The organism is Halovivax ruber XH-70, from assembly GCF_000328525.1.
Lineage (GTDB): Archaea > Halobacteriota > Halobacteria > Halobacteriales > Natrialbaceae > Halovivax > Halovivax ruber.
Genome location: NC_019964.1, coordinates 1,419,922 through 1,475,072 on the forward strand (window position 1 = coordinate 1,419,922; position 55,151 = coordinate 1,475,072).

Here is a 55,151-nt window from a genome sequence, read left to right on the forward strand (position 1 = left end):
AACGACGAACGCAGCCGTCGATCCAGCGACGAACGAGACGGCGTCCAGGTCGATTCCGTCGACCCGGCAGCGGGCCATCGCGCCGGCGACCCCCGAAGCGTCGATCTCGCCGGTGGCGACGATCGCCGTTTGGTCGCCGCGTCCGGGGCCGAGTGCGATCTCACCGACCTGCAAAAGCGCCGCGTCCGGCTCTTCGACCGGTTCGATTCCACTCTCCATCGTGACGCGAACGTCTCGTGAGGCCGTCTCGTACTCCGTGAGGGCTTCCCCGTAGCGTCGCAGTGCCGTCGCGACGGCGTCGACCTCGCCGTCGACGTCCAGAAAACGCGCGGCGGCGGTGTAATTACAGATTCCCGCGCGTAGTGCGTCGACGAGGAACGGATACTCGTCGACCGCATCCCGTGTGGCTGCCGCGAGTGACATGCCGGAGTTGGGGGAGGCAGATCGCATAAAGGCCCTGATATACGTGGACGCCGGCCGAACAGGTGTCCGGCAGTCAGATTCGACTACTGGCTGGCTGTCCCCCTCACGTGTACGGGACCGGACCGCGCGGCTTTTGGCGCGTCACCTGCAGTGACCGAGTATGGAACCCGAAGCCGTTCAGCAGTTGATCGAGGATGCACTCCCCGACGCCGAGGCGGACGTCCATCGGGCACGCGGGGAACACGACGACGATCACCTGGCGGCGACCGTGGTGTCGCCGGCCTTCGAGGGCGAGTCGCTCGTCGACCAACACCAGCTCGTCTACGACGCCCTCGGTGATCACATGACGACCGACATTCACGCACTCGAACTCTCGACGTACACGCCCGCCGAGCACGCGGAGTAACTCCCTCCCGACGAGGGCGGTATCGATCGGACACACTCAGTTCGGTGTCGTGTTACACCACAGGCTACTGTGGCCACTGGCTACTGTGGCAATTTGTGACGATCGGCTCCCAACCGAAACTGGGCGAGGCTGAGACGGTTCATCCGAGCGGAAACGGTGATGACCGGTACGTTTACAATCTGCGTGTCCCGACTCCGTGTATGGAAACGCTCCACCCGCGCATCCGACTGGTCTGGATCGCACGGGCCCTTCTCGGGGCGGCTGTGCTCGGATTCGTTCTTCTCGCCGTCGATTCCTGGCTCCGTTCGCTGCCGATGGTCGGGCTATTCGCAGTCGTCTCGATCGCCGCCGTGCTCGGCGTCGTCCACGCGATCGTTCTCTACGCTCGCTGGGCGTTCGAACTCCAGACCGACGCGTTGTACTTAGAACGGGGCGTCATCACGTTCGTCGAGACGGCGGTCCCGTACGTTCGAGTCCAGCACGTCGACACCCAGTTCGGTCCGATCGAACGTGCGCTCGGCCTCTCGAGCGTGGTCGTCTACACCGCCGGCTCGCGCAACGCCGACGTTCGCATTCCGGGACTGACGCCTGATCGGGCCCGGGAGCTTCAGGACACGCTGCGCGAACTCGCCGTCGAAAGTGAGGCCGCAGACGCCGTATGAGCACGAACCGTCTCCATCCCCTGAGCGCCGTCACGACCGCCCTCCAGCGCGGGTTCGTCGGGGGTTCGATGCTGTTCTTCTTGGTCTCGATCTCCTCTGGGTTCGTCGCTGCCGTCGATATCAGCTGGGCGTTCGCTCTTTCGGCACTCGGCTTTCTCGTCGGTACTGCCTACGGCGTGGCCTACTACTACCGGTTCGAGTACGAACTGACAGACGACACGTTCGACATTGCGTCCGGCGTTCTCTCCCGCCGGGATCGCGAAATCCCGCTCGGTCGGGTCCAGAACGTCGACATCAGACAGGGGGTCGTCTCCCGGATCCTCGGCATCGCCGTCGTCACGATCGAGACTGCAGGCGGCGGGGCGAGCGAAGCGACGCTCGATTTCGTCGACGACGGCGAAGCCGACCGCCTCCAGCGCGAGATTCGTCGACTGACGATGTCGTCCGATCGAGCCGCTCGCAGGCGGCGAGAGGGGAGACCAACGGCTGGTGAGCGATTCGGTGACGAACCGGCGGGCGACCGTCTCGGTGAGGTATCGACGGACGGGGAACACTCCGGTATCGACGGAGCCGGTGCTCGACGCCCGTCGGAGGCGGCGGCCGACCCTGACGCAACTGGGATGGGCACTGCGGCCGAACCCACGGACCGCTCACTGGGCCGGCCAAAACAGCTGTTCGAACTCGAGATGCGGGAGCTCATCCTGTATTCGTTCGCGTCGTTTCGCCCAGCCGCCGTGGCGGCGCTCGGTTTCCTCACCCTATTCGGGACCGACTTCATCGTCGACTACCTGGTTGCGGTGACCGACAGCGTAACACAGCAGGCGCCTTCCGACGTGGCCGGTTCGTCGCGTGGCATCCTCCTCGGAACGATCTCCGTGCTCCACGCCGTCGTCGTGACCTACGCGTTAAGTATCGCGTACACGTTCGCCTCGTACTACGGCTTCCGCCTTGGCAGGGCCGGAAACGATCTCGTCTACGAGCGTGGCCTCCTGCAACGCTACAGCGGGAGCATTCCGCTCGGGAAGGTCCAGTCCGTGACGATCACGGACAACCCGATCCAGCGCCTGCTCGGCTACGCTGGACTGGTGGTCGAAACGGCCGGGTACGGGCCCGACAGCGACAGTGGAAGTCAGTCCGCCGTTCCGTTCGCGAAACGACCGCGGGCACACGGGTTCGCCGAACGCCTCACCAGTGTCGAACCGCCGACGTTCGATCGTCCGACGACGGTCGCCAGACGTCGGTACCTCGTCAGGTACACGCTCGTCGCGACGGTTGTCGTCGGCGCGCTCTATGGACTGGCTCTCGTGACTGCGTTCGACGCCTGGTACGTCGGGCTGGTGACCTATCTGGCCGTGCCGCCGGCGGCACACCTCAGGTGGGCGAACCTCGGCTACGCCGTCGGCGACGAGCACCTGATCATCCGCGAGGGGTTCTGGTCGCGCAAGACGACGGTGATTCCCTACTACCGGATCCAGACCATCTCGACGCGACGATCGATCTTTCAGCGTCGACTGGGCCTCGCCTCGGTCGTCGTCGACACGGCGAGTTCCCGGACGTTCGCCTGGTCGAACCCGACGATATACGACGTCGACCTGCCGATCGCGCGCGACGTCACCGAAACGGGGCGAGACAGACTGCAGGCGTCGCTAGCCCGTGACGACGCGTCGCTGTCGAGCGATTCCCTCTAACCCTTCGTACGGATCGATCGGACTGATACCCGCGGGTGACGGTGTACTGGCGTCGTTCAGCCGTCGGCCCCGGAGATGCGCTTGCGGCGGGTTTCGGTGACTTTTACCCCGCGCACGGACAACGCCGAGGTATGCCAGACGAGTTCCGAACGGAGGCAGACAGTCTCGGCGAGATGCAGGTACCGGCCGACGCCTACTGGGGCGCCCAGACCCAGCGGGCCGTGGAGAACTTCCCCATCTCGGGGATCCGGTTCGGCCGACGCTTCGTGCGCGCACTCGGTGTGGTGAAGAAGGCGGCGGCCCAGGCCAACCGGGATCTGGACCTAATCGACGAAGACGTCGCGGAAGCCATCGTCGAGGCTGCCGACGAGGTCATCGCCGGCGAACACGACGATCAGTTCCCGGTCGACATCTTCCAGACGGGCTCGGGCACTTCGTCGAACATGAACGCGAACGAGGTCATCGCAAATCGCGCGGCCGAGCTCATGGGCGCCGAGATCGGCGACCGGGTAGTCCATCCGAACGACCACGTCAACTACGGGCAGTCCTCGAACGACGTCATCCCGACCGCGATGCACGTCGCCGCCCTCGAGGCCGTCGAGAAGGACGTCATCCCGGCGCTCGACCAGCTCCGCGAGGCCTTAGAGGCGAAAGCCGAGGAGTTCGACGACGTCGTCAAGACGGGCCGCACGCACCTCCAGGACGCGACGCCGGTGACGCTCGGACAGGAGTTCGGCGGGTACCGCACCCAGATCGAGAAGGGACTCGGGCGCGTCGACGCCGTCCGCGATCACCTTTCGGAACTCGCCCTCGGCGGCACCGCGACCGGAACGGGCCTCAACACGCACCCCGACTTCCCGGGGCGCGCCGCCGAGTACATCACGAAGGAGACCGGCGTCCAGTTCCGCGAAGCTGACAACCACTTCGAGGCGCAGGCGGCCCACGACGCGATGAGCGAGGCCCACGGCGCGCTTCGCGTCGTCGCCGGTTCGCTCAACAAGATTGCCAACGACCTGCGGCTGCTCGCGTCGGGACCCCGCAACGGCCTCGGTGAGATCGAGCAACCCGAGAACCAGCCCGGCTCCTCGATCATGCCCGGCAAGATCAACCCCGTCGTCGCCGAGGCGGTCAACCAGGTCCACAAGCAGGTCGTCGGTAACGACGCCGCCGTCGCCGCCGGTGCCGCCGAGGGCCAGATCGACCTCAACCTCTACAAGCCCGTCCTCGCCCACAACTTCCTGCAGTCGGCGGAACTCATCTCGAACGCCAGCCAGGTGTTCGCCGACCGATTCGTCAGCAAGCTGGAAGCGAACGAGGAGTATTGCGCCGAACGCGTCGAGGAGTCGATGGCGATGGCCACCTCGCTCAACGTCCACATCGGCTACGACAAAGCCAGCGAGGTCGCCAAGACGGCACTCAAAGAGGACAAGACGGTCCGCGAGGTCGTCCTCGAGAAGGGCTACCTCGACGAAGACGAGGCCGACGAGGTGCTCGACCCGCGGAAGATGGCCGAGCGCGGGATTCTGGGCCAAGAATAACGCCCAGGTATTGACCAAACTCGGTTGGGCCCATCTCACCCCTCAAGCGAGAGTCGAAAGGACGATCACTCACGCACGCCGAACCAGCCTCTCACACGGGCGCGGAAACTGAACGGTTTTTTACCCCGGCGGCACCCATTCTCGCCTAATGGACGCAGACGACTACGCAGATCTCGGTCTGGTCGCTGGTCTCGAGATTCACCAGCAACTCGACACCGACTCGAAGCTGTTCTGTTCGTGCCCGACGACGCTTCGTGATCCCGAGGAGGCGACGCGAACGTTTACTCGCTATCTCCACCCGACACGCAGCGAGCTCGGCGAGATCGATCAGGCCGCACTGGAAGAGAGCCGGGTCGATCGGGAGTTCGAGTACCTCTCGTACGACTCGACCTGTCTCGTCGAGGAGGACGACGAACCGCCGCGCCGGCTCGACGACGAGGCGCTGGAGACGGTCCTCGAGATCGCCCAGCTGCTCGATATGGATCCGGTGGATCAGGCCCACGTCATGCGAAAGCTCGTCGTCGACGGGTCGAACACGGCGGGCTTTCAGCGATCGGCGCTCGTCGCGACCGGGGGAGAGATCGAGACCGAGGCGGGGCCGGTCGGTATCGAGGACCTGATGATAGAAGAGGAGAGCGCCCAGCGTGTCGCCGAGACTGAAGACGGCGTTCGCTATAGTCTCGATCGGCTGGGGATCCCGCTTGTCGAGATCGGGACGAAGCCGGACCTGTGGACGCCCGAACAGACCCGCGAGGCGGCCGAACGAATCGGAATGCTGCTGCGCTCGACCGGGAAGGTCAAACGCGGGCTGGGGACGATCCGCCAGGACGTCAACGTCTCCATCGAGGCCGGTGCTCGTGTCGAGATCAAGGGCGTCCAGAGTCTGGACGACATCGACGACATCGTACGTAACGAGGCCAAGCGACAGGTGGAACTCGTCGACATCGCGGCCGAACTCGACGAACGTGACGCGGCCGTCGGCGAGCCGATGGACGTCACTGGCGTCTTCGAGGACACCGACAGCGGCGTGATCGCCGGTGCGCTGAACGACGGCGGCGCCGTGTATGCGGTACGACTCGTCGGCTTCGACGGGCTCGTCGGCCGCGAGATCGCCCCCGATCGCCGACTCGGCACCGAACTGTCCGATCACGCGAAGCGCCACGGCGCGGGCGGCATCTTCCACACCGACGAGCTGCCGGCCTACGGTGTGACCGAAGCCGAAGTCGCGTCACTCAGAGCGGCGGTCGACGCCGACGCGGACGACGCCGTCGCACTCGTCGCCGCAGCGCAGGACGTCGCACCGGGTGCCATCGAGGCCGCCGCGGCGCGCGCCGAAACCGCCATCTCGGGCGTCCCCGAGGAGACCCGCGGGGCGAACGAGGACGGTACGACGCGCTACCTCCGTCCCCTCCCCGGTGCCGCGCGGATGTACCCCGAGACGGACGTCCCGCCGGTCGAACCCGATCCGAGCGACGTTCCGGTCCCGGAACTGCTCACGGCGAAGGTCGAACGCTACCAGGCCGAACACGAGCTCGACGCTGGTCTGGCCGAACAGGTCGCCTACGGCACGCACATGCCGCTATTCGAATCAGTCGTCGAGGACGGCGTCGAGACGGACGACGGCTCAGTGACGACGGATGGCGTCGACCCCACGCTCGCGGCGAGCACCCTCGAGTCGACGCTGACCGAACTGCGCCGTGACGACGTCGCCGTCGAAGCCCTCACCGACGACCATCTCGCTGACACGCTCGCACTGGCGGATGAGGGGGAGATCCCCAACGAGGCGGTCCCGGAACTGCTCACTGCGCTCGCCGCCGACCCGGACCGGACGGCGGTCGCGGCTGTCGACGCCGAGGAACTGGGCGGTGCCGACGAGGACGCGGTCAGAGAGGCTGTCGTCGAGGTCGTCGAGCGAAACGCCGAGCAGGTCGACGCGGAGGGGATGCAGGCGTTCTCCGGCCTCATGGGCGAGTGCATGGGTGCCCTTCGCGGGCAGGCCGACGGCGATCAGGTGAGCGAGATTCTGCGAGAAGAGATCGGCAAGCGCTCGTCGTAAGTTCGGCCGGGAGCAGTTCCCGCTGCGGGCCGAGTGTAAGTTCCCGTCGTTGGTCGCTCAGTTCGTCTCGTCCGTCCGATCCGGTCTGTCTCTGGCCCGTTTGAGGATGCCCAGAAGCGTGTTCGCTTCACCTTCGGTCGGATCCGCACGACCGACGAGCCGGCGGAACATTCGGTCGGCTTTCGCCCGCTTCGGTTCCGGATGGTTGATCTCACGCAGGAGGCCTGTCCACGCGTCGAAACACCGTTCGAGTAATGGTTCGGGGGCACGAGTTCGCTCGACGTCGGGAAGCTGCGTCTCCTCCAGCGTCAGGTTCTGGAGTTCGTAGAGGGTGATGGTGGCGGCCTGGCCGAGATTGAGGACCGGATACTCGGGGTTCGCAGGGATGGCGCAGATCTCGTCCATCCGGGCGAGTTCGTCGTTCGTGAGCCCGACGCCTTCGCGGCCGAAGACGACGACGGTCGGCGCGGCCACCGACGAGAGGCGGTCGGCCAGCGCTGCCGGCGTCGTGAACGGGTACCGGACGTGTCCGCGATCGTCCTCGTTGGTGACCGCCGTACAGCCGACGGTGTGGTAGGTCTCGACGAGTTCGTCGAACGTGATCTCAGTCGCGTTCGGGAGGACGTCTTCGCGGGCGTGTCCGGCGAAGCCGTACGCCTCTCCGTCCGGGTCGAGTTCGGGCGGGTCGACGAGGAGGAGGTCGCTGAAGCCGAAGTTCTTCATGCCGCGGGCGATCGTCCCGACGTTTCCGGGCGTCTGTGCGTCGACGACGGCGACGGCTGGTGGGCCAGCGGGGTCGACGTGAGTGGGCGTTTCCGTGGTCATCGTCCCGCAGGAGAGGCCGTTCGTTCGAATCCACAATTCGGGTGCATACCGGATGAAAACGGCCACGGTGGCAAAAGTGACGCGTCTGCGCCCCGTTTCCGAGTAAATCGCCGAAACCGCGACCCCTAACTGGCTCGCTTGCACAGAACAGGTATGCACAGCGTGGATGCGGCGGGCCTCGGGATCGGCGACGGGTACCCGCCTCGGATCATGGGCGTGTTGAACGTCAGCGAAGAGTCGCCGTACGATCCGAGCGTCTACGACGACCCTGCCGAGGCTGCCAGGTACGTCGACGAGGAGCTGATCGGCGAGGGGGCAGATATCGTCGACATCGGCCTCGAATCGGCGAACAAGCGCTTCGATGTCCTCACCGCCGAGGAGGAACTCGAACGCTTAGACGTCGCGATCGAGACGATCGACCGCGTCTCCGGCGACGCCGTCTTCTCGATCGAGACCCGGTACGGGGCAGTCGCGGCGGAGGCACTCGATCGTGGATTCGACATGGTCAACGGCATCTGTGGATTCGCCGACGAAGCCATGCCCTCGGTCTGTGCGGCCCGGGACGCGGCGGTCGTCAAGATGGCGAGCCCACCAGATCTGGAACGACCGGGGGCCGTATCGGCGATCGACTGGGCCGACAGGAAGTCACCCGAGTGGGCCGCCGAGGCGACCTACGTCGACAAACTCCTGGCCGCCCTCGAAGCGACGCCGCTCACCGACAAGACGATCGTCGATCCCGCGTTCGGTGGCTGGAGCGAGCAAAAGACGATCGCCGACGATCAGGCGACGTTCGACCGCCTCGGTGAGTTCCGGGCGCTCGATCGTCCCGTTCTCGTCTCGATCAATCGCAAGAACTTCCTCGGTGACGTCGTCGACCGGGAGACCGACGAGCGATTACCGGTGAGCCTCGGTGCGACGGCGCTCGCTGTCGATCGTGGTGCGGACGTCATCCGTACGCACGACGTCGCCGCCACCCGGGACGCGGCGTTGATCGGCGACCGATTCGGTCGGGTTCGCCGATGAACTCGGGTTGCTGGACCTGCTCGAGGCGACGCGACGTCCCCTGTCTACCATGTGTGTTTTTCACACACACGAGTGCCGTAGCTAAGAGAAAGCTTATACCGGAGGCATTTGAAAGACCGGATGGAAGCCGGGAACCCTCTCGGGTAGGGGTACTTGGAGGCGTACCCGGCTCAACGCGTTCATTTATTGCGCAGCTACCTGGTGAGCGCCAGCCATGACCGTCGAGTTCGACGAGTGGGAGCCAGTCTACGAGGCCATTCGAAGCGACTTCGGGTACGATCGTCGCGCCGACGAACGGGCGCGTGACCGACTCCTCGATCGATCGAGCCCGTTCCAGGATCGCCGCAACGGCATCGATCCTGGCACGACGGTCGCGGTCGCCGGCGCCGCCCCCTCGCTGGCAACGGAGGTGGCCATCGAGCGCGCGAGTTCGGCTGATTCCGTCGTCGCGGCGTCGACAGCCGTCGACGTCCTCGAGGAAAACGGTGTCACCGTCGACTGGATGGTGACGGATCTCGACAAGAATCCGGACACTGTGATCGAACTCGCCACCCGCTCGACGCCGGTCGCCGTCCACGCACACGGCGACAACGTCGACGCGATCGACGACGTCGTGCCAGCGTGCCCGCAAGGATCGATCCTCCCGACGACGCAGGTCCGTCCACGTGGTCACGTCGTCAACGTGGGCGGCTTCACGGACGGGGACCGAGCGGCGTTTCTGGCGGATTCGTTCGGTGCCGACGAACTCGTCTTCGTCGGCTGGGCGTTCGACGATCCGAGCGTCGATTCGGTGAAAGCCAGGAAGCTCGCGTGGGCCGAGCGGCTCCTGTACTGGCTCGAGCGGCGGCGGGGCGACCATTTCGACGTCCTCGACGGCCGCCGCGAGACGATCGACACCGACGCCCTTCCGATCGAGTAAGCGAAAGGCTCTCCCCGCAGAACTCTTCGCCACCCACACGTTCGCTGGCAAGATCCGCTCGACCGGCGCAGGCCGAAGTGACCAGTTTCGTCGCGTCACGAACCCCCGTGCCCGGCCACGCTCCCGTGAATCTGGCAGCAACAGTTAAGATGGAAAAGCAGAGACGACCACCGTGGACAATCGACTCGTCGTCACGGCCTCGTTCGTCGCGTACCTGGTCGCCGGCAGCCTCGTTGCGATCGGCGCGTACGCCGGGGGTGTCTCCGTTTCGACCGATCAGACCGCCTTTCTCGCCGGAGTCGGTGTCGGTGGGCCACTCCTCGGACTGGTGTTGCTCTGGGTACGCAACGACGGGTTCGGGGCGGCACTGTACGTCGTCTCCGTGATCGCGACGCTCTGGTATGCAGGGGCTGTCTTCGTACTCGGCGACGATCCCGCGTCGATCGCCGCCGCGAGCGGTGATGGCGCGACCGCGTACACGATCGGGCTCGTCGTCTTTCTCGGGATCGGGCTCGTCTCAGTTCTCGTCGGCTCGTGGCGCTGGTATCGAACGAGCCCAGGATTCAGGACGGTCGTCGACGCCGTCGCCGGCCGGCGGTCGTCCTGATCGCACTGGCGGTACTCGCTGTTCGGACTCGCGGGACTGGCAGAATCGAATCGCTAGAAAATCAGGCCTCTGGACCGAGTGCGTCGATCGTCGTGAGTACTTCCTCGTGGGTCGCCCCACGCGGGAAACTGATCGCGAGTTCGTCGAGGCCATCGATCGCCTCCCACGTTGCCAGTTGTTCGTGCGCCTCTTCGGGGGTTCCTGCAATCGCGAGGTCGGCGAGCATCTCGTCGTCGACGATCTCGTGGACCCGTTCGTGTTCGTCGTTCGCGACTGCGGCGGCGATCTCCATCGCCTCGTCTTCGTATCCCTGTCGCGCGAGAGACTCGCGGTAGTACGTTCCCATCGCCCCGACGTAGAACGCCAGGTGATTCCGACAGCGCTGCCGGGCGAGATCGCCGTCGTCGTGGACGGCCGCCGTGAGTGAGAGCGTCGCCGTCACGTCGTCGCGTGACCGGTCGCCGAGGTCGATCCCACGTTCGAGATCCTCGAGCCGGTCACGAAATCCGTGCGGCGTGAACACGGTTGCGTGCCAGCCATCGGCGAATCGACCAGCGAGTTCGACCGATTTTGGTCCCATTCCGGCTGCTTCGATCGGGACGGTCGCCTCGGGTGGGTCACAGCGGAGTCGAAAGCCGCCGAGTGAGAAGATATCGCCGGCGTAGTTGACGACCTCGCCCGAGAGAACCGCCCTGACCACGTCCATGAACTCACGGGTTCGCCGGAGCGGTCGATCGAACGACTCGCCGTGCCAGCCCTCGATCACCGCCTGCCCGCTCGGGCCAACCGCGACGCGCAGTCGACCGTCCGAGAGTTCCTGGAGACTCGCTGCCGTCTGGCCAACCAGTGCGGGTGAACGCGAGTAGACGTTCAGGACGCTCGGCCCGAACCCGATGTCGCTGGTCTCGGTCGCGATCCGTGTGAGGACGGAGACGGCGTCGCGACCCCAGGTTTCGGGGAGCCACACGTGTTCGTAGCCGACCGACTCTCCGAGCGTCGCGTACTCGACGAACGATTCGACGCGGTCCGGTGCCGAGACCGGGAGGTGTAACGTTCTCGTCGTCATGTGTTGTGGTGGCCGCCTGTGTCGGTGAGAGTACCTGCGCCGTCCACAGCCGGTCGCTGTCGGGAAGACACTTTCAACTCTCTTAAAATTGTGTGATAGACGGACCAACGGATAGGCGTGGGTTTCTCGCGTTAGCTGTCAGATTCCGTGATTATTCGGGCCACCAAACTTATGCAATCGTCTGGAATGGATTCTGGTATGGGACTTTCCCAGCGTCGTTCGGACGCATCCGACGGTTCGGTGAGCCACGCCGTCGTCGAAGCCGTCGCCGACCGCGAAGGAGTCGACGTAACGGATCTCGAACCGCCAGCGTTCGAACCGCTGTACACCGTCGTCGATCCCGACGCCCTCGATGCAGTCTTCGCCCCTACGCACGACGGGAAGCGACGAACGTCAGGCTCGGTGACGTTCGAGTACGAAGGCTACACTGTTACCGTCAATAGTGACGGAACCGTCGACCTGGAGTAATCGTATTTTCCGCCGAGTGCCGTTTCTCAGCACGTTCGTCGGTGCCACGTGACCGATCGAGAACCGAGTTGCCGTGTCAGTCGTCCGCTGGTGATGCCTGCTCGACCACAGCGTCGAGCTCGCCGTCGTCGAGTTTCTCCTCGACGTTTCGGGCTGCGGTCACCATGTTCTCGAGCTTCCCGTATGCGACATCTCGAGGGAGTAGCTTCACGCCGCAGTCGGGCGAGACGACGAGTTGTTCGGGGGGGACGACCTCGAGTCCGTTCTCGATGTTACGTTCGATCTGAGCGACGGATTCGACGTCGGCGACGTGTGCGTCGGTCACGCCGAGGGCGAGGTCTGCGGTAAATGCCGGATCTTTGAACACGTCGAGCTGTTCGTAGTCGCCGTTGGCGAGTTCGAGGTCGAACTCGTCGACGGGGAACTCGAGTATCTCGGGGTAGATGCGCGAGTAGTCGCCGTAGCAGACGTGGAGACCGATACGGACATCGTCAGGGACGTTGGCGACGATCCGTTCGAGCGCTTGGCCGACGATCGCGTGATCGTCGGGCGTGGTCGCCAGTGCGGGTTCGTCGATCTGGATGTACCGTGCGCCGGCGTCGACGAGCTTCTCGATCTCCTCGTTGACGAGGTCCGCGAGGTCGTAGGTCAACGCTTCGTCGTCTTCGTAGGCCTCGTTGAACGACCAGTTCGCCAGCGTGTACGGACCGGTGATCGGCACTTTGACCGGTCGCTCGGCGATCGACGCGGTGAACTCGTACTCCTCGACGAGCCACTGCTCGTCGTACTCGACTTCGTCGACGACCGAGGGCTTGTCGAAGTAGTTGTGGCCCCAGACTTTGACGGGCCCGTTGAACTCGTAGCCCTCGATCCGGTGGGCGAAGTACTCGACCATCTCGTTGCGCCGCATCTCCCCGTCGACGACGACGTCGAGGCCGGCCCGTTCGTGTTCTCGGGTGATCAGGCGGGCGGCGTCGTCCTCCGCTTCCTGCAGGTACGCCTCGTCGAAGGCGGCCTCGTCGTCCGCGGCGAGTTCCCTGGCCCGGTTGAGCCACTTCGGCTTGGGATAGCTCCCGACGACGGTCGTCATGATGAAGTGCTCGGCGTCGTGGTCCTCGGGTCGGAACTGCGCTTTGGTGTCGCTCATGCGGCACGCACCTCCGCGAGGGTCGCCGCCTCGGCAAGTGTCTCGAGTTTCGCCTCGTACGTACTGTAGGGCAGGTAGAACGTCTCCGTGTTCGGTGCGAGGTACGCAGTTTCGAAGTCGGCGACGGGGAGCCGATCGAACACCCAGTCGACTCGCTCGCGAATGGCGTCCGGTTCCTCGACGAGCGTATTCTGGCCGTCGATCAGTCCCAGGAAGATGTCGTCGGTACAGCCGTACTCCTGCAAGTTGTAGAGGTTCTGGTCCTGTTCGGTGACGAAGTCGAAGCCCACTGCGTCGATGTCGGCGTCGAGCAGGTGCGCGTAGGTCTTCTCCTCCAGTGGGCTCCAGTAACTGTGGACGATGACGTCGGCGTCGGTCGCGCCGGCGAGTCGATCGATCGCCTGACTCACGCGTTCGTCGTGGCCGTCACCCGGTGGGTCCGTGGCCAGCGAGGGGTCGAGCAGGAGGAGCGTTTCGAACGCGTCGAGCGAGTCGAGTTCGTCGACGAGCAGATCAGTTACGCCGGCGAGCAATGAAGCGTCGTCCCCGTAGTATTCGTCCGTCGCGAGTTCGGCGAGCGTGTGGGGACCCGGAAGGACGACCTGTCGCCGTTCGGCGTCGACCGCGTCGGCGAACGGTTCGAACTCGGTCGCGAGGTCACCGGACGCCTCCAGTCCGTCCGTGATGACCGGTTCCCGGTAGAAATTGTTGTTGTCGAAGTACCGAACGATGCCCCTCGTCTCGACCGCGTCGGCCAGGGGGAGGGGGTGGGCGAGCATGTCGTCCCACCGGAGCTGGCCCTCGACGATCCGATCGAGTCCGACCGACTGCTGGTGGTCGATCACCTCGGTACGGGCCTCGTCGTACCGGCTTCGTATCTCCGATCCCTCCGTCCCGTCGATCAGGTCGTGTTTCTGGTGGCCCTTGAGTTCAGAGAGTTCGTCTTTCGCCCAGTCGGGCAACGGGGCGAGACCGGTCACGGTCGAGACGTAGTCTGTCATGTGTACCGGGCACTACGCTATGCCGCTGTTTAATATTTACCATATGTTTGCATGCTCTGCAGTAATTCTCCTGTCCTGCTGGGCCGAGCGACTGGGTGTTCAGACCGCTCCGAGGACCGACTGATATTGTATTCGTTGGAACTGGCTATTGGGCCGCTGACGGGTGAGTCACACCAGCTCCGCTGGTCTCACGAGATCGTGAACGACGGCACACCTCACTGAATGAGTTCGAGAACGGTCAGCGATTCGTAGGGGAACGACTCGGTGGTGACGGCGATCGCACTGAATCCCGCGTCACCTGCCAGTTCCGTGACGTCCGACATTCCCGTGAGACTGCTGACGAGGAGTAACACGACACCGTCCGGCCTCAGCACGCGGCGGACCGTTTCGAGGAACGGCTCGACGACTGCCCGTCCGGAGGGGCCACCGGAGAGCGCGACCTCCATCCAGTCGTCACGTTCGACCGACGGATCCGTCGGTAGGTACGGCGGATTGAACACGACGGCGTCGAACCGCTCGGCGCCGAACGGCTCGACGAGGTCTCCACGCACGACGTCGAGGCCACGGTCGCGTGCCTCCAGGCAGGCGTTTGGATTCAGATCGGAGGCGACCACGTCCCACTCCAGTGCCGATCGTACCTGTCCTGCGACGTACCCGGAGCCCGTCCCAACCTCGAGCACGCGACCGGTTGGTCGATCCGAGAGCCGATCGATGGCGGCCTCGGCCAGAAGACGTGAGTCCGTCGCTGGCTGGTAGACGTCGGTCTCCATTCCTCGTCGTTCGGCCAGGTCCATCAGCGATCACCGGCGTCGTCGCTCGTGGCTGGATCTGCTTCCTCCGTCGCTGTGGATTGCTGATCGGCGTCACCCGCTGGCTCGTCGTACCCGACCATCGCTTCGTCGTCGACCGCACCGCCACCGGCCGGTGGTTCGACCGCGCCGGAGAGTTCGCGTTGCGGGAAGGGAATCTTGATGCCGGCGTCGTCGAACCCGGCCTTGATCGCGTTCGTCACGCCGGTCTGGGCCTCCATCGCTCGCCGGGCGCGCGGCCGGTCGATCCAGAACCGGACGCCGAGGACGACCGAGGAATCGCCCAGTTCCTTGGTCGCGACGCGCGGTCTGGGGGCGTCGAGAACGATGTCGACCGATTCGGTGATCTCCCGTGCCAGTTCGGCCGCTCGTTCGACGTCCGAGCCGTAATCGACGCCGACTTCGACTTCGAGCCGAAGGCGCCCGGCGTGAGATCGATTCGTGACCGCGGCCGAGCCGACGACGTCGTTGGGGAGGACGATGTACTCGCCGTCGACGGTTCTGAGACGGGTATCGAAGATCGAGATGTCGGTGACGACGCCATCGTGTCGCTCGTCGACTACCACCCAGTCGCCGATTTCGAAGGGGCGAGAGAACATCAGCACGAAGCCTGCGAGGAGCGCTCCCAGAGTTTGCTGGGCGGCCATACCGAGCACGATACCCAGGAAGCCCGCTCCGACCAGAATCGCGCCGAGATCTTCGACCCAGATTCCGAGGACGGTAATGCCAGCCAGCGAGTAGATGATCACCTGGGTCAGTCGGTAGGTGACTTCCTTCTGGTGTTCCGAGACCGAGGAGGCCGACCCGAGGATGTTGCGAATAAGCCGCCTGAGAAATCGGGTCCCGATCACGGCCGTCATGATCAGGACCACCGACACGATCAGCTGTGCGATCGTGTCGGTACCCAGGTCGAAGCTCTTTACGAGCGTCACGAACTGCTGGGTCGATTGCCAGGTGCCGATCAGGATGCCCCCTGCGAGGCCAGCACCGAGCAAGAAGACCACCGTGCCGACGAGGTCGCGGTACACCGGCCGGACGTAGTCGTCGAGCCGGGTGAGTGCCCGCTTTCCGACACGCAACCCGTACGCAAAGACCAGCGAGACGACGACGGTAACCACCAGCCGCTGTGGCGTCGTCTCGAAGATCGTCCCCAGCTGATCGAACGTGGTGATCGAAGCCTCCATCGTGTTCGAGTGATGTATGCAGGTACCCCCTGATAAGTCGTCGGTAGTCGACCGAGTGGTGGGTAGAGACTGCCACCCAGCGACGTCAGTCGTCGTTTACTGACTCGGCGATCGTTGCCAGCTCGGCGAACTCCGTCGGCGTCACGGCGTCTGGGCGTTTCGCCAGCAACTCCTCCGGTGTCGCGTCGACGACGGCCGCTGGGTCGTCCAGTCCGGAGATGTGGGCGGTGTTTCGAATGCCGTTTCGGACGGTCTTGCGTCGCTGCGTGAACAGCGCCTTCACGAACCTGAGGAAGAACGTCTCGTCGGCTACCTCGTACGGCGGTGCCCGCGGCTCCGTTCGAACGATCGCACTCTCGACGGCCGGTGGTGGCGAGAACGCCTCGGGAGGGACCGTCTCGACGATCTCGACGGCTGCGTAGTGCTGGGTAGAGACGGAGAGTCGCCCATAGTCGGACGTTCCTGGCTCGGCGATCATGCGCTCTGCAAACTCTCGCTGGAACATCAATACCAGTTCGATCCCTCGTGGGAGGAGCCGAAAGGTGAGGTCGCTCGACGCGCTATAGGGAAGGTTCGAGACGGACGCGGTCACGTCGGGGAGCGCCACGTCGAGCGCGTCGCCTTCGATCACCGTCAGCCGTCCCGCTTCGATCGCCTCGTCGAACTCCCGGCGCAGAAAGCCGGCGAGTTTCCGATCGCGCTCGATCGCGGTGACGGTCGCGCCGGTCGCCAACAATCGGTCCGTCAGCGCGCCCGTTCCCGGTCCGATTTCGAGGAGGTGAGCATCGGCGAGCGGGCCCCCTTCGGTCGGACCGTCGTCACCATCGATCGAATCGACCGCGTCGAGATACGTCGGTAGTCGGTCGAGGACGCGGTCGTCGACGAGGAAGTGCTGGTCACGATCGGGATTACCACGGACCCCGGCTCTGGCCAGCAAGTCGTCCGGATCTCTCATCGGTCGACGATACTCGGGGGACGTGGGTAAACGCACCGTTCCAGTTGGCGACTGACACCGGGTAGATCGAGTTACCCGCGAAAAACCTCAGTTTTTGGATTCGGCTTCGCGCCCGACGAACGTCCGGTACTTCAGATCGTCGTCTCGAAGCTCCTCCAGGATTCGCTCGACGAGGATCTCGTCGGGATCGTGCAATCCGGAGACACGCTCCGATAGCTCGTCGAAGCTCTCGAAGGGCTTGCGTTTTCGTTCTTCGAGGATGGCGTTTCTGAGTTTCTTCCCGATCCCCGGCAGCAGATTGAGCTGGTGCAGCCTGAGGGTGATCGGCTGTGCCTCGTTGTAGAAGTCGACGAATCGCTCCTCGTTCTCGTCGATCAGGTCCTGGATCACGTACTCGAGTTCGGAGTGTGCTCCGGAGGAGAGCGCGTCGTACTCGACTGGCCAGGCGTCTTCGACCACCGTCCGTGCTTCCGGCGGCTCGATGACCACCCGCGTTCCGATAGTCAGGCGCTCGTCTTCGTCGAAAGCGACCTCGTAGAGCCCAAAATCGTCCACGTCGAGGGCGTATCCGGTTGGTGAGCGGTCGTACTGTCGCCGCCCGCCAGTGGAGTGCCCGTGGGCCAGATAGTCCAGCACCACCGCGTGCCGCTCCGTCGACTCATCACGATCGGATTCACTCATCACCATGGGGATACGTCTAGCGGACACTTAAACAATCGGCCACCTCTCGTCCACTGGGTCGGTCCCGAAGAACGTGCCCGTGGCCGGATGCGGATCGATCGAGTGAGTGGCGCTCGCCTCGACCGAGTCCGTGGATCGACGGAATCGACTGCGCGATCGATCAGGCGTACTTCGCGATGATATCGAGGATCTCGTCGAGTTCGTCGCCAGAGAGCGAGTATCGCTCCTGCGCGAAGACGGCTCTGAGTTCGCTGCGATCTCTGGGCAGCAAGTTCGTGATCTTGTACGCCGTCGGTTCGTCGATCTTCTCGAGCTCGTTGAGTTCGTCGACGAGTTCGAGCGACTCCTCGGGTTCGAGTACGGCGAACCGGTTGGCGTGCTCGATCGCACGGGCGAGTTCGTAGCGAAGCTCGCGGTCCTCGTCGAGCGCCCGTTCGGTCTCGATGTCGGCGAGGAGTTCTTTGGTCTCAGAGATCGTGAGATACTCCTCGTCGACGATCTCTTTGAAGATCGTCATTCGTTCTGTGCGCGAAGGTGAGCGGCCGTGACGATGAGCGTCTTCGACGAGCCACCGTCGGAGACGCGTACTTTGAACGCGTCGCCCTGCGTCCCGACGACCTCACCGGTTCGGCCGTCGAATCGTGGGTGAAAGCGTCCGTTCGTGACGCTCGGATCGATCTTCAGGTGGACCTTCTGGCCCTCGTCGTAGTCCTGAATCGCTCGCTGCGGCGGCGACGTGCCTCGCTCCCGGGGCTTGTTACGGAGTTTGTTCCGCGTTCCCTGCCGAGGTCCGTTCGATTTGGGCATAGTCGTACGGACCTGTTGCCCCGTCATAGTTATAAAAGGCACGTTCCGCAGGCGTCGATCGGCCACCGGTCGCCACAGATGCAGTGGTGAATCGGGGGTATTCGTGTCTGTCTGGTGGCTGATACTGGTTGGCCATGCCTGTGGGTCGTTCCGGAGACGATAACAGTAAGGGGTATCGAACACGTCGTTCCGGACATGGACGACCAGTACCGATTCGAGACCCGATCGATCCACGCCGGCCAGGAGCCAGATGCAGAGACCGGGGCGTTGATGACGCCGATTCACGCCAACTCGACGTACGAACAGGACGCGCCGGGCGACCATCGCGGCTACGAGTACTCGCGGACCGGGAACCCGACGCGCAGCGATCTCGAAGCCAATCTCGCCAGCCTCGAGAACGCCGACAACGGGCGGTGTTTTGCGAGCGGGATGGGGGCGATCAACACCGTCCTGAACACCCTCTCGGCGGGAGATCACGTCGTCACCGGCAACGACGTCTACGGCGGAACCCACCGGATCTTCACGCAGGTCTACGAGGAGTACGATATCGAGTTCACCTTCGTCGACATGACCGATCTCGAGGCCATCGAGGCTGGCTTCCGGGAGAACACGGAACTGCTCTGGCTCGAGACGCCGACGAATCCACTCATGTCCATCGTCGACATCGAGGGTGCGTCCGCGATCGCACACGACCACGACGCGATCTGCGCGATCGACAACACGTTCGCGACCCCGTACCTCCAGCGCCCGCTCGATCTGGGCGCCGACGTCGTCTCGCACTCGCTCACCAAGTACCTCAGCGGCCACTCGGACGTCGTCGGCGGTGCGCTGTTGACGAACGATTCAGACCTGGACGAGCGCTTCGGCTTCTACCAGAATGCCGTCGGGGCCACGCCCGGTCCGTTCGAGAGCTTCCTCGTGCTCCGTGGAACGAAGACGCTCCCGGTCAGGATGGACCGCCACTGCGAGAACGCCCGTCGGATCGCGTCCTGGCTCGACGATCACGCCGACGTCGAACGCGTCCACTATCCCGGACTCGAGTCCCACCCGGGTCACGATCTCGCTGCCCAACAGATGGACGACTTCGGTGGCATGCTGAGTTTCGAACTCGATGCCACGATGGACGAGGCGGGTGCCGTCGTCTCGAACACCGAGGTGTTCACGCTCGCGGAGAGTCTCGGCGGCGTCGAGAGCCTCATCGAACAGCCGGCACCGATGACCCACGCCGCAGTCCCCCGCGACGAGCGCATCGCAGCCGGGCTGACCGATGGGTTGATTCGCGTCAGCGTCGGTATCGAACACGTCGACGATCAGCTCGCCGATCTCGAGCAGGCGATCGACGTGGCTCTGTCCTGATCCGTCGCCATCGAGGCCCACCGTTCCGGTTTTCAGTTACCGTCGTACGTCGAGGGCATTCGCGACGAGACGTGACTCGGCTCGTCGAATGAGATCGGAGGCGGTCGAAATCGCACAGTCGAGTTCGGCTGCGACGCGTTCGATCCCCGTCTCGCGGGGGACCTCGTAGTAGCCACAGTCCCAGGCGACGGAGACTGCTTCGCGCTGGCGTGCCGAGAGTTCGCTCGCCGGCCCACCGACGGAATCACCGACGCGAACGATCTCTACGGTAACCTCGTCGGGAAACTCCTCGATGACGGCCTGTACTTTCGCCCCGTCACCGACGACGGTCATGCGGATCGACCCGTCCGCCCGGAGTTCGTACGGCGTGAGGACGACGATCGACTCTCTGAAGAACGCCTCGAACAGGTCCAGCGCCGATTCGGTGAGTCCTTGCTGTTGGTAGAGATAACAGCCGCCGGTAGACCGGGTAATTTCGTAGGTTTCGACCCCCGTCGACTCCCGGAGAATCTCCGCAACGGCGTCGGGATCTCCGTCCACGTAGGAGATGGTCGATTCCACACTGTCGTGGACGAATCCGCCGAGTATCAGCTGGCGATCGATCGCCGGTGCCGCGACCGCGAGGTTCGACTCGGGTGCAACCGTTTCCGGGTCGGGTTCGATCGCGATTCTGAGCGACTTCACGACGGTCGTTCGAAGGCAGGGCACTTAACGGTGCGACGATCTACCCATCGAAATCCAGTTGATCGCACTCCGTGATAACTCTGTTTATAAATGGGCGAAACAAATCGCCAGAGGGACGAGGTGACCGGAGGCGCACGGTCCGTGTATGAACGCTGCGAACGCGGGCAACGATGGCGGTGCAGGCAACGTATCGACGTCAGATGAGGTGTCGGACCCAGGACGAGAGACAGGCGAGAGTGGAGTCGAGGCGTCGGCGACAGATGCCCCTCCGGACGGTAAGTCTTCGACTACGGATGCGACCGACGATCGGACCGTCGACGCGGACGTGCTCGATCCGTTTCGGGCCGCCGGTGGTACGATCGTCACGCCCGACGCACAGCCGCGGGAACCACCGAGAGGCGACCGGGGCCGCGGTCAGGTACTGTACGATTGGTGGAGTGACCGCGAGTGGTTGTACGACGGATTCATGCGTCTTTCGGCCTCTATGCGAGACGAGACGATGGACGTTCTCGATTGCCAACGGGGCGAGACCGTCCTCGATCTCGCCTGCGGACCGGGAACGAACTTCGAGGTTCTTCGCGAGGCGGTCGGTTCGTCGGGGACCGTCGTTGGACTGGATTACAGTCCGGGGATGACCCGGTGGGCGATCGACCTCGTCGAGGAGCGTGGCTGGGAGAACGTCCACGTCGTCGAGGCCGACGCCACGAACACGTGCGGGCCCGACGGTACGTTCGACGCGATCGTCACGACGTTCGCGCTCCACACAGTTCCCGACCCCGCGGCCGCGCTCGAGAACGTTCGTGACGCACTCGCGCCGGGCGGTCGGTTCGTCGTCTTGGATTCACGTCCGCTCACGGACGGCGCCGGGCGTGTGATAAACCCTCTCTACGAGCGGCTCATCGCGTGGATGGTCAATCACCAACGCAGCGTCGATACACTGGCGTTACTGCGGGACGAATTCGACCGGGTTCGACTCGTCGAAACCTATGACGGCGGCGCGGGATACCTCGCAGTCGCGGAGGCGGCCGATACGACCCAGTCCGGCTGACAGAACCACCATGGAGCGGTGGCGTCGGAACGTTTTCGGCGACGCACGCGAAGTATCGACCGATGACCGACGACACGTACGTGCACGCACTCACGATTCCGATCGAGTTCGGCGGTCGGACGGTCTCGATCACCCCCACCGCGGTGGAGACTGACGACGGCCTCCTCCTCGTCGACGCGGGTCCCGAACCGGCGACGGACCGGCTGGCGACCGCGCTCGCCGACGTCGGATTCGGCCTCGCCGACGTCGAACGGGTCATCCTCACCCACCACGACGCCGATCACGCCGGCGGGCTTGCGCCACTCCGTGAACACACGGACGTCACGATCGGCGCCCACCCCGCGGAGATTCCGCACGTGACTGGCGACGAGATGCCCGTGAAAGGGCCAGACGACGATCGCTACCCGCCAGTCGCGGTCGACGAGGAACTGACGGACGGCGAGGAATTCTCGACCCGTGCCGGCCCGCTTCGAGTCGTGGAGACCCCGGGCCACACGGCTGGTCACATCTCGCTGTATCTCCCCGACGAACGACTCCTCCTGGCTGGCGATGCCCTCGTCGCCGACGAGGACGAACCGCTCTCCGGACCGAAACCGGCCTACACGGTCGACGAGGATCGCGCGGCCGACTCCGTGGCGTCGCTTGCCGAACTCGACGTCGAACACGTGATCTGCCATCACGGCGGATACGCTCCGTGTGGGAGTGATCGCATTCACGCCATCGCAGCGTCGCTCCAGGACGGCGACTGAACGGAATTCTCATCCGTCCAGACCGGCTACGGCCCAGTATGCGACTCGAGTTGCGCGTCTGTGAACACTGTTACACCGGTGAACACGGCGAAGCGGAACGCCAGGCGATCGTCCAGGATATGGTTCGCTGTGCAGAGCGGATCCAGGAGCACAAGGACGTCCTCGACCTCGATGCCGTCCACATTCGAAAAGTCAGGGAGGACGAAACGGGCAAACCCGAGGCACTCCCTGTCGTCACGGCCTCCATCGTCGACGATCAGGTGATGATCAACGACACCCAGCTCGCGACCGAGGGCGACGACGGAACCATGCTCGTCTATCCGAACCCGCCGGACATTTTGACCGTCCTCGCGAAGAACATCGACGAGATCAGCACGGGGCTCGATCGCGACGTCTCCGTCGAACTCTCCGAGGCAGGCTCCGAACTCCTCGCGTCCAAGCCGGCGACATGGGGCGCTTCGGACGGCGCCTGATTCGCCACGATCGAAACGGCCGCTCGTTCGTTTGTCGTTCCTTGCCGTCTCCGACTGTCCCTCTGTGTGTTGCGCGGTTCGATTACTGTTCCACGAACTCCGCCAGTGATCAGGAGTCAGTCGAGTATCAGTGTCGAAGAGCGCTGCAGCTCACGTACCTGGTACACGCGGAAAAATCGGCGGACGCTGTCGGCGTTAGATCCGGCCGACGTTCTCGACGTCGACGCTCTCGACGCCGTCGACGTCCGCGAACGAGTCTTCGACGGCTTCGGTCCCGCCCGAGCCGTCGGGAACGATCACGGTCGGGATGAGTGCGATGAGCCCGAACGCGACGTCTTCGCGTTCGACGCCGTTGATCTTCGCCCCCTCTGGGAGGCTGGCTTCGAGTCGCTCCTGAAGATCGTCCAGGTCGATTTCGGGGCTGTTCGGCATGACCTTGATCGCAGCGGCTACTTTACCCATTGTTGTCAGGGACCGGTGAATCCGCAGTCGGGACACTCGTAGAGGTTGCTTTGCTTCCGGCAGGTGGCACAGCGATTGATCGTGGTACCACAGTCCGGGCACTTGAACCGCGCTGCGTTCGTCCCGGAAACGTTGATTCCGCAGGACACGCACGCGCGCTGTCCGCGGTCGTCCGTCGTACTCATACCCCTGAGTTCCCGTCCGGTGCTTTTAACGATTGTCTTTCCGCCTGCCTCGAGCGACGCGCTCACACGGTGAGTCCGTCGGCGTGATTTCCGTTCGGCGTAGCCGAGAAATGCGTGGGTCGACGATTGCGAGACTGTCGCGCTTCAGGGGCTGTCGGATGGGGGGTCCCGTCCCCAGTTCTCCCGCAGGAGGGCCAGTCCCGAGACCAGGACCGTCACGATCGCCCAGCCAAGCCACATCGAATCCGTCCCCACCACGACAGCAGCCACCAGGAGCGCAACCGATCCGCTCACGGTACCGACGAGTGCTGTCGTCGACGGAGTCGCCATCGTGTGGGCTTGGATCGTGACCAGCATGACGATTTGGGTCGGCCGTCACACTGAGCCGACGACGAGCGGACCGAGCAGTACGCCCATCAGATGGACGCGACGCACGCAGAGTCGAACGGGGACGAGGCCGATCAGGCTGGCGACGGCGAATATCCCCACACCCATCGGTCCGGCAAAGAGGGCGGCAAGGCCCACGAGCAACGTGAGGATGGCGATAGAGAGAACGGAGTAGTTCGCTCGACTGATGACGTCTACGTAGTACCGTCCCCCGAAGAGCACGATCACGAATCCTGCGATCCCTGCGAGTACCACGGTGGCGAGGAGAATGGGAAAGGCGAGCGGTGCGTCCGTCCCGTCGAACGCGACCATCACGCCGGTTCGGGGGCTTCCAATGACGAGTAACGCGACGAGTGCGAACACCGTGTTCGCCGTGTCGACACCGCTCGTGGCCACGATGTAGCTTCGATCGCCGGCCGACCCGAGGCCCTCGTCTCCCGGCACGACGACGAGTACGGCGACTGCGGCGATCGCCGCCGAAATTCCCGGGAGGAAGCCAACGATCGCCCCAGCGATGGTCCCGGCCAGCGCGGTCGAGGCGACGGTCCGCCGAGAGACACGGAGCCTCGCGTCGTCCTGTGGAGGAAGGCCGCCAGCGTGGACGGCATCTAACAGCACTGGCGCCCCGAACAACCCGGCGAATATCGGCGCGAGCACCCCACCGGCGTCGAGGGGTGCGGCCGGATCGATATCGAGGGTGACTAGCCCGAGTCCGGCGGCCAGGCAGAACGTGACCGCCCCACCTAGCATGTGCACTGGCGTCCGTTCGCTCACGACGAGGGCCAGGACAACAGCTCCGAGGACGAGTGCGAGGTGGTCGATCACGACTGGGTATAGCCTGACGACGAGCCAGGTGATCGGCACGGCGAGCGGGACGGCGACGACGACCGCCAGGAGGCTGCCGATCGCTGACAGCACCATTGCCTCGTGACCGCGCCCAGCGAGGACGAGTCGGTGTCCGGGTAACGTCGTCATCGCCATCTCCCCGTCGGGGACGCCGATCGCCATCGCCGGCACGGCGTTCACGAAGGTATGGACGACGCCCGCCGCGAGCATCGCGACACCGACGAGCACCGGCGGACCGGGAACGGCCGGAGCGATCCCTGCGAGGACGAACGCGAAATTGTTCGCGTGGAGGCCGGGAACGGCTCCGCTAACGGTGCCGAGCACGATACCGGCGCTCGCCCAGCTACAGACCCGAATCGTCGTCGCTGGATCGACGGCAAGATCGAACATCCCTCCCGGGGCACGCTGGCCGCGTCATCGCTTATAATGGTGCGGACGGTGGGCAGATGCAGGTAGGTCAGAAACGTACGTCCTGAACACGAGGCCGTCAGGGATACTGCTGGCGCTTTCCGGCTAAAAGAATGGAGAATTCGTGTGGTGACCGATTAGCCGAAGAGTTCGCCGAGACCCTCGCCGCTGGCCTCGTCGTCCTCGTCATCGTCGTCCGTCGTGTCCGGGACGTCGCTGGTCTCTTCGACCTCGTCGTCCTCGTCGTCACCGGCTTCTTCGGCAGCGCCAGCGCCTGCTGCGCCACCGGCGGCCGGAACGGCCGCGGCGTCGGCGACGGCTTCGTCGATGTCGACGTCCTCGAGTGCGGCGACGAGCGCCTTCACGCGGGACTCTTCGACGTCGACGCCGGCGGCGTCGAGCACGTCGGTCAGGTTGTCTTCGTTGATCTCTTCGCCCGATTCGTTCAGGATGAGTGCAGCGTATACGTATTCCATTGTCTGTAGTCTCCGTTGGGATTAGCCGAACATTGCGCCGAGACCTTCCGCACCGGACCCGTCATCGTCGTCATCGTCGTCGGGTTCCGCCTCGGTGTCGTCGGCGTCGTCTTGGTCGTCGCTCGATTCGTCGTCGCTCTCCGCGGTGTCCTCGGTCGACGGAGCCGGCGCCTCGACGTCCTGGAGCGCTTCAGGAAGCGCTTCGGTGTCGTCGATCTGGGCTGCGAGGGCACGCAGCTGGCCGTCGGCCTTGCTCACGAGGTCGGGCATGAGCGCTTCGTCCTCGATGGCTGCCTGCAGTCCGAGGCTCTTGGCTTCGCCCGTGGCTTTGGCGACGAGCGTCGGTGCGGTCTGGCTCGTCGGGTAGACGGCGTTGACCGACAGGTTCCGGGCCTGGGCCGCGGCGGTCGCAACGTCCTGCTCGTAGGCGTCGATGTCGATGTCGAGGTCTTCGGGATCGAAGACGACGCCATCGGCGTACGCCGCTCGCAGGTCGAGACCGACCTCCTTGGCCTCGATACCGAGCTCGTTGAGGACGTTCTCGATATCTGCCGTAACCTCCTCGCCGGCTTCGAGAACTGTCGAGTCCTCCATCACCTGGATCGAGCCGTCCTCGATCCGGGCGTTCGCGCCGATCTGCTGGAGTTCTCCGACGAACGGTCCGGGATCGACGCCGGTGTCGCCTTCCGGGATCACGATGTCGTTCGGGGCGACCTCGCCGGCGCCGATCGGTGCCGGCGTCTTCGAGGCCTCGAGTTCGCGATAGAGGCTGAACGGGTTCTCGTCGCTGAGGACGAGTCCGACCTGCCCCTCGACGAACTCGGTGAGGTCGTCGCTCCCGGTGGCTTCGAGCGCACGACGCTGCAGCGTGTTACGGCTAACACGAAGCACGGCCGTCCCGTGCAGTTCGCGGCGCATGTCCTGCAGCTGTTTCGAGGGGATGCCGGCGATGCCAACAACACCGACGTTCTCGTGGCCCTCGATGAGGGCCTCGATCTCGTCGGTCTCTTCGCGCTTCCACTCCGGCAAGTTCTCGGTCTGGCGAGTGGCCTCAGCGCTCATCTCAGGCCACCTCCACGGACGGGCCCATCGTCGTCTTCACGAAGACGGAGCCGATGTTCTGTGGACCCTTCTCCAGATCCGCGTGCAGTCGACGGAGGATCACGTCGATGTTGTCCGAAATGTCCTCCGCGCCCATGTCCTCGGCGCCCACGCGTGTGTGGAACGTCCGACGGTCACCGGAGCGCAGTTGCACGGTGTTTTTCATTCTGTTTACTGTCTCCACCACGTCGTCGTCCGGCGAGAGCGGCGTCGGCATCTTCCCGCGCGGACCGAGGACAGTACCGAGGTACCGCCCGATGTTCTGCATCATCGCCTCTTCGGCGATGAAGAAGTCGGTGTCGTCGGCCAACTCTTTGGCCGCATCGTCGTCGTCACCGAGGTCGGCGAGCTCGTCGCCGTCGAGAACGTCGTCTGCGACGTCCTCGGCTCTGAGTGCCGTCTCTCCTTCGGCGAAGACAACGATCGTCGTCTCCTGGCCGGTACCGGCCGGGAGGACGACGGACTCGTCGACGCGATTCGACGGTTCGTCAAGATCTAGGTCACGCAGGTTGATCGCGAGGTCGACCGTCTCGGTAAAGTTCCGATCGGGTGACTCGTCGAGTGCGCGCGTGACTGCTGTTTCGATATCCGAATCTGCCATCGTTCACCTCCGTAGTACGCAGGGTGTGCTCCTACGGGTCAGTGAAACAGGCAAAGCCTGTCTCACCCGTGACTCAGACGGATTACGGACTTAAACCCGTCGAAGCCCGCTGCAAGTGACCCCGTGACGCGTCGCTGGAGTCGGCAAACGGGGTTTTCCGGCAGTCCATTCCTGGACCCGTCAGATTGGAACGTTTGCCGCCAGTCCTTGATTCGGTTACACAGGCGATTCACGACGTTTCCTCGACGAGTCTGTACCCGTTTCCTCGACGAATCTGTACCGCTTTCCTCGACGGGCCGGTACCGCTCCCTCGACGAGCCAGTGCGGTAGAGGCGAAGAAGCCGTCTTCCCGCTGGTGTCAATTGGCCCACCGATTCGATGTGTGCCCACGCCCATCGAAATCTTCTTTGTGCCCCATCGTCCTGTGATGAACCATGCTCCTCAGCGGCCGTCAGGTGGGTGGGCTCGCTGAGCTACCGGCGACACCACTGTCCGACCAGCAGACAGTCGTCGACTTCTATATGGGCGTCTCTCCCGTCGTTCGTATCGCGCTCGTGGTGGGTGCGATCCTCGTCGTGGGGATCACCGTCCTCGGATTGCTCCCTGAGTACAGCAGACGGACTATCGTGACGGCACGACGTAGCCCCGTCATCTCGATCTTGATCGGCATTCCAACGACCCTCGTGTTCGGTGCGCTCGCCTACATCGGTCTCTTGCTCAGTCACTCAGACATCGGCGTGTTCTTCGCGATTCCCCTCGTGACCCTCTGTCTGGCGCTGTTACCCACGTGGGCGCTCATCGCGATCGTCTCCACTGGAAACGGCCTTTCGGGTCGCTTCCTGCGCGATAGCGTCGGGGTAGGGCTCGTTGTCGGCGCGCTCGTAGTCGGCATGTCGGCCGTCCACATCATTCCACTCCTCGCTGTCACTGGGTTCGTTATCTGTTATGGAGCCGGTGCCGGCGTTCGCGTGCTCATCTCCGGCGGCGCGGCGTCGGATCCTGCCGATCGGTCGGTCCCACCCGCGAACAAGATTTAACCGACGGGCGATTCGGAGCGGTCGGCTCCATGCTGTCCGACGATACGGATACCTTCGACTGCAGGTGCTACTATGCAAACTGAGCGCCACAATCGACGGTGAAAACGAGACCGAACGGTCTCAGCGGGTTACGCCGCCGCTTCGTCGGCGAAGACGTCGTCGTACTCGCCGTCGTCGATCTTCGCTTTGAACTCTCGCGGATTCTCGCCTTCGATCGTCACGCCGAGTGAGGTACACGTGCCGACGACCTCTTTGGTCGCGTTCTTCAGATCGTACGCGAGGAGGTCGGGCAGTTTCTGTTCGGCGATCGTTCTGACTTGGTCGACCGAGAGGTCGGCGACGAACTCTTCTTGCGGCTCGCCGCTCCCGGTTTCGAACCCGGCTTCGTCCTTGACGAGTGCAGCCGTCGGCGGGACACCGACGTCGATGGTGAACGAGCCATCGTCTTCGTACTCGACGGTGACGGGGACTTCCGTTCCGTCGAACGCAGCTGTCTGATCGTTGATCTCCTGGACGACCGCCTGCACGTCGACGGGCGTCGGTCCGAGCTCCGGTCCGAGCGGCGGCCCTGGATTGGCCGCTCCGCCCGGAACGAGGACTTCGATGGTTCCAGCCATACGCGATCAAATCACTGCGCGAGTTTTAAGGGTTGCTTTTCGACGCGAGTGTCTGCAGGCCAAAAACCAGCTCGGCCGGTGCGTGTGGGTTCGACACGTGGGTCCACTTTACGACCGATCGGTCCGTCGGTGAGCCGATCCCCCATCGGCAATTTAGCATAGGCCGTGCTTCGTCCGGACACGTCGGTCCTCGGCCACCGACGTGGTTGCGATCGATCTGTTCGTGCTCGCTCAACTCTGTCGATCGGCCGATTCGACGGGACAGAAGGAGCCAGTAATGTCCCACTCGTGGATGCACCATCGGCGTGTCCGATCCCTGCGGGTCGCGTCGGCGATTGCCCACTGTTCTCGAAGTGGGTCCCAGGTTTCGACACGGCCACACTGTTCACATCGACGCCGGTCTGGCGCGCGAATTGGTCGGTCCTGACCGTTGGTCGCCATACAGTCACTCCGCCACTGGAAACGGATACATGCACGGGGAACCGGCGGCATTTGCCCGTGATGAAAAATTTGCCCCGAAAGCAGTCAACTCGGCGCCGCAACCGAATCCGGCGATCAGTAGACGGCGTCAGCAATCTCGTCGTCGAGTTGTGGGAACGAATCGAGATACGCCGCTCGTTCCTCCCGGAGTGCGGTTCGTGCGTCGTCGTAATCCTCGACGTGGTCCGGGACGTAGAACTGCTCGATATCGAGACCGGGGACGGATTCAGGGATCGTCAGCCCCATCCGGTCGTCCGTTCGCCACTCGACAGTTCCTCGTGCGATCTCCGTCAGGAGCGTTACTGACTCCGTGACGCCGATATCGACCGTCTGCTGGCCGATGTAACCCGTGTTCATGACGTAGCAGTCGACGTCGAGCGAGCGGACGAGTTCTCTGAAGATGTTCCCCTCCGTGCCCTCCGGTCCGATGATGAACGGATTCGTCCCGACGACGCGAATCGATTCGCCCGCCCGCGACGGATCGCCGGCGCTCGTCTCGATGGACTCGCCGAGCATGAAGGCGACTGCCGCCTGTTGGTCGTCCAGCCTGGTGACGGGCGGCATGAGGGGGTTCCGGGTGATGAAGAATATCTGGTCGACCCCGTCGAGGTCGATTTCCTCGGCTGCACTCTCGAGTTCCTCGCGCTGGACGACCGCCCGCCCGTTCGCCGTGTACTGGTCGTCCTCGAAGTCGACGGCCCCGTCTTCGTCGACGGCGACGTTTTCGAAGACGGCTGACTCTGCCGTCGCCGCGTCGTAGAGGGCCGGTTGTTCGCTCTGGGTCAACCCGTGGGTCTTGATGTACAGGCCCTGGCCCTCGCTACCAGCGACGGATCCATCCGGCAACAGTGCACAGACGTCGTCCTGGAGCATCGCGGCGTGTTCGGGCTCGTCGAGCCAGCACCCGTGGGACGTAAGCGTCGATTTACCCGTCGCGGAGAGTCCGAGGAACAGTTGGCCGACCGTCCGTTCCGTCGATTCGTCGTCGGTCACCGTTACCCGCTTGCTTCCGGCGTGGAGGCCGAGCCCACCGTTCTCTTTGGCCCGATACATGAACAGCCGGAGGAACGATTTCTTGGCTTCGCCGGTGTAGTCGGAGCCGAGGACGGCGGTCGTTCCCTCGTCGGGAAAGATGCGGATCGCCGTCTCCTCGGCGTCAGGAAGTTGAACGGTCTGGAAGTCCGGTTCGCGGCCGTCGGTCGGTTCGAAGAGTTTCGCCCAGGTGAGGGCAATTCGAGCGTACGCCGTCGGAACGAACAGCCGACAGCAGTACGTCGCGTCGGGGTGGCGCCCGACGAGCCGATCGACGCAGAGGAGATCACGATCCGAGAGAGAGGTGACGGCGTCGAGAACGAGTGAGTGATCCGCCTCGGTTAGTTCGTCGTCGATCGCGTTCTTCGTTCGATCTGCGCTGCGGGAGCGATACTTGCTGACGTACGCAGGGGAGCCGTACTCCGTCGTTCGCTCGTCGTCGCGCGCGAGCGAGCGGAGTTCGGTGAGTGTCGGATTGTACCGAATATTCGACGCACGTTCCGGGTCGGGGAGCCGGGTCGCGTACGTCGGCGGTTCTGTCCCGGTTTCGGACATGTACGCTAGTACTCTCGTTCCCCTATTATAACGCTAGAGGTTCCCGTCTCGATGTGTGGGTCACTACCGTGATTTTCGACACCGCTCGGTTTCGACGTTCGATCGCATCGCTACTGGCACAATCGGCGATCTGATTTTCACATCTGGTATTCGGAGCCGAAATACCATTATCGATCGGATACTGTCGCCGACATGGCAACTGGTATCGCCCTTTCTACTGAGGAACTCCGGATCGCGCGTGACGGGTCGGACAGCCCAGTCGTCGACACGATTCCGGCAATCGCCTACCCACTCGACGAGGACGACGATGCGTCGGAGACGGAGGAACTGACGGTCGAGGCTTCGGGAACGACCTACGTCGTCGGCGCCCCTGCACGGGATCGATCGACGGCAGCCGGTGAAGAGCCGCTCGCAATTTTCGAACGTGGACTGCTCTCGACGGAACCGTACGCGAACCCGGCTATCGAGGCACTCATCACGGACGCACTTCCGGACGAATCGGAGACACGCCTCTCGTATACCGTCCCCGGGACCATCGTCGACGCCGACACACCGACAGCGCAGCATCGAGACGCGATCGGTGAGGTATTCCGTACATTCGACGTCGATGCGACCCCTATCAGTACGGGGTACGCGGTCGTCGCCGATCAACTCGCCGACGAGACGTTCACGGGTGTGGGTATCGATATCGGGGCGGAACTCACCAGCGTCGCGCTGGTGTATTACGGGGTTCCAGTGCTCGCGTTTGCCCTTCCGAGGGGCCGCGACTGGCTCGTCGAAAACGCTGCGGGCGCAACTGGCCACAACCGATCACAGATCGCTTCCCGACTCGAAGCATTCTCACTCGATCCGGACGCGAGTGGTGACATCGACCGCGCACTCGCACAGGCGTACGACGACCTCTGTGGATCTGTCGTCTCAGCGATCCGATCCGAGGCGGCAGCCGCCGACGTCGAACCGGGTGTCTCCGTTCCAGTCGCCCTCGCGGGAACTGGCGCCGTCGACGGCGTCGAATACCTCTTCGGTGGCCGATTCGACGCGGCCGAGTTGCCGTTTTCGATTCGCGGGGTGCGACTGGCCGACGACCCAGCGGCGAGCGCTGCTCGCGGCGCGCTGATCTCCGCCCAGGACGACGTCGACGACTACACCGCGGTTACGTGGTCGACGCACGACTCGGCTGAAGGCGACTCCGATCGGGACGACAAACAACTCACCGACTTCGTCGACGCGGAAGAGACCCAGGAATCGTTCGATACGGACGTCTCACAGGATGACGTTGCGAACGACGCGATCGAACGGCTCTTCGACCGTCTCGGGACGAGAGACGACGAACTCGCGGCGCTGCAGGAAACGACGACATCGCTCAGGGACGAACTGGAAACCGTCCGAGACGACCTTCACTCGCTCGACGCCGAAACGGCGCGGACCGGGGCTGTCGATGCCGTCGATGACCGACTCGACGAGGTGGAGACGGCCCTCACGGCTGTCGACGACGCGATCGAAACGTGTGCGGACGCCGATCGACTCGAAACCATCGCGGAGACGGTGACCGAACTGTCGATGGAGACCGATACGCTGTCCGACCAACTGGACTCGCTCCGTGACGAGTACCAACGCGACCTCGACGAACTCCAGTCGGAACTGACGACAGACGTGGCGGACCTCGACGCGGAACTACGGGCGCGCGTCGACGAACTCGACTCGGAAGTGTCCACACGCGTCGACGAACTCGACTCGACGCTCGCGGACGAACGCGCCGCTATGGCAGAGTGGGTCGACGAAATCGAACAAGAACGTGAGGACGCCGTCGAGCAACTCGAAGCACGGATTTCCGGCGTCGACGAGACACTCTCGGATCTCGACGACGAGCTGTCTGCCAGTATCGACGACTCGTTCGACGAGCTCGAATCGGCCCAGACCGCGTCCGAGGAACGGGTGACCAACCGGATCGACGCGCTCGATTCGACGTGCGTGACGACCCAGGAGCACGTCGATTCTCTCGACGATGCCGTAGATGCGCTGGAGTCTGAATTCGAGGCAGTAGAATCGGTACTCGACGACACCGACTCGACCGTGGATTCGATCGGTTCCGATGTCGAGTCACTGCAATCGTTCGTCGAGTCGCTGAACGAGGAGGTCGAGTCCCTGGGATCTGCTGTCGAAGGACTGGAATCGGACGTCGGCTCCGTCGACGATCGAGTGTCGTCGCTGGAATCGAGATTCGACGGCGAACTCGAAGCGATCGAATCGTCGGTCTCCGCTGCAGAGACGACCGTGGACTCGCTGGCATCCGACGTCGAATCGCTCGAATCCACTGTGGCGGCGAACGAGACCGCGATTGCAGAACACACCGGAACGATCGCCACGATCGAATCGACACTCGACGAAGTGACGTCCGCCATCGAAGCCAATGGCGAACGACTCGAGACACTCGAGGCCGACAGCGATGCTACTGACGAGTCGATCGAGACGCTCCGGCAGGACGTCGACGGGGTCGAAGACAGGCTCGATTCGATCGACCAGTCCGTGTCCGAACTCGATACGATGGCGCCTGAGTCGGCTGATCGAGCGGCCATCGACGACGTCGAAGGGCTAGCGGAGCGAGTGAGTACGATCGCGGCGCGTCTCGATGCGGTCGAATCGTCCGATTCGGAGTCGCTCGACGAACGCGTCGACGGACTCGAATCGAGGGTCGAGACGCTCGCCGACAACCAACCCGACGACGATCCACGAGACCGAATCGCCGAACTCGACCAGGCGGTTGCAGACCTCGCGCGGGCGGTCGAATCGCAGTCGTCGCAGGCGACGGAGGGGGACTCCGCTCCCGACCGTCGAGTCGCAGCCAGTGGGGTCGGTGTGGGGGCGTTCGTCGCCGGTGGTGCGAGCGCAGGCGTCGTTTCGGGAGCGACCCTCACCGCGACCGGCGCCATCGAAATCGGTCTCGGGGCGATCGCCCTCGGCCTCGTCGGCCTGGTGGGGCTGTTCGTTACTCGCTAGGCCGAACTGACCGGTCCGGCGTCTGACCAACTATTAAGAGTCCACCCCACTTTTGCCCGGACATGGACGAACGACCCCAGGAAATTACGTCACTCGTCGGCCGCGAAGTGTACACGAAAAACGGCGTTTTCGTCGGCGAGGTCGAAGATCTCAAACTCAACCTCGACGTTCGATCGGTCACCGGTCTCGCCGTCGGCAGTCTCAATACGGAACTGTTCGAACACGAAGCGCGCCAGGGCCAGGGCGTCGTCGTTCCCTATCGCTGGGTTCGCGCCGTTGGCGACGTCATCCTCGTCGCGGACGTCGTCGAACGCGTCCGCGATCCGGACGACGAAGAAGAGATCGTCGCCTGAGGCCGGGCTCTAGTTTCCGTTCGATCCTTCGGATCCCTCGACGCCCATCGCGTCGAAGAGCGTCTGTTTGACGGCCTCTTCTGTCAGTTCGAGGAGTGTCTCTCTGGTCCCGTCGGTGATTTCGATCCCGGTGAAGATGCCGAGTGGAATCTCGGCACTCGACTGCGTGGAGTGGCCGGCGACCTCGCCGATTTCACCGTAGGCGTCGGTGAGGACTTTGCCGATGTTGATCCGGATGTCTTTCGATCGAGCCGAGAGGAAGATCGTCTCTTCGGCGACACCGAACACGGCCGTCGTGGTCACGCCCTCGAGATTGAGGAGGTGGTTCGCCGCCTGCGACAGCGCCTCTCTGTCGCGGACGAATCCGGCGTTCGAGACCAGATGACTCCCCTGGACATCACGATTTGCGATCGCCTCCGCGAGCACGTCCAACGTCTCGGGCGACATGGACGGTGATTCGACTTGCTCCAGGGTGTCGTGATTTGCGAACGGATAGAGGTATGCGGCGGCGGTGAGGTCGGCTGGCGTCGTGTCCCGCTTGAAGTCGAGCGTCTCGGCCCGGATACCGTACAGGAGTGCGGTGGCGACTTCCTCGGAGACGTTCAGGTCGAACTCCTGGATGTACTTCGTCATGATCGTCGACGTCGAGGTCATGCTCGGTCTGACGTCGGCGAACGTCGGGTCGGCTTCCGTGTCGGCGTCGTGGTGGTCGATCACGATGTCGATTGGGCGGTCGATGCCGGGCTGGCCGGTGTGATCGACGAGGGCGACGGTATCGTACGGCGTCTCGTCGGCGACGTCTTCCCAGAGGTGTAATTCGATTCCGAGCAGATTCACGAACGCTCGATTCTCCTGGTGGCCCAGGTCTCCGAAGTAGATGATGTCGGAGTCGACGTTCCGGTTCTCGGCGATAGCCTGCAACGCCGCTGCGCTCGCGATCGAATCCGGATCCGGATTGTTCTTCGTGACGATGGCGAGCCGATCCGTCGTCTCGTCGATGATCGAGGCGAGCGTCTGGGCGTTGTGTTCGAGTTCGCCCGATTCGAGGGCACGAAGGGCCGAATCCGCGATCACTGCGGAGGGGTTGATCACGACGTCGGCGCCGAGTTCGGCGAGTTCGTCACCGGAGACGGGGTCGCTCGCACGGGCGATGACGAACTGTTCGGTGTTAGCGCTTCGGACGTGCTCGACGGCAGCCTCGTTCGCCTCCACGTCGGAGGCGAGGATCAGGACGACGTCGCGATCCTCGATCAGTTCCACGATCTTCGGTTCGCTGATGTCGGCGGCTCGTGCGTCCAGATCCTGATCTCTCAGCGATTCGACCCGGCTCTCGTCCTGGTCGATGATCCGGACGTCTTTCCCCTGTTCGACGAGTTCCTCCGCGACCGCGTACCCCACGCTCCCACAGCCGAGTATGGCGTAACTCGACGTCGAGGAGATGGATGCCCCCGAGTTCATTGGGCGTGTGGTCGAGGTCGCTACACTTAACCCTCCCGGAGCGTCCGACACCGCCCGTCAGCACCGCATTCGGCCGATTGTGGTCGTAGAATCTATATTTCGAAACCAGCGAGTGTCGAGATCTTGTGTCAGTTCGACTGGCTGTCGAGATTTCTCGATTCCTCACTCCGCACGTCGTCGCGTCGTTGGCTCGACCTGAGACCGGTCTGGTGGCAATTCACACGCGACCGCCCAAGGGAAATGTATTTCAATACCCGGCGGAAAGTCGTTGGCGTAGGGCCGGTAGCTCAGTTAGGCAGAGCGTCTGACTCTTAATCAGACGGTCGCGTGTTCAAATCGCGCCCGGCCCGTACAGTGAGACGGTGAGCGATGCGTGGCACGAACGAAGTGAGAGCCACGATAGTGAGCGGTGAAACCGCGAGCGACGCGAACCGTCGAACGAACCGGCAGGCACGATTTGAATGCAGGGAGGTCGGGCGCAACGCAGTGAGCACGTCCGACCGTGTGTTCAAATCGCGCCCGGCCCGTTTTCACGACGAACGGACGTGAGGAGTAAAACGTCCTCTAGCGATTTGAGCCCTACCAGTCGCAGCCCGCGAAGGGCGAAAGCCCGAACAGGAACGTCTGGTTTCGGTTCACAATCGCGCCCGGCCCGCTTTCTGAACGACCGATTACAGGCCAGACTGGTAGCGTCGGTCTATCTGTATCTACACATTAGGGCCAGTAGACGATTCGAGGGATTCGGATGCAGAATACGAGGTAAAGTGCACCGTAACAACGTGTGAAAAGGGGAGAAAGGAACCACCGACCGCCTTTGCTTTCAGAGACGGCTGGGTCCAGTAGTGACGAATGAATCAATTGGTTCGCCGGCGTACCTGACGATATGGAAAACGACCCACTCGACAATCTCGACAGGCGCATCCTGCACCTGTTACAGTTGGACGCCCGCGGGGCCTCCGATACGGACATCGCTGATGAAACGGACGTTACCGGAACGACCATCCACAACCGAATCAAGCAACTGGAGGAGCAGGGCATTATCACCGGCTACAATCCGGAACTCGACTACGAGCGGGCGGGGTATCCGATGCAAGTGTTGTTCATCTGCTCGACGGACCTTTCCCGCCGGTCGGAGATGGCCGAGGAAGCCCTCGAAGTTCGGGGTGTCGTCAACGTCCGGGAAATGCTGTCCGGCGAGGAAAACCTCCACGTCGAGGTCGTCGCCGAATCGACGTCTGAAGTCGAGGAGAGTACCGACCAGTTAGACGCGCTCGGCCTCCGAATCGTGAGTAGCAACATTCTGGCAGAAGAACACATCCAGCCATGGAATCACTTCCATCAGAAGTTTGCCGGTGAGGATCCCGATGCGGCCGAGGAAATCGGTTCGTCCGAGGAGTAGTTTGCGTCGGGACGGATAACAATTGTCGGAGTCCCGGACTCGTACTGAGTTTGGCATGACTGTCACCCCTATTGTGCTTGGGAAAGTCAAGTAAATGGCTCTCCTGGCTTGTGTTATCAAATATATAAACTTATCACTAAAAAGAGATTAAGAGGGTCCGGCCCAGACTATGGGGTGATGGAAGCACGAACAAAATCAGAGATGAACGAGATCTTTACCCTATTGAGGCATCCGTACCGGCGCTACGTCTTGTATCACCTGATCCGAGAGTCCGAGACCGTGGACTTCGACACGCTGACTGCTTCACTCGCCAACTGGGACGCTGATCAACCTGAGGAGAGTCAAACCATCAACAGTACTACCATCGAGGTGCAACTTCGTCATATGCACCTCCCGAAGCTCGCTGATGCTGGCCTCATCACGTTCGCTCAGGATGGCCAATCGATCCAGCTTGACGGAATCAATGGGCTCAGCCAGTTCATCGACCAGGCGGCACGTATCGACGGCCATGCTCCGCCCGCCGCGGGCGATTGAGCACAGCGCCCGACTACATCCATTCCACCCCCGACACCGAACTATGGAGACACCATGACACAATCCCACGAAGACGAGATCGTTCACCGGAAAATGAACACTGACAGAGCGGAGCCGGCTGTTGCGATTGCGGAAGTTGTCGCTGAGCTCGAGGGGAAACAACCGGACGAATTGACACCGACCTACAACTGCATCGACGGGGTAATCTCGAAGCTGTATTCGAATCCGCCGTCACCAGAGGCACAGATCACCGTCGAATTCACGTACAGCGGCTACCGTATCACCGTCGAGCAGAGTGGCGCCGCGGAGTTCGTCCAGGTCACGTAACTACCGTCGGCTAGCTCTCTGACACCGGTAGTGGCTCCATGCTCGATTGGATGAGGGCATCGGTCAACTTGCAACCCTTCCTACCGGCCGCGCCCGGCCCGTTTTCCTGCGAACGATGTGAAGAGCGAATACCACCCGTAACGACGTCAGCCATAGTCGTTCGTACGAAGATTCTGACCGGTGTTGGCCCCGTGATGTGCAAGCACCACCGGCTACCCGGCGGCTGGTGTGAGTGGTGGTGTCATGTGCGCAGCATTCGGAGAAGACGACGTCGGAAAGTCCGTCGTGAACGCGAGTGGCGAGGAGGTCGGGATGGTGACGGCCGTCGAGCACGGGACCGCCCACGTCACACCCGATCCGGGAATCACGGACAGCATCAAGGCCGCACTCGGGTGGGAAGGGACCGGCGAAGACGCGTATCCACTTCAGGAGGAATCGGTCGAACGCGTCACTGGCGACGAGATACGACTCGGCGGCGATCTACACGACGAGACAATATCCGGTGGAGCGATGGGCACTGGTCGTGACGCCGGTCGCGACGCTGGACACGACAGGGACGAGTCGAGTACAGGGATGGGATCGACGGACAGACCAGCTGACCGGTCGATGGACGACTCAGTGGGCGCCGGGCCGGAGTTTTCAGATACCGACCGAGCTGGTCGCGGCCATGGTTCGTCCTCCGGGCCCAGCCGCGACGAAGGCGAAGCGATGGATCCTGCCGTCGGCGACGGGGATCGAACCGGCGGGACCGGGGATGGACTGACCGACACCGATCGGCACAGGCACGACCGAGAGCAAGACACCGAGCAGGGCGACCGGGACAGTGATATGGACGCGGGGCTGGCCGATCTCGACAGCGATTCTAACCGGGGAGATTCCGATAGTGATTCGGACTCCGACACGGATCGCGATCTCCGCGATCGTGATTCGGATACGGACACTGATCAGGACTGATTACGGGCAACAGGACTGTCGAACTGGCCCTGGTGACTCTCGAGACTCAGGAGTCCGGTGCACCGAACGTCTCGCCCTCCCGGTCGTCCGCTCGCATTCGTCGGACGGTGGCGCGTCCGTTGCTGGCGTCGTACCCGAAGTAGACATCGTTCGCGTACGTCTCGGCGACCGACGCTGCGTGAGCGAGAGCGTCGATATCGACGTCGACGGCGTAGAGCTCGATGCTGAACGGCGTTTCGAGGGCACTATCGAACCCCTTCGCGAGTGACTCGAGCCAGTAGGTGGTTCCGTAGGCCGTATCGTACAGCGGGACGACGAACTCGTCGACGTACGGTTCGATCGCTTCCAGATCCAGTCCGGATCGTTCGTAGAGGTGGCCCGGGTAGGGGTCCGGGTAGAGCGTTAGATACACCCGACCGGGGATTCGCGCCGTCGCCTCGGCGACGAACGACGTGATGACGTCCGATCGCCACCCAGTCCACTCGTCGATGTCACTCTCCTGGAACCGTTCTCGACAGACCGAGCAGTGACAGTATTCACTCCGTGGGAACCCCACGTCGTCGAGTCGGACGTCCTCGTTCGCGTCGACGCAATCGTCGATAATTTCGAACAATCCCTCGCGATAATCTGCTCGGGAAGGACAGATTGACGCCCAGTCGAAGTACGGCTGATCGCGAGTCGCCCGATTTCCCTCGTCGTCGACCGCAACGAGCGACGGCTCGGCGTCGGCGGCGGCGTTGTCGCCGAAACAGGAAACCATGTTTACGGCACTCGCGAGCGGCTCGGCCGACCGGCCGGTCACGTCCTTGACCTCGTAAAATGCGCGATCGAATTCGTCCCACGTGACTTCGGATTCGTTTCGAGTGACGACGCCGACCATGCGTCGCCCTTCGTCCGCTCCGTGTTAAGCCGTTCGTTCACCGGTTCGGTGGCTGCGTCGACCGGTCGGTTTTGGTTGACTGTGCCGGGTCAGGCCGTCTCCGCCTGGGGGTCTGGTTCGTACTCGACCGTGTCGGGGGTGACGCTGCTGTAGAGCTTCCAGACCACGACGATAGCGACCAGCGCGAGCGCGAACTTCATCGTTCGAGACATACAAGAAACTGGGTTGCGCTCCCTATTAACTCTTTTGGAGCAATATATTCAGTGAGAAATTAGGGTTCGATAAGTGACGCGATCTCGTCGCGAACGATGCGTTCACAGTAGACGCACCTGACTCCGTCCGCGAGCACGTCGAAGCGCGAGGTGACCGGTTCGTCCGCTGCGGTGATACACCCGGCGTTCGGGCACGAGAGGATCCCCTCGACCGTGTCCGGTCGTTCGACCCGGTGTTTCTCGACGACGTCGTACTCGCGGACGATGTTGATCGTCGCTTCGGGGGCGATCAGCGAGAGAACGTCGACTTCGTCCTGGTTCAGCTCGCGTCCTTCGACTTTCACGATGTCCTTCGTCGCGAGTCGATCCGACGGGACGTTCATCCCGACGGACACCTCCTCGCCGTCGGAGCCGTCGATTCCGAGAATTGCCAGGACGTTCAACGCCTGCCCGGCGTGGACGTGGTCGATGACGGTGCCGTTTCGGATCTTGCTCACACGGAGCTTGTGGTTCTCACTCATCGTCCTCACCCAGCAAGAGGTCTAACAGCGCCATGCGAACCGGAACGCCGTTGTGAGCCTGTTCGAAGTACGTTGCGTGCTCCGTGGCGTCGACGTCCGGCGCGATTTCGTCGACTCGCGGGAGCGGGTGCATCACCGTCAGATCGTCGCTAGCATCGTCGAGCGTCTCGGCGGTGATGCAGTACTCGCCTGCGACCTTCTGGTACTCGTTCTCGTCGGGGAAGCGCTCGCGCTGGATCCTGGTGACGTAGAGCACGTCGAGTTCGGACAACACCGGGTCGAGCGACTCGTGTTCTTTCAGGGACGCGCCTTCCTGGTGGAGGTCGAAGACGACCTCTCGCGGGAGTTGCAGGCTCTCGGGACTGATGAAGTGCTGTCGAGTATCGAAGTTCGAGAGGGCGTATGCGAGTGAGTGGACGGTCCGTCCGTACTTCAGGTCGCCCATGATCCCGATAGTCAGGTCGTCCAGCCCCGCCGTTTCTCTGATCGTGTACAGATCGAGGAGCGTCTGTGTTGGATGGTGGCCAGCGCCGTCTCCGGCGTTGATGACCGGAACGTCGACGTACTCACTCGCCAGTTTTGCCGCACCCTGTTTCGGGTGGCGCAACACGATGGCGTCGGTGTAGCCTTCGATGACGCGAACGGTATCGGCCAGGCTTTCTCCCTTCGTGATACTGGAGGAGTCGACGGCACCCATATCGACGACGTCCCCACCGAGACGCTTCATCGCCGTCTCGAAACTCATCTTCGTTCGCGTACTCGGTTCGAAGAACAGCAGGCCGAGCAGCGTATCACTGTACTCCCCCGCGAGCGCCGATCCGTCCCCATCCAGTTCGTTTGCACGGTCGAGGACGGTTTCGATATCCTCGCGGGATAGTTGTTTGCTCGTGAGAATATTGCCGTGTCGCATCTACTCCATCTGCGTGGGGGGTGCCCTTCAATCTCCCCATCCGAGACGCGTCGCTGCCCGCCAGTCACAGGAACCAATCGGTTTTGCCGAGCAGTCGACCGCCTCGTATTCGCTCCGTCGCGAATCAGGGCGGATACCGGGGGAAGGCAAAGAGTTATCACCGCTGTAGCGAAATTGCCCACAGGTACATGGCTGGGCGGTTAGAAACTGGTATCGACGTTCTCGACAGGAAGCTAGACGGCGGGTTACCACCGGGGTGTATCGTCGCCTACACGGCCTCGCCAGCCAGCCAATCGGAACTGCTTCTCTACGAACTGACGGCCGCGCGTGGCACGCTGTACATCTCGACGGAGCGATCCGACGACGCGATTCGCCACTGCCTAGACGCCTCACAGGCACGCGTCGGGAGTCCAACGATCAGGCAGATCACTGGCGACGATCCGATCACTGATGCCCGTCGACTGGTCGGTGCGCTCCCCGACGGCGCGAACCTGATCATCGATACGATGGACGTCCTCGAAGAGACGGGAATCGACGACTACCGCGTCTTCCTGAACGAACTCAAGAGCCAGATGCTCGAAACGGGTAGTATCGCCGTTCTCCACTGCCTGAAACGCGAGACGATTCCCGCCAACCGGTCGGCGACGCTCCACATGGCCGACGCCGTCTTCGATCTGGAGACGAATATCGGAGCGGCGGAGTTAGAGAACTTCCTCACGATCCCGAAGTTCAGAGCCGGCGGCGCGCCGACCGAACGGATCAAACTCGAGATGGCCGAACAGATGGCGATCGACACGAGCCGCGACATCGCCTGACGCGAGCCTCTTGGCCGTTTCGATCGAATCGGTACGCTGTCGCATGAGAGCCTCCTGGCCGATCGTGTGGACCTATCGTTATTGCGTCGACAGTAGCTCGAATTTCCGTATTTGACGGGGTAGTAGCGCTAACATCTGACGGATGATAAACTATTACACCCGTGAGGTGTAGGACAGGAACAAGATGGGTACTCAAACTACTCTTTACTTCGTACGCCACGCACACTCTCCTTACGTACCGAATAGGGAGGCTGAACGTGGGTTATCAGAGCAGGGTCGTCGAGACGCACTCCACGTCGCCAGAACCCTCACAGAATATGATATTGATGTCGTCGTATCAAGCCCCTATACTCGTGCAGTTGAAACCGTACAAGAAATTGCCGAGGCCGTAGGGACAGCTGTCATTACAGAGAGTGGGTTTAGAGAACGAACACTGGCCGAGAGCCACGTTGCGGACTTTGAGAAAGCAATTTCGCGAGTGTGGAAGGATCCGTCCTTTTCGTGGGAAGGTGGGGAATCAAACGAGGTCGCGCAAGAACGAGGGATTGCGGCGGTCGAAAGAACTCTCGAACGGTGGACTGGGGAAGATATTGTAATCGGGACTCACGGTAACCTTCTGACCTTGATTTTGAACTACTATGACGAGACGTATGATTTCGAATTCTGGCAACAGTTGTCGATGCCGGACATCTATCAAGTGACCTTCGAGAAAGACAGGCCGTCACGGATAGAACGGATTCCTTCAGAGGGTGATGTTCAGCGTTGATCCGAGTGGCACTAGTCCCTGTGTCGTCCTCGTAGTCCGATGATCGGTTTCCGACAGTACCCTCTCAATTTCTACCCCATCTCTCGTACCCTGCGACGGATGGCGATGGTGGGTTTGCTGACCCACCGAGGGAGACGCTCCGACCAGAGTGCTCGACTAGCGAGACTCGTCCACTTGTCAGTCCTGACGGGTACCGAGCGAGACTCGTCCACTTGTCAGTCCTGACGGGTACCGAGCGAGACTCGTCCACTTGTCAGTCCTGACGGGTACCGAGCGAGACTCGTCCATCTGTCAGCTCTGACGAGCACCGTACCGTGGCTCGTCGCTACTGGTCGTATTATCACAGACCGCGGATTTTCCCACGTTTTCGCCAGCAGGTGTACTTACGACGCATCGACAGTCATGCGCGGGTACGTCCACCCGTAGTTGGTAGTTAGCTGTTCCACAGACTCGCCTCAACCGCAGCGGTCGCGCTTACTCGTCGTCGGCTTCGAGTTCTTCGACGAGTTCGTCTGCGTCGACGTCAGCGTCTTCCAGCGCATCTTCGAGGCCGTCTTCACCGCCGCCCATGCCACCCATGCCGCCCATCATACCCGGCATGCCCATGCCGCCGCTGCCGTCGATGATGTCCTGCACGATGACGCGGTCGACGCCGACCTTGTCGATGACGTCCTGGGCGATCTGCTGTTTGGAGAACATCCACTGCTGGTTCATCGTCAGCTGTGGCGTGGACTCGACGTACAGCGTCTCCTTCTCGACGACTTCGGTCTCGTACTCGGGTTCGGCATCTTCGTCTTCCTCGTCTTCGTCGGTCTCGACGAGAACCTCCTCTTCGACCTCGTCGGTCTCGATGTGGACCTCGGGTTCGACGTCGATGTACATCTCGAAGAGGCCAGCCGCCTGCTGGAGGCGATCCTCGACTTCGTCGAGAACCTCGTAGTCGTACTCGACGTCCTCACCCGCGAGCGGGTGGTTGAAGTCGACGCGGGCACGGCCACCGACGATCGTCTCGAGGAAGCCCTGGCGCCCGTCGAGTTCGATCTGCGCGCCGGGGTAGCGGTCGTCTTCGCCGATCTTCTCGGCACTGACGGTCTCGACGTCGTCCGGGTCGTACTCGCCGAAGGCCTCTTCGGCGGGGACGGTCACGGTTCCGCTGTCGCCGACTTCGCTGCCGCGAATCGCGTCCTCGACGCTCTCGAAGATGTGACCCTCGCCGACGACGATCGTTCGCGGATTGAACTCACGACCCTGATCCGCGACGCCTTCCTCCTCGGCGACCTCCTGGTCTGTCGTGTCGACGAGCTGGTCGTCCTCGACCGTGCGGGCGGTGTAGGCGATCTCGATAAAGTCGCCGTCCTGCAGCCCACTCTCGGGCGTAGACTCGTCTGTGTCGGCCGTTTCCGTGTCTGCGTCATCTACCGGGGTCTCAGCCTCGGACTCAGCTTCATCGGTCATACGTTGTACGTTTCCCCGTCCACATTTAAGGACGACGTTTTGTCGCGGGGTCGACCGCCTGGGCCCGCCTCGGGAGGCGATCGATTCGGAACCGGTGAGTTGGGTTGGACATCGGCGCCCGGCTCGGTCGGTAGTCGAGGACGAAACGACCGATTCTTCCCGGCGAGAGTCGTGCGGGCACGTATGTACGAGGTCGAGGTGAAGGTACCTGCCGATCACGAGCGTGTTCGAGAGCGTCTCGAGCGGGTGGAGGCCACCCTGCGTCGATCGGTGACACAAGTTGACGTGTACTACGACGCGCCCCATCGGACGTTTGCCGAAACGGACGAGGCGCTTCGCATTCGGCGCGAACGAGACGGGGACGACGAGCAGGTGAAGGTGACTTACAAGGGACCACTCGTCGACGAAGATTCGAAGACCAGAGAGGAGTTCGAGACGTCAGTCGGGGACGAGTCGGCGATCGAGGGGATTCTCGACCGCCTCGGGTTTACCGAAGCCGCCACCGTCCGGAAGGACCGACGTATGTACGCTCTCGACGGGTACACCGTGACACTCGACGACGTCGAGGGTGTTGGCCAGTACGTGGAAGTGGAACAGGCGACGACCGAGGAGGACGTCGACGCCGTCCGTCGCGGGGCGTTCGAGGTTGTAGAACGACTCGATCTCGATCCCGACGAGCAGATCCGGACGTCCTATCTCGGTCTCCTTCTGGACGCGTCGAGCGACTCCGCGTGACGTGGACCGACTGAACTGACCTGGGGTGGATCGACTGACCCGGCGCGACGTTGCTCGATCGATTCTCGTGATAATGGTCACTAAACCATCGTGACGCCGTTCGATCGAACCCACTCGGAGTAATGCGGGGAGCGGTATTCATTTTCGCAAGTTATAGGACCGGGCCGGCGCAATTCGACCTCAATGACCGATCGGAACATCCGCGTCGAACCGTTCGAGCGACGAGCGGTAAACGATCAGGAGATCGAAATCGTCGAACGAAAGGGCATCGGCCATCCGGACTCGATCTGTGACGGCATCGCCGAACACGTCTCGCAGGCACTCGCGCAGACGTATCTCGACCGTGTCGGAACGGTGCTTCACTTCAACACGGACGAGACACAGCTCGTCGCTGGCGAGGCGGCGCCTGCCTTCGGCGGCGGGGAAGTCGTCGACCCGATCTACTTGCTGATCGTCGGCCGGGCTACGAAACACTACGACGGCCAGACGATTCCGACTGAAGCGATCGCACTTCGTGCAGCGCGCGAGTATCTGGCCGAGACGATCCCTGAACTCACGTTCGGCGAGGACATCGTCGTCGACGTCAAATTCGGTGAGGGGAGTGGTGATCTGCAGTCTGTCTTCGGTGAGGACGACGTCAGCGTCCCGATGGCCAACGACACGAGCTACGGTGTCGGCCACGCGCCGCTCTCGGAGACCGAAGAGATCGTTCGGGAAGCTGAGCGCCGACTCAACGGCCCGTACTCTGCTGACCATCCGGAACTCGGCACCGACGTGAAGATCATGGGCAAGCGCGAGGGCGACGAGATCGACGTGACGGTTGCCGCCGCGATGATCGACGAGCACATCCCGGACATGGACGCCTACCGCGACGCCGTCGAGGACGTCCGAGAATTCGTCGCCGGCGTGGCCGCCGAATACACCGATCGAACGGTTCGCGTTCACGTCAACACGGCCGACGACTACGATGCCGGTTCGATCTACCTGACGGTGACGGGCACCTCTGCGGAGCAGGGTGACGACGGTTCCGTCGGTCGGGGGAACCGGGCGAACGGCCTCATCACCCCGAACCGCTCGATGTCGATGGAGGCGACGAGCGGGAAGAACCCCGTCAATCACATCGGGAAGATCTACAACCTCCTCTCGACGCAGATCGCACAGGCGACGGTCGCCGAGGTCGACGGCGTCCGCGACCTCCGTGTCCGTCTACTGAGCCAGATCGGCCGGCCGATCGACCACCCTCACGTCGCCGACGTCCACGTCGTCACCGAGGACGGTGTCTCGATCGAGGCTGTCGAAGACGAGGTCACCGCGATCGTCGACCGCGAGCTGGGCGCCGTCACCGATCTCACGCGCCGCGTGATCGAGGGCGAACTGACCACGTTCTAAGGCGGATCGAACGTTCTCAATCTGCTACCTCACCGCAGTCACGGACCCGTCGGCTGCCACTCTTTCGCCGTGGCTCGGGTCCCGGTCGCGATAACAACCCCCTTATATGGCCGAGCAGCTATCGGGAGCCATGCATCCGCCGGGAGCCGACACCGTGCTCGTCCGTCACGGCGATCTCAATACCAAGAGCACGTCCGTCAAGCGCTACATGGAGGGGCTGCTCGTCGAGCACCTGGAGTCGCTCGTGGCGGATCGATCGGTTCCCGGTACCGTGGTCCGCGAGTGGAACCGGCCACGGATCGAGACGACCGAAGCGACCATCGAAGCGGCGGTTGACGCGGCGACCGACGCGTTCGGTGTCGTCTCCGCGAGTCCGTGTCTGACGGTGGAACCGGAGCTTTCGGTGATCACGGACACGCTCGCGAACATCGCACCGGCGGTCTACGACGGTGGGAGTTTCGCCGTCGACGCGCGACGCGCGGACAAGAACCTCCCGTTCACCAGTCAGACCGTCGCGGAGGCTGGCGGGACGGCGATCTGGGAGGCGGTCGAATCGTCGTTCGAACCAACCGTCGATCTGGACGATCCGGACCTCACGTTCGGCGTTGAGGTCCGCAGCGAGACGGCCTACATCTACACTGACTCCGTCGCCGGCCCTGGCGGCCTCCCGCTTGGCTCACAGGCACCCATGGTCGCGCTGGTGAGCGGCGGGATCGATTCGCCAGTCGCGGCCTACGAACTGATGCGACGTGGCAGTCCCGTGATTCCAGTCTACGTCGATCTGGGCGAGTACGGCGGTCTGGATCACGAAGCGCGCGCGGTCGAGACCGTTCGGACGTTGGCGTCGTTCGCCCCCGACCACGACCTCTCGGTCTATCGCGTCCCCGGTGGCGAGACCGTCTCCCACCTCGCCGAGACCATGGAACAGGGACGTATGCTGTCGCTCCGACGCTTTTTCTATCGCATCGCCGAAACGATTGCCGCGGATACCGGCGCACAGGGGATCGTCACGGGCGAGGCCCTTGGCCAGAAGTCGAGCCAGACAGCCCAGAATCTGGCGGTTACCAGTCGGGCGACCGACCTCCCCATCCACAGGCCCTTGCTCACGATGGACAAACAGGAAATCGTCGAACGCGCCCGCGAGATCGGAACCTATCACGACTCGACGATCCCGGCCGGGTGTAATCGAATCGCGCCGGACCGCGTCGAGACCAACGGTCGAATCGATCCGCTTCTGGCGGTCGAACCCACCGATATGTTCGAACGCGCTGACGCGGCCGCGGCCGACGCGACGCTCGTCTCACTCCGCGAGTAGATCCACGATCGCACTGGGCCACGGGCGGCGGTTCTGATCGTGACAGGGCCAAGCGGGAAGTGAGCGCCAAGCCGAAACCACCAATACTGCTCCCCCGTACGCTGTGAACGTGACCCGGGTCTGTTTCGTCGGCGACGAGGACGTGACGTTGCGGTACGAGCTCCTCTCACGAGAAACGTCTCGAGACGCCCTGTCGACGTACGATCTTCACCGGCCGTTCGAGAATTCGATCGCCGTCGATACGGTAAGTCTTGGTGCGGCGATCTCGCTGTGCAACGATCTACAGTGGTACGTCGTGCGGTTCGTCGACACGGTCCTCGTCCAGGATCCGAGCGTCAGCGAGACGGAGTGGCTCTCGCGCCCGCTCGCACGCGCGCTGCGAAACGACGAGATTGCGTCGACCGAGACGGGCGAGTACCTGAAGGTCTACGGCGTCGAGTACCCCGAGGATCGACGGCAACGCGAGCGAGACGAGGGGCCGCCGGCTGGCGTCGACCCGGACCTGGTGGACGGACCGACGGCAGGCGATCCAGTGGGTACGACGACCGACCAGCCGGATGGGGCGACGGCCGACGATCCAGGCGGTGGGGCATCCGACCCGGACGGTGCGACCGACCGCCCGGACGAACCGGCGGACCGCGGTCGCCTCGTCGAACCGCTATACGTCAGCCGCACGGACGGCGAGATTCCCGAGTACGATCTCCGTGAGGTCTCCGAGACGGTCGTCGTTCGTCTGACCGAAGACGAGTACGCGCCCTGAGCGGCGGTGTCGCCGCCCCGGTCGAGACTGTCCGCGTCGGTCAGAAGCCGATCGCCTGTCCGTCTTTTCTGGGCTCGCTGGCGCCGGCGAGGCTGCCATTACGGTGACGAACGAGTTGTGCGCCACCGAACTGAACCGGTGGCAGGACGCGAACGTCGTGGCCTCGTCTGGCGAGCGCCGCGGCCTTCGGCAGGCGTTCTTCGACACCGAGCGTGCTATCCTCGCGGACGCGCCAGCGTGGCGCGTCGAGCGCTTCCTGCAAGCCCATGTCGTAGTCGACCACGTTCGAAACGACCTGCACGTGGCCCTGCGGTTGCATGTAGCCGCCCATGACGCCGAAGGCGGCCCAGTCGTCCTCGTCGAACTTCGCGAGCGCGGGAACGAGCGTGTGGAACGGCCGCTTGCCCGGCTCCAGGCTGTTCGGATGGTCGGGATCGAGCGAAAACGACGCGCCCCGGTTCTGGAGCGCGATGCCCGTGTCACCGGCGACGAGCCCGGAGCCGAAGCCGGCGAACCGCGAGTTGATGAACGAGACGAGGTTGCCGGCCTCGTCGCCGACGGTGAGGAGGACGGTGTCGGCGTCCTCGGCGTTTGCGTTCGGGACGCCGATGTCCGGATCCGCGATGGGAGTCTGGCCGATCGCTTCGGCCCGCGTCCGGGCATACGACTTCGAACCGAGCGGCGGGATCGATTCGTACTCGGGATCGGTGATGTAGTGGTGTCCGTCCACGAACGCGAGTTTCATCGCCTCGGCGAACGCGTGGACCCGGTCGGCCGACTCGTAGGGGTGGTCACCGGCGCCGATCTCGTCGGCGATGTTGAGCGCTTCCAGGGCGATGAGTCCCTGATTGTTCGGGGGCAACTCGAAGATCTCCGCCCCGTTGTAGGTCGTGCTGATGGGGTCGACGAACTCGGGTTCGAACGAGGCCAGATCGTCGATGGTCAGAAAGCCGCCGGCGTCCTGGACCTCACTCGCGATCGACTCCGCGATCTCGCCCTCGTAGACGACGTCTGCACCCTCGTCGGCGATTCGTCGCATGGAGTCGCCGAGTCGAGGCAGGGTGACCGTCTGACCCGGTTCGGGCGCCTTACCGTCGAACAGGTACGCCTCGCGGGCATGCTCGTCGGTGAAGAGCTTCTCGGCGCCCTGCCAGTAGTAGGAGATGACTTCGGAGACGGGATACCCCGCCGTCGCGTAGTGGATGGCTGGTTGCAGTGCGTCGGCCAGGGATTTGTCGCCGAACGCGTCGATCGTCGCCTCCCAGCCGCGCACCGTCCCGGGGACGGTGACGGCGTGTGGGCCGAGAAACGGCATCTCGACGTCGTCGGGATCGGAGACGTCGTCGACGGCGTACCCACGGGCGGTCGGGTAGAACGACGATCGGTGGTCCGGGTCGGCTTCCGAGACGGCTGTCCGGACGTTTTCGATCGTCGCGTCGGCGGGTGCCCCACCGCAGGAACGCATCGCCCCGACCTCGCCGTCGGCGGTTCGATAGAGAGCGAAGACGTCACCGCCGAGTCCCGTCGATGTCGGTTCGACGACGTTGAGCGCCGCGGCGGTTGCAACGGCGGCGTCGAACGCGTTTCCCCCGTTTCGGAGGAGTTCGATCCCCGCCTGTGCAGCGAGCGGTTGACTCGTCGCGACGAGTCCCCGATTCGCGCGGACCGTCGATTGCCGAGAGGTGAATCGATCCAGATCGTAGTCCATGCGACTCACTGCCACGTGCCGGGGCAAAAAGCGCCCTTTCCCGGCAGTCGAGGGAGGGTACCATCGACTCGGGCTGGTCGAGTGGCCTGTCATCTCTGCACCCTCGTCGCAACGTTGACGGTCGTTCACTCCTGAGTGTCGTCAATGGCGGACGAGGCTCGGCTGCCGGGGGTCGAGACGGGGACCGACGAGAAGCCGATCGTTCTCCACGTCGACGCGGACTGTTTCTACGCCGCCTGTGAACGCCTCCGTGAACCTGCCCTTCGTGGCGAACCGGTCGTCGTCGGGATGGGCTACGAGCCTGGTGAGTCCGTCGGAGCCGTCGCGACGGCGAGTTACGAGGCCCGTGCGTTCGGCGTCGAGAGTGCGATGGCGATCAGCCAGGCTGTCGAACGTTTGCCCAGACGAGCTACGGCCGACTCGGACGACGGCCTCGAACGGTCGGAGACGGGCTTCTATCGGCCGGTCGACATCGAGTACTACGAATCGGTGAGCGAGGACGTCCAGGCAATCCTCCACGAGAGCGCCGACGTCGTGCGGGAGGTGAGCATCGACGAAGCCTATCTCGACGTCACCGACCGAACCGAGTGGGCGGTCGCCGAGGGCTTCGCCAGGCACGTCAAAGAACGGATCCAACGCGAGGTTGGCGTCGTCGTCAGTATCGGGGTCGCGCCGTCGATGAGCGCCGCCAAGATCGCGAGCGATCACGACAAACCGGACGGGCTCACCGTCGTCGAACCCGGCGACGTCAGCGACTTTCTCGCCCCACTCGACGTCGCCGAACTGCACGGCGTCGGCCCGGTGACCGCCCGAGAGCTGCGGTCGATGGGGCTCGAAACAGCCGGTGACGTCGCCGACGCAGATCCGGCGGAACTCGAAGATCAGTTCGGCGAACGCGGCCGGGAACTCGTCGAGTACGCACGGGGCGAAGACGACCGGCCGGTCACGCCGCGCGGGCTCCCGAAGAGTTTCTCGCGAGAGTCAGCGTTCGCCTCCCCCGTCACAGACTGGGAAGCAAAACGAGAGACGCTGGAAACCCTCGCCGCGGCCGTCGCTGACCGGGCAACGCGTGAAGGCGCCCTTTATCGCACTGTCGGTGTCAAAGCCGTCCTGCCACCGTACGACGTCAACACGCGCGAACGGTCTCTCTCCGGGCCAATCGACGACGCCGACCTCGTCGTCGACATCGCCCGCGACCTCTTTACCGAGTTCGCCGACGACCGCGTCCGCAAACTCGGTGTCAAGGTGGCGAATCTCGAGTTCGGCGCCGCCGACCAGGCAAAACTCGACGGGTGGGAAGATGCAACCGCTTCGCCACCCGATTCTCGTTCAGCCCCATCGCGCGCTGACGCCCGCGATTCGACACCGTCCGATGCGACCGCCGGGTCGGTCTCGAGTGAAGGGCCGGTTGAGGAGCACGCTGCCGATCAACGGACGCTGGACGAACTCGACGCGTCATCTGCTGGCTCTGGCGGGCGTGCCTCCCGATCGTCCAGCGACGAGACGACCGACGACGATGGTGCCGCAATCGGAACGGCCGTAGACACGCACTCGTCGACCACCACTGACGATGCCAGGCTCCTCACCCTGACTGACTTCGGCTCGTGGACAGACGCGGAGGGCGTCACATCCGATGAGGGGTGGGCACATCGAAAGAACCCTGTCCGTCCACCTGCGGAACGAGTAGATCCGGCACAGACCACGATGTGGGACTTTCTCGACGAGAATCCACCATAATCAGTATCGCTCGTGTCTGATCGATCGGCCGTAACGCTAAACCGGGTGGGCCGAGGAGAATCGACAGACGACGACCGAACAGCAGAATTATACGGAGAGGATATGAACGTCTTACTACCGACCAGTCGAGTGACGCCATGACCGAGGACTTCTACGATCTTCTCGACGTTCCGCCCGACGCCTCGCAGGATGAGATCAAAGCTGCGTTTCGCGAGCAGGTCCGAATCTACCACCCCGATCTGAACGACGACGAGCGCGCGCGAGCGCAGTTTACTGCCCTCAAGACGGCGTACGACGTGCTCGGCGATCCCGTCGAGCGGCGCGCGTACGATCGACTCGGCCACCTCGATTACGTTGCCAAACGAACGTCCGGGTTACCGTCGCCCGACAAGTGGTCCGCCCCATCCGATGACGCGTCGGCCGACGATTCGGATGCCGACGATCGCTCGACCGTCAGGAGTGAAACGGGTTCGTGGAGTGCCCACGGGAAGACGACGGGCGCAGCGTCGGGGGCCACGTCGACGGGCACGACGGACGGCGGCCACGCCCGAACCGAGACTGGCACGACCTGGGGGCCGGACGACGCCACTGCCAGGGGGTCCGGCCTCACTGGAACCGGCGCCGTTGGCCGCCTCCTCCGCTGGTGGCACTCGCTGAACCTCGCCGGCCCGCTGCTCTGGATCGGGACGGCACTGTACGTCTTCGGTCTCGCCCAGTACGGACGCGAAAACGCCGCCGCAATCGATTCCCTCTGGGATGCGATCCGCGCAGCCGGGACGGACGTCGACGCCATCTCACAAGCACTCACGAGCGGAACCCACGGTCTGGACCGAGCCCTCACGTACGTTCAGCACGTGGAACTCGTCACCCCACCGGTCGCCGGTGGACTGTGGCTCGCGCTGCTTGCCGGGGCGTTCGTGGCGGTCTGCGGGATCCTCGTCGGCTGGCGCTACCGGACACGCGGTGAACTGCTGGGACCGATCACCATCGACGAGACCATCGTCCTCGCCGTCGCTCTCGGGACGGTGAGTGCCCTCTACGGTGGTGTGCTCCTGGCCAGTGCGCTGCTCCTGCCACTTCTCTACGGCGTCGTGCTCTATCACACGAAACGCCTTCCTGGCTGGTCACCGTCGTACGCGTACCTGCTCGCCGTCGCCGCTCCCGTGTGCGGCTTACTGGCTGGCTGGTTCGAACTGACCACGCTCCCGATCGAGTTGCTCGCTTTCGTCGTCATCCCACTCGTCGGTGCGATCGGCCTCCCGATCAGGTTCGCCGTCCGTCGCCGGCTCGGCGTCTGAACGGAACGTTGTCACCCGACGAGCGTCGCCACACCTTTCGTCTGCCGATAATCCGACTCGTGAATCGACGCCAGTCGGTCGCGCGCAACGTCGAACAACGTCTCGTCCCAGCGGCGCGGATCGGCGAGTGGAACGACGAGAAACCCACGGCCACGAAGTTCGGTCGCGTGTAGTGTCTCCATCTCGAGGTCGACCCGCGAGCGCTGTGTCGTGTACGCTTCGAGGACGTGTGCGGTCGCCTGTTCGCCGACGGATACGAGGATGTGGGCATTGATCGCCCGTAACTCTGCGTCGAAGAAGCGCTCGAGACGGGCGTACTCTTCGTCCGTCGGCGGTCGGTCGTCCGGAAGTGTGCACATGTGGACGTAGCTCAGAAAGCAGTTGTCGAGTTCCGGAGCCGATCGATCGCCGGTGAGAAATCCGAGCGTTCGCAGAAGTGTTCGGACGCCCGACTCGTCGTCATCGGTGTCGAACGGAACGCCGGATGCGGTCCCGCCGTGGCGGCCGGGGTGATCGCCGATGACGTGAAAATCGGCGTTCGGATCGCCGTAACCGGGAACGGCAGCCAGGGCGTCGGCGTCGCTTCGATCGAACGGCGGCCTGAGGCCGAACGGATTCGACTGACGGTCGCTCAGGTGTTTCACGGCCGTTCGGAGGGTGGCTGTCCGGAAAACGATCGTGGTATCGATCGATCACGCCTCGGACGCAGCGCCGATGACTGGGGAGGGCAGAGATGGCGACCGTAGGCTCTGTGTTCGACACAGCGGACAGTCGTTTAGGCCGTCTCGGCCATCGGTGTCCGCTCGTCTTCGAACGCCGTCCGGCACTCTCGGTCACAGAAGTGGAACAGGCTCCCCTCGAACCGGAGCGAGAGTCCGTTTTCGGTCACGGTATCGCCGCAGGTGTGACAGGTCAGGCTGATCGAATCCTCGGTGAGAGACGGGTTCCAGTCGCGTTCCTGGACGAGGTGGACACGGTAGGACTCGATCTGGTCGGCCTCGAGTGCCGAGAGGAGACAGGGACCGACCTGTTCGCTCGCGAGCGTGCCGATGGCGAGCAATCGAGCGTCGGAGGTCATGAACACGTGTTCGATGCCGTCGACACTGGCGAGATCGGCCGTGACACACCCGTTCTGTACGGCACACAGCTGCACGTCGATCAGGAGTTCGATGCCGTCGACGAACGACGACCGGTCGATGTCGACGGTGAACCCCTGGATCACGCCGAGTTGCTGGAGGCGATCGATTCGATCCGAGACGGTTGGGGCAGAGACGTCGACCCGATCGGCGATGTCGTTGTACGGCCGTCGGGCATCTTCGAGCAGGAGGGCGACGATTTGGAGGTCGGTTTCGTCCAGGGTACGCATGACTGAATCTTCGACATCCTACACTTTACATTTTACGGTTGCTTTCTGTCGGGTAAATATCTAAGGGGCGCTCTCCGGCTGTTCTGTAGCAGTATTTCCGTCGGATACGGCAAATAGCCAGGACCGATCGCTGTGGCGAACCAAATGGAGCGGTACTCAATTCACAGGACTGGTCGAGCGCGTTCGAAGTCCCAGCCACCCATAAACCAGCACGGCGAGGATCGTGACGACTGTGTAGGCAAGTACCACGACCGGATCGAATCCCATGACGGATTCACGCCCGAAGTACGCGACGAGCAGCCCGAGTACTGGCGTGGCGGTGAGGGCGGCTGGAAGCCATCCATCGAACCGACGGCGACCGACGATGGCAACGAGGAGGAGCGACCCGATGAACACGAGTGTCACTGCGTACAGCGCGGTCTGCAGTACCTGCGTGTACGAGGAAATAACGAGTGGACTGAGAAGGGCCTGAAGGGGAACGAGAACGGTCGCCAGCCCGA

General features: G+C 63.4%; 59 protein-coding genes, 1 tRNA gene and 1 pseudogene (2 of these 61 only partly in view). 29 read left to right on the forward strand and 32 right to left on the reverse strand.

Annotated features, from left to right (window positions below; translation table 11 throughout):
* A protein-coding gene (locus tag HALRU_RS06615) for a DUF7523 family protein (protein ID WP_015300627.1) crosses the window boundary here: on the reverse strand, positions 1–423 show its 5' portion. It extends 75 nt beyond the left edge of the window; 423 of the gene's 498 nt are visible here — the first part of the coding sequence; the start codon lies at positions 421–423; its stop codon lies off the left edge, out of view.
* 160 nt (positions 424–583) lie between these two features.
* On the opposite strand from HALRU_RS06615, the gene HALRU_RS06620 reads away from it, so the two are divergent.
* The 5 genes from HALRU_RS06620 (at position 584) to gatE (ending at position 6,773) form a co-directional block, all read left to right on the forward strand.
* On the forward strand, positions 584–829 hold the full coding sequence (locus tag HALRU_RS06620) for a BolA family protein (RefSeq protein ID WP_015300628.1): 246 nt from the start codon (positions 584–586) through the stop codon (positions 827–829).
* A 200-nt stretch (positions 830–1,029) separates the two neighbouring features.
* Entirely contained in the window at positions 1,030–1,491 is a 462-nt protein-coding gene (locus HALRU_RS06625; RefSeq protein WP_015300629.1) for a PH domain-containing protein, read from the forward strand.
* The gene (locus tag HALRU_RS06630) at positions 1,488–3,179 is read left to right on the forward strand and encodes a PH domain-containing protein (protein WP_015300630.1); all 1,692 of its coding nucleotides are present in this window, start codon (positions 1,488–1,490) and stop codon (positions 3,177–3,179) included. Before HALRU_RS06625 ends, HALRU_RS06630 begins: the two co-directional genes overlap by 4 nt.
* A gap of 131 nt (positions 3,180–3,310) precedes the next feature.
* Complete coding sequence (locus HALRU_RS06635; RefSeq protein ID WP_015300631.1) at positions 3,311–4,717, forward strand: class II fumarate hydratase; 1,407 nt, start codon at positions 3,311–3,313, stop codon at positions 4,715–4,717.
* A 148-nt stretch (positions 4,718–4,865) separates the two neighbouring features.
* Complete coding sequence (gene gatE / locus HALRU_RS06640) at positions 4,866–6,773, forward strand: Glu-tRNA(Gln) amidotransferase subunit GatE (RefSeq protein WP_015300632.1); 1,908 nt, start codon at positions 4,866–4,868, stop codon at positions 6,771–6,773.
* 57 nt (positions 6,774–6,830) lie between these two features.
* Here the strand turns inward: gatE and HALRU_RS06645 are convergent, their stop codons facing one another.
* Positions 6,831–7,598: an RNA methyltransferase gene (locus HALRU_RS06645; protein WP_015300633.1), complete on the reverse strand. Its 768-nt coding sequence runs from the start codon at positions 7,596–7,598 to the stop codon at positions 6,831–6,833.
* A 153-nt stretch (positions 7,599–7,751) separates the two neighbouring features.
* Between HALRU_RS06645 and HALRU_RS06650 the strand changes: the two are divergent.
* The 3 genes and pseudogenes from HALRU_RS06650 to HALRU_RS06660 all read left to right on the forward strand — a co-directional run.
* Positions 7,752–8,603, forward strand: a pseudogene (locus HALRU_RS06650) (dihydropteroate synthase); the annotation flags it as partial.
* Between the two features lie 232 nt (positions 8,604–8,835).
* Positions 8,836–9,540 carry a 6-hydroxymethylpterin diphosphokinase MptE-like protein gene (locus HALRU_RS06655; RefSeq protein WP_015300635.1) on the forward strand — a complete coding sequence of 235 codons (705 nt, stop codon included), beginning with the start codon at positions 8,836–8,838 and terminating at the stop codon, positions 9,538–9,540.
* 172 nt (positions 9,541–9,712) lie between these two features.
* On the forward strand, positions 9,713–10,147 hold the full coding sequence (locus HALRU_RS06660; protein ID WP_015300636.1) for a hypothetical protein: 435 nt from the start codon (positions 9,713–9,715) through the stop codon (positions 10,145–10,147).
* Positions 10,148–10,208: 61 nt separating this feature from the next.
* Here HALRU_RS06660 and HALRU_RS06665 read toward each other — a convergent pair whose 3' ends face one another.
* Positions 10,209–11,213 carry a TIGR04024 family LLM class F420-dependent oxidoreductase gene (locus tag HALRU_RS06665; protein ID WP_015300637.1) on the reverse strand — a complete coding sequence of 335 codons (1,005 nt, stop codon included), beginning with the start codon at positions 11,211–11,213 and terminating at the stop codon, positions 10,209–10,211.
* Positions 11,214–11,411: 198 nt separating this feature from the next.
* Between HALRU_RS06665 and HALRU_RS06670 the strand changes: the two genes are divergently transcribed.
* A complete protein-coding gene (locus HALRU_RS06670; RefSeq protein WP_015300638.1) occupies positions 11,412–11,681 on the forward strand; it encodes a HalOD1 output domain-containing protein in 270 nt (89 codons plus the stop codon).
* Between the two features lie 76 nt (positions 11,682–11,757).
* On the opposite strand, the gene HALRU_RS06675 is transcribed toward HALRU_RS06670, so the two are convergent.
* The 8 genes from HALRU_RS06675 to HALRU_RS06710 all read right to left on the reverse strand — a co-directional run bounded on the left by HALRU_RS06675 (position 11,758) and on the right by HALRU_RS06710 (position 18,265).
* Positions 11,758–12,828 (reverse strand): methionine synthase, encoded by a 1,071-nt coding sequence (locus tag HALRU_RS06675; RefSeq protein WP_015300639.1) that lies wholly within the window; start codon positions 12,826–12,828, stop codon positions 11,758–11,760.
* Complete coding sequence (locus HALRU_RS06680; RefSeq protein ID WP_015300640.1) at positions 12,825–13,829, reverse strand: methionine synthase II (cobalamin-independent); 1,005 nt, start codon at positions 13,827–13,829, stop codon at positions 12,825–12,827. The genes HALRU_RS06675 and HALRU_RS06680 overlap by 4 nt, the downstream gene beginning before the upstream one ends.
* Before the next feature lie 215 nt (positions 13,830–14,044).
* A complete protein-coding gene (locus HALRU_RS06685; protein WP_015300641.1) occupies positions 14,045–14,623 on the reverse strand; it encodes a HemK2/MTQ2 family protein methyltransferase in 579 nt (192 codons plus the stop codon).
* Entirely contained in the window at positions 14,623–15,822 is a 1,200-nt protein-coding gene (locus HALRU_RS06690) for a mechanosensitive ion channel family protein (protein ID WP_015300642.1), read from the reverse strand. Before HALRU_RS06690 ends, HALRU_RS06685 begins: the two co-directional genes overlap by 1 nt.
* A gap of 85 nt (positions 15,823–15,907) precedes the next feature.
* Positions 15,908–16,777 carry a 16S ribosomal RNA methyltransferase A gene (locus HALRU_RS06695; RefSeq protein WP_015300643.1) on the reverse strand — a complete coding sequence of 290 codons (870 nt, stop codon included), beginning with the start codon at positions 16,775–16,777 and terminating at the stop codon, positions 15,908–15,910.
* Positions 16,778–16,864: 87 nt separating this feature from the next.
* Positions 16,865–17,458, reverse strand: a complete 594-nt coding sequence (locus HALRU_RS06700) for a DUF655 domain-containing protein (protein ID WP_148680457.1) — start codon at positions 17,456–17,458, stop codon at positions 16,865–16,867.
* 160 nt (positions 17,459–17,618) lie between these two features.
* Entirely contained in the window at positions 17,619–17,975 is a 357-nt protein-coding gene (locus HALRU_RS06705) for an RNA polymerase Rpb4 family protein (protein ID WP_015300645.1), read from the reverse strand.
* Positions 17,972–18,265, reverse strand: a complete 294-nt coding sequence (locus HALRU_RS06710) for a 50S ribosomal protein L21e (protein WP_015300646.1) — start codon at positions 18,263–18,265, stop codon at positions 17,972–17,974. Before HALRU_RS06710 ends, HALRU_RS06705 begins: the two co-directional genes overlap by 4 nt.
* A gap of 195 nt (positions 18,266–18,460) precedes the next feature.
* Between HALRU_RS06710 and HALRU_RS06715 the strand changes: the two genes are divergently transcribed.
* A complete protein-coding gene (locus HALRU_RS06715; protein ID WP_015300647.1) occupies positions 18,461–19,621 on the forward strand; it encodes a cystathionine gamma-synthase in 1,161 nt (386 codons plus the stop codon).
* 36 nt (positions 19,622–19,657) lie between these two features.
* On the opposite strand, the gene HALRU_RS06720 is transcribed toward HALRU_RS06715, so the two are convergent.
* Positions 19,658–20,305 (reverse strand): helix-turn-helix domain-containing protein, encoded by a 648-nt coding sequence (locus tag HALRU_RS06720; protein WP_148680458.1) that lies wholly within the window; start codon positions 20,303–20,305, stop codon positions 19,658–19,660.
* A gap of 145 nt (positions 20,306–20,450) precedes the next feature.
* Between HALRU_RS06720 and HALRU_RS06725 the strand changes: the two genes are divergently transcribed.
* The 3 genes from HALRU_RS06725 to HALRU_RS06735 all read left to right on the forward strand — a co-directional run bounded on the left by HALRU_RS06725 (position 20,451) and on the right by HALRU_RS06735 (position 22,575).
* On the forward strand, positions 20,451–21,353 hold the full coding sequence (locus HALRU_RS06725; RefSeq protein ID WP_015300649.1) for a class I SAM-dependent methyltransferase: 903 nt from the start codon (positions 20,451–20,453) through the stop codon (positions 21,351–21,353).
* A gap of 62 nt (positions 21,354–21,415) precedes the next feature.
* Entirely contained in the window at positions 21,416–22,102 is a 687-nt protein-coding gene (locus HALRU_RS06730; RefSeq protein WP_015300650.1) for an MBL fold metallo-hydrolase, read from the forward strand.
* Between the two features lie 38 nt (positions 22,103–22,140).
* Positions 22,141–22,575 (forward strand): hypothetical protein, encoded by a 435-nt coding sequence (locus HALRU_RS06735; protein ID WP_015300651.1) that lies wholly within the window; start codon positions 22,141–22,143, stop codon positions 22,573–22,575.
* A 195-nt stretch (positions 22,576–22,770) separates the two neighbouring features.
* On the opposite strand, the gene HALRU_RS06740 is transcribed toward HALRU_RS06735, so the two are convergent.
* The 7 genes from HALRU_RS06740 to HALRU_RS06770 form a co-directional block, all read right to left on the reverse strand.
* Positions 22,771–23,037: an elongation factor 1-beta gene (locus tag HALRU_RS06740; RefSeq protein ID WP_007696855.1), complete on the reverse strand. Its 267-nt coding sequence runs from the start codon at positions 23,035–23,037 to the stop codon at positions 22,771–22,773.
* A 5-nt stretch (positions 23,038–23,042) separates the two neighbouring features.
* Positions 23,043–23,222, reverse strand: a complete 180-nt coding sequence (locus HALRU_RS06745; protein ID WP_007696852.1) for an HVO_2753 family zinc finger protein — start codon at positions 23,220–23,222, stop codon at positions 23,043–23,045.
* Positions 23,223–23,366: 144 nt separating this feature from the next.
* Positions 23,367–23,552, reverse strand: coding sequence for a hypothetical protein (locus HALRU_RS06750; RefSeq protein ID WP_245547795.1), 186 nt, complete (start codon positions 23,550–23,552; stop codon positions 23,367–23,369).
* Between the two features lie 45 nt (positions 23,553–23,597).
* Positions 23,598–24,845, reverse strand: coding sequence for a tripartite tricarboxylate transporter permease (locus tag HALRU_RS06755; protein WP_015300653.1), 1,248 nt, complete (start codon positions 24,843–24,845; stop codon positions 23,598–23,600).
* 155 nt (positions 24,846–25,000) lie between these two features.
* A complete protein-coding gene (gene rpl12p, locus HALRU_RS06760) occupies positions 25,001–25,339 on the reverse strand; it encodes a 50S ribosomal protein P1 (RefSeq protein ID WP_015300654.1) in 339 nt (112 codons plus the stop codon).
* 21 nt (positions 25,340–25,360) lie between these two features.
* Positions 25,361–26,401 (reverse strand): 50S ribosomal protein L10, encoded by a 1,041-nt coding sequence (locus HALRU_RS06765; RefSeq protein ID WP_015300655.1) that lies wholly within the window; start codon positions 26,399–26,401, stop codon positions 25,361–25,363.
* A 1-nt stretch (position 26,402) separates the two neighbouring features.
* A complete protein-coding gene (locus HALRU_RS06770; protein WP_007696842.1) occupies positions 26,403–27,041 on the reverse strand; it encodes a 50S ribosomal protein L1 in 639 nt (212 codons plus the stop codon).
* A 434-nt stretch (positions 27,042–27,475) separates the two neighbouring features.
* Here HALRU_RS06770 and HALRU_RS06775 point away from each other — a divergent pair, with 434 nt between their 5' ends.
* Positions 27,476–28,078, forward strand: coding sequence for a hypothetical protein (locus HALRU_RS06775; RefSeq protein WP_015300656.1), 603 nt, complete (start codon positions 27,476–27,478; stop codon positions 28,076–28,078).
* Between the two features lie 128 nt (positions 28,079–28,206).
* On the opposite strand, the gene HALRU_RS06780 is transcribed toward HALRU_RS06775, so the two are convergent.
* From HALRU_RS06780 to HALRU_RS06790, 3 genes are all read right to left on the reverse strand, one after another.
* Positions 28,207–28,695, reverse strand: a complete 489-nt coding sequence (locus HALRU_RS06780; RefSeq protein ID WP_015300657.1) for a 50S ribosomal protein L11 — start codon at positions 28,693–28,695, stop codon at positions 28,207–28,209.
* A gap of 231 nt (positions 28,696–28,926) precedes the next feature.
* The gene (locus tag HALRU_RS16175; RefSeq protein ID WP_015300658.1) at positions 28,927–29,187 is read right to left on the reverse strand and encodes an HEWD family protein; all 261 of its coding nucleotides are present in this window, start codon (positions 29,185–29,187) and stop codon (positions 28,927–28,929) included.
* 63 nt (positions 29,188–29,250) lie between these two features.
* Positions 29,251–30,762, reverse strand: coding sequence for a phosphoenolpyruvate carboxykinase (ATP) (locus HALRU_RS06790; protein ID WP_015300659.1), 1,512 nt, complete (start codon positions 30,760–30,762; stop codon positions 29,251–29,253).
* A 192-nt stretch (positions 30,763–30,954) separates the two neighbouring features.
* Here HALRU_RS06790 and HALRU_RS06795 point away from each other — a divergent pair, with 192 nt between their 5' ends.
* Together HALRU_RS06795 and HALRU_RS06800 are read left to right on the forward strand one after the other, a co-directional pair.
* The gene (locus HALRU_RS06795) at positions 30,955–33,759 is read left to right on the forward strand and encodes a hypothetical protein (protein WP_015300660.1); all 2,805 of its coding nucleotides are present in this window, start codon (positions 30,955–30,957) and stop codon (positions 33,757–33,759) included.
* Between the two features lie 62 nt (positions 33,760–33,821).
* Positions 33,822–34,112: a PRC-barrel domain-containing protein gene (locus tag HALRU_RS06800; protein WP_007696827.1), complete on the forward strand. Its 291-nt coding sequence runs from the start codon at positions 33,822–33,824 to the stop codon at positions 34,110–34,112.
* Positions 34,113–34,121: 9 nt separating this feature from the next.
* Here the strand turns inward: HALRU_RS06800 and HALRU_RS06805 are convergent, their stop codons facing one another.
* The gene (locus HALRU_RS06805) at positions 34,122–35,570 is read right to left on the reverse strand and encodes a DHH family phosphoesterase (protein ID WP_015300661.1); all 1,449 of its coding nucleotides are present in this window, start codon (positions 35,568–35,570) and stop codon (positions 34,122–34,124) included.
* Positions 35,571–35,846: 276 nt separating this feature from the next.
* On the opposite strand from HALRU_RS06805, the gene HALRU_RS06810 reads away from it, so the two are divergent.
* The 5 genes from HALRU_RS06810 to HALRU_RS06830 all read left to right on the forward strand — a co-directional run bounded on the left by HALRU_RS06810 (position 35,847) and on the right by HALRU_RS06830 (position 38,784).
* Positions 35,847–35,920 (forward strand) — tRNA-Lys (locus HALRU_RS06810).
* 533 nt (positions 35,921–36,453) lie between these two features.
* Positions 36,454–36,969, forward strand: coding sequence for an Lrp/AsnC family transcriptional regulator (locus HALRU_RS06815; RefSeq protein ID WP_015300662.1), 516 nt, complete (start codon positions 36,454–36,456; stop codon positions 36,967–36,969).
* A gap of 177 nt (positions 36,970–37,146) precedes the next feature.
* Positions 37,147–37,503 (forward strand): DUF7344 domain-containing protein, encoded by a 357-nt coding sequence (locus HALRU_RS06820; protein WP_015300663.1) that lies wholly within the window; start codon positions 37,147–37,149, stop codon positions 37,501–37,503.
* Positions 37,504–37,557: 54 nt separating this feature from the next.
* Positions 37,558–37,830, forward strand: coding sequence for a HalOD1 output domain-containing protein (locus HALRU_RS06825; protein WP_015300664.1), 273 nt, complete (start codon positions 37,558–37,560; stop codon positions 37,828–37,830).
* A 243-nt stretch (positions 37,831–38,073) separates the two neighbouring features.
* Positions 38,074–38,784: a hypothetical protein gene (locus HALRU_RS06830; protein ID WP_015300665.1), complete on the forward strand. Its 711-nt coding sequence runs from the start codon at positions 38,074–38,076 to the stop codon at positions 38,782–38,784.
* Between the two features lie 46 nt (positions 38,785–38,830).
* On the opposite strand, the gene HALRU_RS06835 is transcribed toward HALRU_RS06830, so the two are convergent.
* The 4 genes from HALRU_RS06835 to pyrB form a co-directional block, all read right to left on the reverse strand.
* Positions 38,831–39,664 carry a hypothetical protein gene (locus tag HALRU_RS06835; RefSeq protein ID WP_015300666.1) on the reverse strand — a complete coding sequence of 278 codons (834 nt, stop codon included), beginning with the start codon at positions 39,662–39,664 and terminating at the stop codon, positions 38,831–38,833.
* Between the two features lie 89 nt (positions 39,665–39,753).
* Positions 39,754–39,876, reverse strand: coding sequence for a hypothetical protein (locus tag HALRU_RS16105; protein WP_015300667.1), 123 nt, complete (start codon positions 39,874–39,876; stop codon positions 39,754–39,756).
* A 59-nt stretch (positions 39,877–39,935) separates the two neighbouring features.
* Entirely contained in the window at positions 39,936–40,397 is a 462-nt protein-coding gene (gene pyrI, locus HALRU_RS06840; RefSeq protein ID WP_015300668.1) for an aspartate carbamoyltransferase regulatory subunit, read from the reverse strand.
* A complete protein-coding gene (gene pyrB, locus HALRU_RS06845; RefSeq protein WP_015300669.1) occupies positions 40,390–41,307 on the reverse strand; it encodes an aspartate carbamoyltransferase in 918 nt (305 codons plus the stop codon). The genes pyrI and pyrB overlap by 8 nt, the downstream gene beginning before the upstream one ends.
* 188 nt (positions 41,308–41,495) lie before the next feature.
* On the opposite strand from pyrB, the gene HALRU_RS06850 reads away from it, so the two are divergent.
* Complete coding sequence (locus tag HALRU_RS06850) at positions 41,496–42,122, forward strand: RAD55 family ATPase (RefSeq protein WP_015300670.1); 627 nt, start codon at positions 41,496–41,498, stop codon at positions 42,120–42,122.
* A gap of 184 nt (positions 42,123–42,306) precedes the next feature.
* Positions 42,307–42,888, forward strand: coding sequence for a histidine phosphatase family protein (locus tag HALRU_RS06855; protein WP_015300671.1), 582 nt, complete (start codon positions 42,307–42,309; stop codon positions 42,886–42,888).
* Between the two features lie 474 nt (positions 42,889–43,362).
* On the opposite strand, the gene HALRU_RS06860 is transcribed toward HALRU_RS06855, so the two are convergent.
* Positions 43,363–44,343: an FKBP-type peptidyl-prolyl cis-trans isomerase gene (locus HALRU_RS06860; RefSeq protein ID WP_015300672.1), complete on the reverse strand. Its 981-nt coding sequence runs from the start codon at positions 44,341–44,343 to the stop codon at positions 43,363–43,365.
* A 183-nt stretch (positions 44,344–44,526) separates the two neighbouring features.
* On the opposite strand from HALRU_RS06860, the gene cyaB reads away from it, so the two are divergent.
* The 4 genes from cyaB (at position 44,527) to HALRU_RS06880 (ending at position 48,542) form a co-directional block, all read left to right on the forward strand.
* On the forward strand, positions 44,527–45,078 hold the full coding sequence (cyaB, locus tag HALRU_RS06865; RefSeq protein ID WP_015300673.1) for a class IV adenylate cyclase: 552 nt from the start codon (positions 44,527–44,529) through the stop codon (positions 45,076–45,078).
* 183 nt (positions 45,079–45,261) lie between these two features.
* Positions 45,262–46,467 (forward strand): methionine adenosyltransferase, encoded by a 1,206-nt coding sequence (locus HALRU_RS06870; RefSeq protein ID WP_015300674.1) that lies wholly within the window; start codon positions 45,262–45,264, stop codon positions 46,465–46,467.
* Between the two features lie 130 nt (positions 46,468–46,597).
* Complete coding sequence (locus HALRU_RS06875; protein WP_015300675.1) at positions 46,598–47,782, forward strand: tRNA sulfurtransferase; 1,185 nt, start codon at positions 46,598–46,600, stop codon at positions 47,780–47,782.
* A 109-nt stretch (positions 47,783–47,891) separates the two neighbouring features.
* Positions 47,892–48,542 carry a DUF5804 family protein gene (locus HALRU_RS06880; protein ID WP_015300676.1) on the forward strand — a complete coding sequence of 217 codons (651 nt, stop codon included), beginning with the start codon at positions 47,892–47,894 and terminating at the stop codon, positions 48,540–48,542.
* 40 nt (positions 48,543–48,582) lie between these two features.
* Here HALRU_RS06880 and HALRU_RS06885 read toward each other — a convergent pair whose 3' ends face one another.
* Positions 48,583–50,250 (reverse strand): gamma-glutamyltransferase family protein, encoded by a 1,668-nt coding sequence (locus tag HALRU_RS06885; protein ID WP_015300677.1) that lies wholly within the window; start codon positions 50,248–50,250, stop codon positions 48,583–48,585.
* A 144-nt stretch (positions 50,251–50,394) separates the two neighbouring features.
* On the opposite strand from HALRU_RS06885, the gene dinB reads away from it, so the two are divergent.
* On the forward strand, positions 50,395–51,987 hold the full coding sequence (dinB, locus tag HALRU_RS06890) for a DNA polymerase IV (RefSeq protein WP_015300678.1): 1,593 nt from the start codon (positions 50,395–50,397) through the stop codon (positions 51,985–51,987).
* A gap of 137 nt (positions 51,988–52,124) precedes the next feature.
* Positions 52,125–53,285, forward strand: a complete 1,161-nt coding sequence (locus tag HALRU_RS06895) for a J domain-containing protein (RefSeq protein ID WP_015300679.1) — start codon at positions 52,125–52,127, stop codon at positions 53,283–53,285.
* Between the two features lie 11 nt (positions 53,286–53,296).
* On the opposite strand, the gene HALRU_RS06900 is transcribed toward HALRU_RS06895, so the two are convergent.
* The 3 genes from HALRU_RS06900 to HALRU_RS06910 form a co-directional block, all read right to left on the reverse strand.
* Positions 53,297–53,929 carry a uracil-DNA glycosylase family protein gene (locus tag HALRU_RS06900; RefSeq protein WP_015300680.1) on the reverse strand — a complete coding sequence of 211 codons (633 nt, stop codon included), beginning with the start codon at positions 53,927–53,929 and terminating at the stop codon, positions 53,297–53,299.
* A 131-nt stretch (positions 53,930–54,060) separates the two neighbouring features.
* The gene (locus tag HALRU_RS06905) at positions 54,061–54,651 is read right to left on the reverse strand and encodes an AsnC family transcriptional regulator (RefSeq protein ID WP_015300681.1); all 591 of its coding nucleotides are present in this window, start codon (positions 54,649–54,651) and stop codon (positions 54,061–54,063) included.
* 156 nt (positions 54,652–54,807) lie between these two features.
* On the reverse strand, positions 54,808–55,151 hold the final stretch of the coding sequence (locus tag HALRU_RS06910) for a COX15/CtaA family protein (RefSeq protein WP_245547796.1). The gene runs 433 nt beyond the window's last position; only the last 344 of its 777 coding nucleotides appear in the window; the start codon falls outside the window, past its right edge; its stop codon occupies positions 54,808–54,810.

Coding starts and splice junctions, on each gene's coding strand:
- HALRU_RS06735 (WP_015300651.1), top strand. CDS start 22,141: ATGCGACTCGAGTTGCGCGTCTGTGAACACTGTTACACCGGTGAACAC.
- HALRU_RS06790 (WP_015300659.1), bottom strand. CDS start 30,762: ATGTCCGAAACCGGGACAGAACCGCCGACGTACGCGACCCGGCTCCCC.
- HALRU_RS06855 (WP_015300671.1), top strand. CDS start 42,307: ATGGGTACTCAAACTACTCTTTACTTCGTACGCCACGCACACTCTCCT.
- pyrI (WP_015300668.1), bottom strand. CDS start 40,397: ATGAGTGAGAACCACAAGCTCCGTGTGAGCAAGATCCGAAACGGCACC.
- HALRU_RS06835 (WP_015300666.1), bottom strand. CDS start 39,664: ATGGTCGGCGTCGTCACTCGAAACGAATCCGAAGTCACGTGGGACGAA.
- HALRU_RS16175 (WP_015300658.1), bottom strand. CDS start 29,187: ATGCCGCCGGTTCCCCGTGCATGTATCCGTTTCCAGTGGCGGAGTGAC.
- HALRU_RS06885 (WP_015300677.1), bottom strand. CDS start 50,250: ATGGACTACGATCTGGATCGATTCACCTCTCGGCAATCGACGGTCCGC.
- HALRU_RS06745 (WP_007696852.1), bottom strand. CDS start 23,222: ATGAGTACGACGGACGACCGCGGACAGCGCGCGTGCGTGTCCTGCGGA.
- HALRU_RS06685 (WP_015300641.1), bottom strand. CDS start 14,623: ATGGACCTGGCCGAACGACGAGGAATGGAGACCGACGTCTACCAGCCA.
- HALRU_RS06740 (WP_007696855.1), bottom strand. CDS start 23,037: ATGGGTAAAGTAGCCGCTGCGATCAAGGTCATGCCGAACAGCCCCGAA.
- cyaB (WP_015300673.1), top strand. CDS start 44,527: ATGTACGAGGTCGAGGTGAAGGTACCTGCCGATCACGAGCGTGTTCGA.
- HALRU_RS06850 (WP_015300670.1), top strand. CDS start 41,496: ATGGCTGGGCGGTTAGAAACTGGTATCGACGTTCTCGACAGGAAGCTA.
- HALRU_RS06870 (WP_015300674.1), top strand. CDS start 45,262: ATGACCGATCGGAACATCCGCGTCGAACCGTTCGAGCGACGAGCGGTA.
- HALRU_RS06680 (WP_015300640.1), bottom strand. CDS start 13,829: ATGACAGACTACGTCTCGACCGTGACCGGTCTCGCCCCGTTGCCCGAC.
- HALRU_RS06620 (WP_015300628.1), top strand. CDS start 584: ATGGAACCCGAAGCCGTTCAGCAGTTGATCGAGGATGCACTCCCCGAC.
- HALRU_RS06665 (WP_015300637.1), bottom strand. CDS start 11,213: ATGACGACGAGAACGTTACACCTCCCGGTCTCGGCACCGGACCGCGTC.
- HALRU_RS06750 (WP_245547795.1), bottom strand. CDS start 23,552: ATGGCGACTCCGTCGACGACAGCACTCGTCGGTACCGTGAGCGGATCG.
- HALRU_RS06705 (WP_015300645.1), bottom strand. CDS start 17,975: ATGACGATCTTCAAAGAGATCGTCGACGAGGAGTATCTCACGATCTCT.
- HALRU_RS06695 (WP_015300643.1), bottom strand. CDS start 16,777: ATGAGAGATCCGGACGACTTGCTGGCCAGAGCCGGGGTCCGTGGTAAT.
- rpl12p (WP_015300654.1), bottom strand. CDS start 25,339: ATGGAATACGTATACGCTGCACTCATCCTGAACGAATCGGGCGAAGAG.
- HALRU_RS06830 (WP_015300665.1), top strand. CDS start 38,074: ATGTGCGCAGCATTCGGAGAAGACGACGTCGGAAAGTCCGTCGTGAAC.
- dinB (WP_015300678.1), top strand. CDS start 50,395: ATGGCGGACGAGGCTCGGCTGCCGGGGGTCGAGACGGGGACCGACGAG.
- HALRU_RS06800 (WP_007696827.1), top strand. CDS start 33,822: ATGGACGAACGACCCCAGGAAATTACGTCACTCGTCGGCCGCGAAGTG.
- HALRU_RS06780 (WP_015300657.1), bottom strand. CDS start 28,695: ATGGCTGGAACCATCGAAGTCCTCGTTCCGGGCGGAGCGGCCAATCCA.
- HALRU_RS06690 (WP_015300642.1), bottom strand. CDS start 15,822: ATGGAGGCTTCGATCACCACGTTCGATCAGCTGGGGACGATCTTCGAG.
- HALRU_RS06715 (WP_015300647.1), top strand. CDS start 18,461: ATGGACGACCAGTACCGATTCGAGACCCGATCGATCCACGCCGGCCAG.
- HALRU_RS06670 (WP_015300638.1), top strand. CDS start 11,412: ATGGGACTTTCCCAGCGTCGTTCGGACGCATCCGACGGTTCGGTGAGC.
- HALRU_RS16105 (WP_015300667.1), bottom strand. CDS start 39,876: ATGTCTCGAACGATGAAGTTCGCGCTCGCGCTGGTCGCTATCGTCGTG.
- HALRU_RS06755 (WP_015300653.1), bottom strand. CDS start 24,845: ATGTTCGATCTTGCCGTCGATCCAGCGACGACGATTCGGGTCTGTAGC.
- pyrB (WP_015300669.1), bottom strand. CDS start 41,307: ATGCGACACGGCAATATTCTCACGAGCAAACAACTATCCCGCGAGGAT.
- HALRU_RS06710 (WP_015300646.1), bottom strand. CDS start 18,265: ATGCCCAAATCGAACGGACCTCGGCAGGGAACGCGGAACAAACTCCGT.
- HALRU_RS06655 (WP_015300635.1), top strand. CDS start 8,836: ATGACCGTCGAGTTCGACGAGTGGGAGCCAGTCTACGAGGCCATTCGA.
- HALRU_RS06675 (WP_015300639.1), bottom strand. CDS start 12,828: ATGAGCGACACCAAAGCGCAGTTCCGACCCGAGGACCACGACGCCGAG.
- HALRU_RS06700 (WP_148680457.1), bottom strand. CDS start 17,458: ATGAGTGAATCCGATCGTGATGAGTCGACGGAGCGGCACGCGGTGGTG.
- HALRU_RS06625 (WP_015300629.1), top strand. CDS start 1,030: ATGGAAACGCTCCACCCGCGCATCCGACTGGTCTGGATCGCACGGGCC.
- HALRU_RS06765 (WP_015300655.1), bottom strand. CDS start 26,401: ATGAGCGCTGAGGCCACTCGCCAGACCGAGAACTTGCCGGAGTGGAAG.
- HALRU_RS06875 (WP_015300675.1), top strand. CDS start 46,598: ATGCATCCGCCGGGAGCCGACACCGTGCTCGTCCGTCACGGCGATCTC.
- HALRU_RS06895 (WP_015300679.1), top strand. CDS start 52,125: ATGACCGAGGACTTCTACGATCTTCTCGACGTTCCGCCCGACGCCTCG.
- HALRU_RS06825 (WP_015300664.1), top strand. CDS start 37,558: ATGACACAATCCCACGAAGACGAGATCGTTCACCGGAAAATGAACACT.
- HALRU_RS06905 (WP_015300681.1), bottom strand. CDS start 54,651: ATGCGTACCCTGGACGAAACCGACCTCCAAATCGTCGCCCTCCTGCTC.
- HALRU_RS06645 (WP_015300633.1), bottom strand. CDS start 7,598: ATGACCACGGAAACGCCCACTCACGTCGACCCCGCTGGCCCACCAGCC.
- HALRU_RS06795 (WP_015300660.1), top strand. CDS start 30,955: ATGGCAACTGGTATCGCCCTTTCTACTGAGGAACTCCGGATCGCGCGT.
- HALRU_RS06770 (WP_007696842.1), bottom strand. CDS start 27,041: ATGGCAGATTCGGATATCGAAACAGCAGTCACGCGCGCACTCGACGAG.
- HALRU_RS06805 (WP_015300661.1), bottom strand. CDS start 35,570: ATGAACTCGGGGGCATCCATCTCCTCGACGTCGAGTTACGCCATACTC.
- HALRU_RS06860 (WP_015300672.1), bottom strand. CDS start 44,343: ATGACCGATGAAGCTGAGTCCGAGGCTGAGACCCCGGTAGATGACGCA.
- HALRU_RS06820 (WP_015300663.1), top strand. CDS start 37,147: ATGGAAGCACGAACAAAATCAGAGATGAACGAGATCTTTACCCTATTG.
- HALRU_RS06730 (WP_015300650.1), top strand. CDS start 21,416: ATGACCGACGACACGTACGTGCACGCACTCACGATTCCGATCGAGTTC.
- HALRU_RS06815 (WP_015300662.1), top strand. CDS start 36,454: ATGGAAAACGACCCACTCGACAATCTCGACAGGCGCATCCTGCACCTG.
- HALRU_RS06725 (WP_015300649.1), top strand. CDS start 20,451: ATGAACGCTGCGAACGCGGGCAACGATGGCGGTGCAGGCAACGTATCG.
- HALRU_RS06775 (WP_015300656.1), top strand. CDS start 27,476: ATGCTCCTCAGCGGCCGTCAGGTGGGTGGGCTCGCTGAGCTACCGGCG.
- HALRU_RS06635 (WP_015300631.1), top strand. CDS start 3,311: ATGCCAGACGAGTTCCGAACGGAGGCAGACAGTCTCGGCGAGATGCAG.
- HALRU_RS06630 (WP_015300630.1), top strand. CDS start 1,488: ATGAGCACGAACCGTCTCCATCCCCTGAGCGCCGTCACGACCGCCCTC.
- gatE (WP_015300632.1), top strand. CDS start 4,866: ATGGACGCAGACGACTACGCAGATCTCGGTCTGGTCGCTGGTCTCGAG.